Source organism: Jutongia huaianensis (genome assembly GCF_014384985.1).
GTDB lineage: Bacteria > Bacillota > Clostridia > Lachnospirales > Lachnospiraceae > Jutongia > Jutongia huaianensis.
Map to the genome: position 1 here is coordinate 173,015 of NZ_JACRSX010000002.1, position 57,671 is coordinate 230,685.

Annotated in this window: 50 protein-coding genes, 1 other RNA gene, 1 pseudogene, 1 riboswitch and 1 other annotated feature (1 of these 54 cut by a window edge); of the genes and pseudogenes, 43 read left to right on the forward strand and 9 right to left on the reverse strand. The window is 44.7% G+C overall.

Translation table 11 applies throughout. The features are described from left to right. The first annotated feature begins 191 nt into the window (after positions 1-191). The 17 genes from H8704_RS02820 (at position 192) to H8704_RS02900 (ending at position 21,287) form a co-directional block, all read left to right on the forward strand. On the forward strand, positions 192-1,403 hold the full coding sequence (locus H8704_RS02820) for a phosphoglycerate kinase (protein WP_118689263.1): 1,212 nt from the start codon (positions 192-194) through the stop codon (positions 1,401-1,403). A gap of 26 nt (positions 1,404-1,429) precedes the next feature. Further along, positions 1,430-2,176: a triose-phosphate isomerase gene (tpiA, locus tag H8704_RS02825; RefSeq protein ID WP_022305794.1), complete on the forward strand. Its 747-nt coding sequence runs from the start codon at positions 1,430-1,432 to the stop codon at positions 2,174-2,176. A gap of 257 nt (positions 2,177-2,433) precedes the next feature. Further along, the gene (gene gpmI, locus H8704_RS02830) at positions 2,434-3,978 is read left to right on the forward strand and encodes a 2,3-bisphosphoglycerate-independent phosphoglycerate mutase (protein ID WP_118676722.1); all 1,545 of its coding nucleotides are present in this window, start codon (positions 2,434-2,436) and stop codon (positions 3,976-3,978) included. A 157-nt stretch (positions 3,979-4,135) separates the two neighbouring features. Next, positions 4,136-4,384, forward strand: coding sequence for a preprotein translocase subunit SecG (gene secG, locus H8704_RS02835; protein WP_022464570.1), 249 nt, complete (start codon positions 4,136-4,138; stop codon positions 4,382-4,384). Positions 4,385-4,590: 206 nt separating this feature from the next. Further along, positions 4,591-6,945, forward strand: coding sequence for a ribonuclease R (gene rnr, locus H8704_RS02840; protein WP_249297352.1), 2,355 nt, complete (start codon positions 4,591-4,593; stop codon positions 6,943-6,945). Positions 6,946-7,006: 61 nt separating this feature from the next. Continuing rightward, entirely contained in the window at positions 7,007-7,474 is a 468-nt protein-coding gene (gene smpB, locus H8704_RS02845) for an SsrA-binding protein SmpB (protein ID WP_022464568.1), read from the forward strand. A 107-nt stretch (positions 7,475-7,581) separates the two neighbouring features. Beyond that, positions 7,582-7,925: a transfer-messenger RNA gene (gene ssrA / locus H8704_RS02850) on the forward strand. Positions 7,926-8,033: 108 nt separating this feature from the next. Next, complete coding sequence (locus H8704_RS02855) at positions 8,034-8,726, forward strand: alpha/beta hydrolase-fold protein (RefSeq protein ID WP_118676728.1); 693 nt, start codon at positions 8,034-8,036, stop codon at positions 8,724-8,726. A gap of 37 nt (positions 8,727-8,763) precedes the next feature. Next, positions 8,764-10,521, forward strand: a complete 1,758-nt coding sequence (locus tag H8704_RS02860) for a diguanylate cyclase domain-containing protein (RefSeq protein ID WP_249297239.1) — start codon at positions 8,764-8,766, stop codon at positions 10,519-10,521. 184 nt (positions 10,522-10,705) lie between these two features. After that, positions 10,706-11,386, forward strand: a complete 681-nt coding sequence (locus H8704_RS02865; RefSeq protein WP_249297240.1) for a peptidylprolyl isomerase — start codon at positions 10,706-10,708, stop codon at positions 11,384-11,386. 189 nt (positions 11,387-11,575) lie between these two features. Continuing rightward, entirely contained in the window at positions 11,576-13,123 is a 1,548-nt protein-coding gene (locus H8704_RS02870) for a M14 family zinc carboxypeptidase (protein WP_249297242.1), read from the forward strand. Between the two features lie 57 nt (positions 13,124-13,180). Then, positions 13,181-13,849, forward strand: a complete 669-nt coding sequence (locus tag H8704_RS02875) for an FHA domain-containing protein (RefSeq protein WP_022464563.1) — start codon at positions 13,181-13,183, stop codon at positions 13,847-13,849. Between the two features lie 183 nt (positions 13,850-14,032). Further along, a complete protein-coding gene (gene nifJ, locus H8704_RS02880) occupies positions 14,033-17,587 on the forward strand; it encodes a pyruvate:ferredoxin (flavodoxin) oxidoreductase (RefSeq protein WP_249297244.1) in 3,555 nt (1,184 codons plus the stop codon). A 231-nt stretch (positions 17,588-17,818) separates the two neighbouring features. Next, positions 17,819-18,310 (forward strand): HD domain-containing protein, encoded by a 492-nt coding sequence (locus H8704_RS02885; RefSeq protein ID WP_249297246.1) that lies wholly within the window; start codon positions 17,819-17,821, stop codon positions 18,308-18,310. A gap of 210 nt (positions 18,311-18,520) precedes the next feature. Continuing rightward, positions 18,521-19,840 carry an aspartate kinase gene (locus tag H8704_RS02890; RefSeq protein ID WP_249297248.1) on the forward strand — a complete coding sequence of 440 codons (1,320 nt, stop codon included), beginning with the start codon at positions 18,521-18,523 and terminating at the stop codon, positions 19,838-19,840. Positions 19,841-19,875: 35 nt separating this feature from the next. After that, complete coding sequence (trxA, locus tag H8704_RS02895) at positions 19,876-20,187, forward strand: thioredoxin (RefSeq protein ID WP_118676738.1); 312 nt, start codon at positions 19,876-19,878, stop codon at positions 20,185-20,187. Between the two features lie 122 nt (positions 20,188-20,309). After that, positions 20,310-21,287: an NAD(P)/FAD-dependent oxidoreductase gene (locus H8704_RS02900; protein ID WP_249297353.1), complete on the forward strand. Its 978-nt coding sequence runs from the start codon at positions 20,310-20,312 to the stop codon at positions 21,285-21,287. Between the two features lie 71 nt (positions 21,288-21,358). Here the strand turns inward: H8704_RS02900 and H8704_RS02905 are convergent, their stop codons facing one another. Next, the gene (locus H8704_RS02905; protein ID WP_249297250.1) at positions 21,359-22,234 is read right to left on the reverse strand and encodes a helix-turn-helix domain-containing protein; all 876 of its coding nucleotides are present in this window, start codon (positions 22,232-22,234) and stop codon (positions 21,359-21,361) included. A gap of 285 nt (positions 22,235-22,519) precedes the next feature. Here H8704_RS02905 and H8704_RS02910 point away from each other — a divergent pair, with 285 nt between their 5' ends. From H8704_RS02910 to H8704_RS02920, 3 genes are all read left to right on the forward strand, one after another. After that, positions 22,520-23,842, forward strand: a complete 1,323-nt coding sequence (locus tag H8704_RS02910) for a family 43 glycosylhydrolase (RefSeq protein ID WP_118676742.1) — start codon at positions 22,520-22,522, stop codon at positions 23,840-23,842. A 154-nt stretch (positions 23,843-23,996) separates the two neighbouring features. Further along, the gene (locus tag H8704_RS02915; RefSeq protein WP_249297252.1) at positions 23,997-25,523 is read left to right on the forward strand and encodes a glycoside hydrolase family 43 protein; all 1,527 of its coding nucleotides are present in this window, start codon (positions 23,997-23,999) and stop codon (positions 25,521-25,523) included. A gap of 60 nt (positions 25,524-25,583) precedes the next feature. Next, entirely contained in the window at positions 25,584-26,342 is a 759-nt protein-coding gene (locus H8704_RS02920) for a YlmH/Sll1252 family protein (RefSeq protein ID WP_249297254.1), read from the forward strand. Positions 26,343-26,397: 55 nt separating this feature from the next. Here H8704_RS02920 and H8704_RS02925 read toward each other — a convergent pair whose 3' ends face one another. Continuing rightward, positions 26,398-26,781 carry a hypothetical protein gene (locus H8704_RS02925; protein ID WP_249297255.1) on the reverse strand — a complete coding sequence of 128 codons (384 nt, stop codon included), beginning with the start codon at positions 26,779-26,781 and terminating at the stop codon, positions 26,398-26,400. Between the two features lie 100 nt (positions 26,782-26,881). Here H8704_RS02925 and H8704_RS02930 point away from each other — a divergent pair, with 100 nt between their 5' ends. The 7 genes from H8704_RS02930 to ptsP all read left to right on the forward strand — a co-directional run bounded on the left by H8704_RS02930 (position 26,882) and on the right by ptsP (position 35,598). Further along, on the forward strand, positions 26,882-28,327 hold the full coding sequence (locus tag H8704_RS02930) for a hypothetical protein (RefSeq protein WP_249297256.1): 1,446 nt from the start codon (positions 26,882-26,884) through the stop codon (positions 28,325-28,327). Further along, on the forward strand, positions 28,327-29,529 hold the full coding sequence (locus H8704_RS02935; RefSeq protein WP_249297257.1) for a class I SAM-dependent rRNA methyltransferase: 1,203 nt from the start codon (positions 28,327-28,329) through the stop codon (positions 29,527-29,529). The genes H8704_RS02930 and H8704_RS02935 overlap by 1 nt, the downstream gene beginning before the upstream one ends. 30 nt (positions 29,530-29,559) lie before the next feature. Further along, a complete protein-coding gene (locus H8704_RS02940; protein WP_249297259.1) occupies positions 29,560-30,210 on the forward strand; it encodes a TetR/AcrR family transcriptional regulator in 651 nt (216 codons plus the stop codon). 286 nt (positions 30,211-30,496) lie between these two features. Beyond that, positions 30,497-32,665: a PTS transporter subunit IIABC gene (locus H8704_RS02945; protein ID WP_249297261.1), complete on the forward strand. Its 2,169-nt coding sequence runs from the start codon at positions 30,497-30,499 to the stop codon at positions 32,663-32,665. Positions 32,666-32,687: 22 nt separating this feature from the next. Beyond that, positions 32,688-33,533: a PRD domain-containing protein gene (locus tag H8704_RS02950; protein ID WP_249297262.1), complete on the forward strand. Its 846-nt coding sequence runs from the start codon at positions 32,688-32,690 to the stop codon at positions 33,531-33,533. 115 nt (positions 33,534-33,648) lie between these two features. Further along, complete coding sequence (locus tag H8704_RS02955) at positions 33,649-33,906, forward strand: HPr family phosphocarrier protein (protein ID WP_118676756.1); 258 nt, start codon at positions 33,649-33,651, stop codon at positions 33,904-33,906. A gap of 72 nt (positions 33,907-33,978) precedes the next feature. After that, complete coding sequence (gene ptsP, locus H8704_RS02960) at positions 33,979-35,598, forward strand: phosphoenolpyruvate--protein phosphotransferase (RefSeq protein WP_118676758.1); 1,620 nt, start codon at positions 33,979-33,981, stop codon at positions 35,596-35,598. Here ptsP and H8704_RS14505 read toward each other — a convergent pair whose 3' ends face one another. Beyond that, positions 35,599-35,778, reverse strand: a complete 180-nt coding sequence (locus H8704_RS14505; RefSeq protein WP_408611184.1) for a helix-turn-helix domain-containing protein — start codon at positions 35,776-35,778, stop codon at positions 35,599-35,601. 425 nt (positions 35,779-36,203) lie between these two features. On the opposite strand from H8704_RS14505, the gene H8704_RS02965 reads away from it, so the two are divergent. The 3 genes from H8704_RS02965 to H8704_RS02975 all read left to right on the forward strand — a co-directional run bounded on the left by H8704_RS02965 (position 36,204) and on the right by H8704_RS02975 (position 40,143). Then, positions 36,204-37,133: a beta-xylosidase family glycoside hydrolase gene (locus tag H8704_RS02965; RefSeq protein ID WP_408611185.1), complete on the forward strand. Its 930-nt coding sequence runs from the start codon at positions 36,204-36,206 to the stop codon at positions 37,131-37,133. Between the two features lie 260 nt (positions 37,134-37,393). Further along, positions 37,394-38,197 (forward strand): LytTR family DNA-binding domain-containing protein, encoded by an 804-nt coding sequence (locus H8704_RS02970; RefSeq protein ID WP_249297263.1) that lies wholly within the window; start codon positions 37,394-37,396, stop codon positions 38,195-38,197. 191 nt (positions 38,198-38,388) lie between these two features. After that, positions 38,389-40,143 (forward strand): 1-deoxy-D-xylulose-5-phosphate synthase, encoded by a 1,755-nt coding sequence (locus H8704_RS02975; RefSeq protein ID WP_249297264.1) that lies wholly within the window; start codon positions 38,389-38,391, stop codon positions 40,141-40,143. Here H8704_RS02975 and H8704_RS02980 read toward each other — a convergent pair. Next, positions 40,136-40,996, reverse strand: coding sequence for a TrmH family RNA methyltransferase (locus H8704_RS02980; protein ID WP_249297265.1), 861 nt, complete (start codon positions 40,994-40,996; stop codon positions 40,136-40,138). The two genes, H8704_RS02975 and H8704_RS02980, sit on opposite strands and share 8 nt — an antisense overlap. A gap of 155 nt (positions 40,997-41,151) precedes the next feature. Between H8704_RS02980 and H8704_RS02985 the strand changes: the two genes are divergently transcribed. The 6 genes from H8704_RS02985 (at position 41,152) to H8704_RS03010 (ending at position 44,532) form a co-directional block, all read left to right on the forward strand. Further along, positions 41,152-41,778: a GNAT family N-acetyltransferase gene (locus H8704_RS02985; RefSeq protein WP_283241927.1), complete on the forward strand. Its 627-nt coding sequence runs from the start codon at positions 41,152-41,154 to the stop codon at positions 41,776-41,778. Between the two features lie 54 nt (positions 41,779-41,832). Continuing rightward, entirely contained in the window at positions 41,833-42,420 is a 588-nt protein-coding gene (locus tag H8704_RS02990; protein ID WP_249297266.1) for a TetR/AcrR family transcriptional regulator, read from the forward strand. Positions 42,421-42,509: 89 nt separating this feature from the next. Continuing rightward, the gene (locus H8704_RS02995; RefSeq protein WP_249297268.1) at positions 42,510-42,854 is read left to right on the forward strand and encodes a class I SAM-dependent methyltransferase; all 345 of its coding nucleotides are present in this window, start codon (positions 42,510-42,512) and stop codon (positions 42,852-42,854) included. A 449-nt stretch (positions 42,855-43,303) separates the two neighbouring features. Continuing rightward, positions 43,304-43,456 (forward strand): hypothetical protein, encoded by a 153-nt coding sequence (locus tag H8704_RS03000; RefSeq protein WP_249297269.1) that lies wholly within the window; start codon positions 43,304-43,306, stop codon positions 43,454-43,456. 25 nt (positions 43,457-43,481) lie between these two features. Beyond that, complete coding sequence (locus H8704_RS03005; RefSeq protein WP_249297271.1) at positions 43,482-44,003, forward strand: O-acetyl-ADP-ribose deacetylase; 522 nt, start codon at positions 43,482-43,484, stop codon at positions 44,001-44,003. 322 nt (positions 44,004-44,325) lie between these two features. Next, positions 44,326-44,532, forward strand: coding sequence for a hypothetical protein (locus tag H8704_RS03010; RefSeq protein WP_249297273.1), 207 nt, complete (start codon positions 44,326-44,328; stop codon positions 44,530-44,532). An 8-nt stretch (positions 44,533-44,540) separates the two neighbouring features. Here the strand turns inward: H8704_RS03010 and H8704_RS03015 are convergent, their stop codons facing one another. Then, positions 44,541-45,935: an alanine/glycine:cation symporter family protein gene (locus H8704_RS03015; protein WP_249297275.1), complete on the reverse strand. Its 1,395-nt coding sequence runs from the start codon at positions 45,933-45,935 to the stop codon at positions 44,541-44,543. A 200-nt stretch (positions 45,936-46,135) separates the two neighbouring features. Then, a riboswitch (Fluoride riboswitch) is annotated at positions 46,136-46,209 on the forward strand. A gap of 55 nt (positions 46,210-46,264) precedes the next feature. Here H8704_RS03015 and H8704_RS03020 point away from each other — a divergent pair. Both H8704_RS03020 and H8704_RS03025 read left to right on the forward strand, forming a co-directional pair. Next, the gene (locus tag H8704_RS03020; protein ID WP_249297277.1) at positions 46,265-47,473 is read left to right on the forward strand and encodes a chloride channel protein; all 1,209 of its coding nucleotides are present in this window, start codon (positions 46,265-46,267) and stop codon (positions 47,471-47,473) included. A 61-nt stretch (positions 47,474-47,534) separates the two neighbouring features. Next, positions 47,535-48,164 carry a methylated-DNA--[protein]-cysteine S-methyltransferase gene (locus H8704_RS03025; protein ID WP_249297279.1) on the forward strand — a complete coding sequence of 210 codons (630 nt, stop codon included), beginning with the start codon at positions 47,535-47,537 and terminating at the stop codon, positions 48,162-48,164. A 34-nt stretch (positions 48,165-48,198) separates the two neighbouring features. Here the strand turns inward: H8704_RS03025 and H8704_RS03030 are convergent, their stop codons facing one another. Then, positions 48,199-49,101, reverse strand: a complete 903-nt coding sequence (locus H8704_RS03030; RefSeq protein ID WP_249297281.1) for a cation diffusion facilitator family transporter — start codon at positions 49,099-49,101, stop codon at positions 48,199-48,201. Positions 49,102-49,166: 65 nt separating this feature from the next. Next, complete coding sequence (locus tag H8704_RS03035) at positions 49,167-50,045, reverse strand: YitT family protein (protein ID WP_022464534.1); 879 nt, start codon at positions 50,043-50,045, stop codon at positions 49,167-49,169. A 280-nt stretch (positions 50,046-50,325) separates the two neighbouring features. On the opposite strand from H8704_RS03035, the gene H8704_RS03040 reads away from it, so the two are divergent. Both H8704_RS03040 and H8704_RS03045 read left to right on the forward strand, forming a co-directional pair. Next, positions 50,326-51,732 (forward strand): amidophosphoribosyltransferase, encoded by a 1,407-nt coding sequence (locus H8704_RS03040; protein WP_249297282.1) that lies wholly within the window; start codon positions 50,326-50,328, stop codon positions 51,730-51,732. 181 nt (positions 51,733-51,913) lie between these two features. After that, positions 51,914-52,194, forward strand: a binding site (T-box leader). Between the two features lie 125 nt (positions 52,195-52,319). Beyond that, complete coding sequence (locus tag H8704_RS03045; protein WP_249297283.1) at positions 52,320-54,008, forward strand: carbon starvation CstA family protein; 1,689 nt, start codon at positions 52,320-52,322, stop codon at positions 54,006-54,008. Here H8704_RS03045 and H8704_RS03050 read toward each other — a convergent pair. Both H8704_RS03050 and H8704_RS03055 read right to left on the reverse strand, forming a co-directional pair. Continuing rightward, entirely contained in the window at positions 53,971-54,636 is a 666-nt protein-coding gene (locus tag H8704_RS03050; RefSeq protein ID WP_249297284.1) for a Crp/Fnr family transcriptional regulator, read from the reverse strand. The genes H8704_RS03045 and H8704_RS03050 overlap by 38 nt on opposite strands. A gap of 66 nt (positions 54,637-54,702) precedes the next feature. Further along, positions 54,703-55,530 (reverse strand): helix-turn-helix transcriptional regulator, encoded by an 828-nt coding sequence (locus tag H8704_RS03055; RefSeq protein WP_249297285.1) that lies wholly within the window; start codon positions 55,528-55,530, stop codon positions 54,703-54,705. Between the two features lie 305 nt (positions 55,531-55,835). On the opposite strand from H8704_RS03055, the gene trpS reads away from it, so the two are divergent. From trpS to H8704_RS03070, 3 genes and pseudogenes are all read left to right on the forward strand, one after another. Next, positions 55,836-56,897 carry a tryptophan--tRNA ligase gene (trpS, locus tag H8704_RS03060; RefSeq protein ID WP_022464527.1) on the forward strand — a complete coding sequence of 354 codons (1,062 nt, stop codon included), beginning with the start codon at positions 55,836-55,838 and terminating at the stop codon, positions 56,895-56,897. Positions 56,898-56,912: 15 nt separating this feature from the next. Next, positions 56,913-57,098: pseudogene (locus H8704_RS03065) on the forward strand (hypothetical protein); the annotation flags it as partial. A gap of 106 nt (positions 57,099-57,204) precedes the next feature. Next, positions 57,205-57,671 carry the 5' end (the start) of a serine/threonine protein kinase gene (locus H8704_RS03070; protein ID WP_249297287.1) on the forward strand. Its footprint extends 1,066 nt past the window's final position, so only the first 467 of its 1,533 coding nucleotides appear in the window; the start codon lies at positions 57,205-57,207; its stop codon lies off the right edge, out of view.

The window sequence follows — 57,671 nt, forward strand, 5'->3', positions numbered from 1 at the left end:
GACAGGCTGTCGTCGTTGAATGACAGACAACACTCCGGTGCATTGGTTGATCCATGTACGGGTCCGGTCTTTCATTGGACCGGGCTCGTTTTTCTTTTCTTACGGACATCCGGAGGAAAGACTGCTTTAAAAAGAGCAAAACTCTTCTTCTGATATCCGGAAGAGAGATTAATGATTAGGAGGAATGAAACATGTTAAATAAGAAATCTGTTGATGATATCAACGTAAAGGGCAAGAAGGTTCTTGTTCGCTGTGACTTCAATGTACCACTTGATGCAGACTTAAATATTACTGACGAGAATCGTCTCGTAGCTGCTCTGCCTACTATCAAGAAGCTGATCGCTGACGGTGGACAGATCATTCTTTGTTCTCACCTTGGAAAGCCTAAGGGAGAGCCAAAGCCGGAGCTTTCTTTAGCACCTGTTGCAAAGAGACTTGCTGAGCTTCTGGGCCAGGAAGTAAAGTTTGCCGCTGATGCCAATGTTGTAGGCGACAATGCAAAGGCTGCTGTTGCAGCAATGAAGGACGGCGACGTTGTACTTCTTGAGAATACACGTTACAGAGCAGAGGAGACAAAGAACGGAGAGGCTTTCTCTGAGGAGCTTGCATCTCTTGCTGATGTATTTGTAAACGATGCATTCGGTACTGCTCACAGAGCACACTGCTCTAACGTAGGTGTTACAGAGTTCATCCGTAAGAAGGGTGGAGATTGTGCCGTTGGATATCTGATGCAGAAGGAGATCGACTTCCTTGGCAATGCAGTAAACAATCCGGAGCGTCCATTCGTAGCAATTCTTGGTGGTGCTAAGGTATCTTCTAAGATCTCTGTTATCGAGAACCTTCTTGACAAGGTTGACACACTGATCATCGGTGGTGGTATGGCTTATACATTCATGGCTGCTCACGGTGAGGAAGTTGGTAAGTCACTTCTTGAGGAGGATTACAAGGAGTATGCACTGAAGATGGAGAAGAAGGCTGAGGAGAAGGGCGTTAAGCTTCTGATCCCTGTTGATACAACAGTTGCTGATGATTTCTCTAATGATGCAAACTTCAAGGTTGTTGGTCGTGGAGAGATCCCTGCAGATATGGAAGGTCTTGATATCGGACCTAAGACGGCAGAGCTTTTTGCAAATGCAGTAGCCGGTGCTAAGACGGTTGTCTGGAACGGACCGATGGGCTGCTTCGAGATGCCAAACTTTGCAAAGGGTACGATTGCAGTTGCTGAGGCAATGGCTAAGCTTGAGGGTGCAACAACCATCATCGGTGGTGGTGACAGTGCCGCAGCATGTAACCAGCTTGGATTCGGTGACAAGATGACTCATATCTCTACCGGTGGTGGAGCTTCTCTTGAGTTCCTTGAGGGTAAGGATCTTCCTGGTGTAGTTGCAGCAGATGATAAATAATCAGATTCAGATAAGGAGATAGTACAATGGCTAGAAGAAGAATTATTGCCGGCAACTGGAAAATGAACAAGACTCCTAGTGAGGCAGTTGCTTTAGTAAATGAGTTAAAGGATTTAGTAGTAAATGATGATGTGGATGTTGTTTACTGTGTACCTGCAATCGATATTGTTCCTGTCGTAGAGGCAGTAAAAGGCACAAACGTAGCAGTAGGTGCTGAGAATATGTACTTTGAGGAGAGCGGAGCTTACACAGGTGAGATCTCTGCACCAATGCTTGTAGATGCAGGCGTTAAGTATGTAATCCTTGGCCACTCTGAGCGTCGTGATTATTTCAAGGAGGATGATGTCCTTCTGAACAAGAAAGTTAAGAAGGCATTTGAGGCTGGTCTGACACCAATCCTTTGCTGTGGTGAGTCACTGGAGCAGAGAGAGCTGGGTGTAACAATGGACTGGATCCGTCTTCAGATCAAGTCTGACCTTGCAGGCGTTACTGCAGATCAGGTAAAGAGCATGGTAATCGCTTATGAGCCAATCTGGGCAATCGGAACCGGCAAGACTGCTACTTCTGATCAGGCACAGGAGGTATGCAAGGGTATCCGTGACCTCATCGCTGAGATCTATGATACAGATACTGCAGAGGCAGTTCGTATCCAGTATGGTGGATCTATGAATGCCGGAAATGCAGCAGAGCTTCTTGCAAAACCGGACATCGATGGTGGTCTGATCGGTGGAGCTTCCCTGAAGGCTGATTTCGGTAAGGTAGTCAATGCGTAATTGAGAGACATTTCGCCTAAATTGTTATAATACTTTTAAATGCGGTTTGGAAGGTCCTTGACTTTCCGGACCGTATTTTTGTTTTCAGGACAGATGAGAGGCCTTTGCACATTTTCATAGCAGAGACGGGTGTTCTTGTTATTGACGAATGAGAGGGAATCTTGTATACTCAAGAATGGTAGAATAAAAAGACCGTTGCCGGTGCTGTGGCGCGGCGATCAGAGACAGAGACAGCACAGAAAAGAGGAATAGAGATTATGAGTCAGAAACCAGTTGTATTAATGGTATTAGATGGTTATGGATTGAATGATAAGGTTGAGGGAAATGCAATTGCTCAGGCAAAGACACCGGTGATGGACAAGCTGATGGCAGAGTATCCGTTTGTAAAGGGAAACGCCAGTGGTCTTGCAGTTGGTCTTCCGGATGGTCAGATGGGTAACTCTGAGGTTGGTCATATGAATATCGGTGCCGGCCGTGTCATTTATCAGGAGCTGACACGTATTTCCAAGTCTATTGATGATGGCGATTTCTTTGAGAATGAGGAGCTTTTAGCTGCCATTGAGAACGTCAAGAAGAATGGCTCAGATCTTCATTTATATGGTCTGCTTTCCGATGGTGGTGTACACAGTCACAATACACATCTGTACGGACTGCTGGAGATGGCTAAGAGAAATGGTGTAGAGAATGTTTATGTACATTGCTTCCTGGATGGCCGTGATACACCTCCTGCATCCGGTAAGGAGTATGTAGAGCAGCTTCAGGCAAAGATTGACGAGATCGGTGTTGGCCACATTGCCAGCCTGCATGGACGTTACTATGCAATGGATCGTGATACCAACTGGGATCGTGTAGAGAAGGCATATGCTGCTCTGGTATATGGCGAGGGCGAGAAGGCAGAGGATGCTGTTCAGGCAATGGCCGATTCCTATGCCAAGGATGTGACAGATGAGTTCGTAGTACCTACTGTCATTGAGAAGGACGGAAAGCCACTGGCTACCATTAAGGACGGTGATTCCGTAATCTTCTTTAACTTCCGTCCGGACCGTGCGAGAGAGATCACCCGCAGCTTCTGTGATGAGGAGTTTACAGGATTTGAGAGAAAGAAAGGTTTCCTGAAGCTGACATATGTCTGCTTTGTGGATTATGATGATACGATTGGCAACAAGCTGGTTGCATTCAAGAAAGAGTCTGTAGAGAATACATTTGGTGAGTTCCTTGCAGCCAATGGAAAGACACAGCTTCGTCTGGCGGAGACAGAAAAATATGCGCATGTTACCTTCTTCTTTAACGGTGGAGTTGAGGAGCCAAACAAGGGAGAGGAGCGTTCTCTGGTAAAATCACCTTCCGTAGCAACTTACGATCTGCAGCCGGAGATGAGCGCCCCGGAGGTTAGCAGAAGATTGAATGAGGCGATTGGATCAGGCAAGTATGATGTGATCGTGATCAACTTCGCAAATCCGGATATGGTAGGCCATACAGGTGTGATTCCTGCAGCGATCAAGGCAGTCGAGGCAGTGGATGAGTGTGTTGGATCTGCAGTAGAGGCTGTTAAGAAAGCAGATGGCGTTCTGTTTATCTGTGCAGATCACGGAAATGCAGAGAAGATGATCGACTATGAGACCGGTGAGCCGCATACTGCTCATACAACCAACCCGGTTCCATTTATCCTTGTCAACTATGATGAGTCATATACTCTTCGAGAGGGTGGATGTCTTGCAGATATTGCACCGACATTGATTCAGGTAATGGGTATGGAGCAGCCAAAGGAGATGACTGGCCAGTCACTTCTGATCAGAAAATAATTCGGCTATTAAATGAAATGCGGGCAGATTTATAATAAATCTGCCTGTGATAGAAAAAACTTCTTGAAATGATAGGATACTTGTGCTATCATTAAGTAGTTGTTGTGTAACATCACAGCAGATCATTGTTACATTGGATTAAAGTGGAGGTTTTTTGATGATTAACATTATTCATGGTATTTTATTAATTCTTTATATTATTGATTGTATTGCATTGACGGTTGTTGTATTGATGCAGGAGGGAAAGCAGGCTGGTCTGACAGGTGCGATCAGTGGTGCAGCAGAGTCCTACTGGGGCAAGAACAAAGGTCGTTCCATGGAGGGCGGACTTGTACTGGCTACCAGAATTATGGCTGTGCTTTTCGTAGTATTTTCACTGCTTCTGAACCTCAAGATTTTCAGCTAAGATAATGGTTTCTTGCTGATGATCAGTACGATAGAGAAATTATGCCGTCTCATGGGTATCTCCGTGAGGCGGTTTTTTGGAATTAAGAGGGATAAAGCGAACGTGGTTCGCTTTGCGAACAAGGTTCGCTTTGCGAGCGCAGGTCGCTTTGCAGATTTGTGCCTGCGGTCCAAAGTTTGCGGACAGAGAAAGGAAAGAAGACGATGATGGTACAGGAAGAATTTGAAGAAAAAAAGAAAATGATCGATGAATTTGTCAATTCAAAGGGATATCGCAGCATGTCAATAAAGGAGATGGCAATGGTATTGCAGGTGCCGTCCCGTGAAAAAAAGGATTTTCGCGAAGTGCTGGATGCCCTTGCCATGGAGGGTAAGATCAGCATTGACTTGAAGGGAAAGATTAAACCGCTTCCGGCAGATGTGAAAGTGGGCCGTTATATGGCGACCCAGAGAGGCTTTGGGTTTGTGCGCGTTGAAAATGAGGAAGATGATATTTTTATTCCGGGGGTACATACCAAGGGAGCGCTTGACGGGGATACCGTACAGGTGCTGGTCAAAAAGGAAGGCGGAGAGGGCAAACGCCGGGAAGGCCAGGTGTTAAATATTTTGGAGCGCGGCAACAGCATTATCGTAGGAACCTATACACGCAGTAGAAATTTTGGCTTTGTCACACCGGACAATCAGAAATTTACCAAGGATATTTATGTGGCAAAGGCAGAGAGTAAAGGGGCTGTCACCGGTCACAAGGTAGTTGTGGAGATCACGGACTTTGGCGATGAGCAGCGAAAGCCGGAGGGGCGTGTTCTGGAGATTCTGGGACATGTGAATGATCCGGGTGTTGATATTCTCTCTGTGATCAAAGCATATGGTCTGCCGGAGGAGTATCCGGATGAGGTAATGAAGCAGATTGAGGATATCCCGGATGAGGTAGAGGAGAGTCAGAAGGCCGGCAGAGCAGATTTTCGTGATCTGCAGACGGTGACCATTGACGGAGAGGATGCGAAGGATCTGGATGATGCCATTACTCTTTCCAAGGAAGGAAATATGTATCATCTAGGTGTTCATATTGCGGATGTCAGCCAGTATGTGACAGAAGGGTCGCCTTTGGATAAGGAGGCGTTGAAGCGTGGAACCAGTATTTATCTGGTGGACCGCGTGATCCCGATGATTCCCCACAAATTGTCTAACGGAATCTGTTCTCTGAATCAGGGGGTAGATCGTCTGGCATTATCCTGTATGATGGACATCAATGAAAAGGGAGAAATTGTAAAGCATAAGATCTGTGAATCCGTGATCAATGTTACACGGCGTATGTCATATACCAGTGTACACAAGATTGTTGAGGAGAATGACGAGCAGGAGCGGAAAGAATACGAAGAATTAATTCCGATGTTCGAACTGATGTATGAGTTGGCAGAAATCCTGCAGGCAAAGAGGGAGAAGAGAGGTTCTATTGATTTTGACTTCCCGGAGGCAAAGATTATCTTAGATGAAAAGGGAAAGCCGATTGATGTCAAGGAGTATGAGAGAACCCAGGCAAACCGCATTATTGAGGAGTTTATGCTGGCAGCCAACCAGACGGTGGCAGAGGAATATTTCTGGAGCGAGCTTCCGTTTGTATATCGTACCCATGAGACACCGGATATGGAAAAGATCCAGAATCTTGCGTTATTTATTGAGAACTTTGGATATACTTTGAAGATCAAGGAGGATGAGATCCATCCGAAGGAGATTCAGAAGCTGATGCGTGCCATTGCAGGAAAGCCGGAGGAAGGACTGATCGGCAGACTGGCACTTCGTTCTATGAAGCAGGCGCGATATACTACAGACTGCGAGGGACATTTCGGCCTGGCAATGAAGTATTATTGTCATTTTACTTCTCCGATCCGCCGTTATCCAGATCTGCAGATTCACCGGATCATTAAGGAGAATCTTCACGGTGGCATGAAAGAGAAGCGGATCGAGCATTATCAGAAGATCCTGCCGGAGGTGACAGAGCAGACAAGTGCATTGGAGCGTCGTGCAGATGATGCAGAGCGTGAAGTAGAGAAGATGAAGAAAGCTGAGTATATGGAACAGTTTGTCGGAAAGGATTTCGAGGGAACTATTTCCGGTCTGACCACCTGGGGGATGTATGTAGAGCTGCCAAATACCATTGAGGGTATGATCCGTGTGGCAGATATTCCGGGAGACTATTACTATTATGATGAAGATCTGCATCGTATGGTGGGAGAAAATACAGGCAAGGTTTATAAGATGGGAGAGCCGTTGCGCATCATTGTGGCGGGAGTTGATAAGCTGACCAGAACCATTGACTTTGTATTGTATCAGGAGGATGAGGAAGGAAATCCGATCCTGCCGCCAATGGAAAAGAAGTCGCCGAAGGAGAGGATCAGTGCCAAAGAGAAAAAGGCGATGGCAGCCCAAGCCTCCGGAAAAGGACGAGGTGCTTCCAAGGACAAGGATGGAAAGGGTGGCAGAACCCGATCCGACAGAGGAAGCCGCAGAATGAAGGATCGTAAGGCAAAGAAAAAAGCAGCAAAGAGACGCAGCAGAAAATAAAAATTTTATAGCCGGTATATTAGATTCCACAGGAAGATGATATATTGTGCAGGGAGGAATTATGGGAAAGGAAAGTAAAAAGATCATAGCCAACAATAAAAAGGCCTTTTACGATTACTTTATTGAAGATAAATATGAAGCCGGTATTGAGCTGGTAGGAACGGAAGTGAAATCCCTCCGTATGGGCAAGTGCAGCATCAAGGAGGCATTTGTCCGGATCCAGAAGGGCGAAGTTTTTATTTATGGCATGCATATCAGTCCCTATGAAAAGGGAAATATATTTAACAGGGATCCTCTCCGGGCAAGGAAGCTTTTACTGCACCGTTACGAGATCCGAAAGATTGAAGGGCAGATTGCTCAGAAGGGATATACCCTGGTGCCGTTAAATGTTTATCTCAAAGGAAGTCTGATGAAAGTAGAAATAGGACTTGCAAAGGGTAAAAAGCAGTATGACAAGCGTCAGGATATTGCAAAAAAGGATCAGCGCCGGGAGGCAGAAAAGCAGTTTAAGGTGAAAAATTTGTATTAAATGTAATAATCCCGGAGCCGTTGCGGTAGGGTATATTAAAAAGCTGATTTTGTTATTGACAAAATGTTGTAAGGGTGTTATAGTAGTCAGCAAACTTACAACTTTAAGGGGTTGTACAGGTTTCGACGGGCTCGCTGAAGATGGAGAAGCTGTCCGTGGTCGGACACCACGTTAAAAGTTCGAAATTAAAATTAAACGCTGAAGATAATTTAGCACTGGCTGCCTAGTTGCAGCCCATCGGTCCTAGCGTCCCGCCGTTAGGGGTTCCGGTGTCGACCTGCGGGAAACTCTGATGCCTAAGCTTTGCGGTATCAGAAAATTCATGAAGCTACTGAAGACTGCAGCCTGTTAGTGGGCGTCAGCCGGAGGGAATGTAAAAGCACTGACTATGACAGTAGAAGGACATTGGATCCGGGTTCGGACAGGGGTTCGATTCCCCTCAGCTCCACTAGCCTCAAGGCGCGACATACCGTGTTTTGGGGCTTTTGTATTGCACTATATCTGGGGACAAAATTGGGATTAGAATATGGATATAAGAATTTGGAAAGAGTGAAGCCATATGAAGAAGGAATCATTTGTTATCGGGCAGAAACAATGTATCATATACTATGACGATAAGCCGGAATATATCCTGTTACAGCCGGTAAATGATCATGAAATGGAAAAACTCGACCGGCAGATGTCTCTGATAAAGGCAGAGGTTTCAGAGCCGTTTATATTTGTGGCATTTCTCGTGGAGCGGTGGAATCAGGAGTTATCGCCGTGGAACGCGCCGCCGGTCTTTGGGCAGGAGAGCTTTGGAGACGGTGCCGGAGAAACGTTGGGATTTATCAGTGAAAAACTGATTCCTTTGACGACAGAACAATATGCATCCGGGAGTAATTTACCTGTGATCTTGGGCGGATATTCTCTGGCGGGATTATTTGCATTGTGGAGTGCCTGTCAGACAGAGGAGTTTTCTATGGTAGCTGCGGTATCGCCGTCCGTATGGTTTCCGGGGTGGAGTGCTTATGCGCAGGAGCATAAGCTTAAAGCGGAGAGGGTTTATTTAAGTCTTGGCAGAAAAGAAGAAAAAACAAGAAACAAGATCATGGCAACGGTGGGTGATTGTATCCGGGAGCAACACAAAGGACTGATAGAAGATGGTGTTGTGTCTGTTCTGGAATGGAATGAAGGAAATCATTTTCAGAAATCAGATCTTCGGTGTGCTAAGGGATTTGTATGGTGTGTCCGAAATATAGTACACATATAAAATATTAGAAATCAATCATACAATTGGAAGGGTACAAATGAAAGAAAATAAGATAAAATGGATCCTGCCGTTTCTTGTGTTTATAATCGGTATGGGTATATTGGTAGGAACGGTAGATCATCTGAAAGCAAATGCCAAGAAACAGAACAGGGAGATGGCAGGCCTGAATGCGATGACGTATGCAGAGCGTGTTAAGAAAGACATGACGAAAGGAATTGGTGTCACTGATACGTTAAAACAGATTCTGGTCAGTGAACACGGAAAGATCAGTAGATTTTCTCAGGTTGCAGAGAATATGATGACAAATTCCATTCAGAGTATTCAGCTTGCTCCGGAGGGAATCGTAACTGAAATCTATCCGGAAAAGGGAAACGAAGCAGGCAAGATTGACCTGATCCATGACAAAGACCGGGGAGAAGTATCCCGCTATGCAAGAGATAATGGAGTGTTTACGATGCAGGGACCTTTCGAATTAAAACAGGGAGGTCGTGGAATTGCCGTGCGAAATCCGGTATATTTGGAAAATGATGATGGGGAGGAAGTTTTCTGGGGATTTACGATTGTGATCATTCGTGTACCGGATATTTTTGCAGATACCGTGAAAGCACTTTCTGATTTTGGATATGATTACCGGCTTTCCAAAAACGTTTCCCGACGGGAGGAGACCTATGAGGTGATTTCCAGATCCAAAGGAAAGCTGACGGACCCGGTTTCTTATGTTTTTGAGATGGCCGGAGATCGGTGGAAGCTGGAGGTTATGCCACGGCAGGGATGGTTCGGTTCCCGTAGTCTGTACATGGTTTCTTTGGGAGGTCTGCTGATTGTAGTGCTTCTCACAGGTCTTACCGGAGCACTTCTGGTTTTTGATGAGCATCGTCGGAGATTTAAAAGGCTTGCTGTTACCGATGCCCTGACGGGGATTTATAATCGTCATGGATTTGATGAGAAGGTAGAACAATATCTGAAACAGCATCCGGAAAAGCCGTGCGTGGGAGTGCAGTTTGATATAGATGATTTTAAGCTGATCAATGATATGTATGGACATGCTTCCGGGAATAGAGCGTTGCAGATCCTTGCACAGAAGATGCAGCAATATTTTGGAGAAAAAGCGGTGGTGGGACGTAACGGCGGAGATGAATTTTGTATTTTTCTTCCGGATTGCACCTGTGGAAAGGTGAAGCATTGGCTGGAGGAGTTTACGAAAAGCAAGAGAGCATTTTGTTATGACGGGGAAGAAAAGGAGTTTCATATTTCGCTGGGATATGCAGAATATCCATTGCAGGGGGATGACTATGACCACCTGATGCGTTGTGCGGACGCTGCCCTTTATGAGGTGAAGCTGCGTGGAAAAAATGGGTGCATGGTATATCAGAAGGGATTTCATTCAGAGGTCAGAACACGGCTTGGATTTGCCTTGACGGATGTCTCTGAAAATCTTCCGGGAGCATTTATAATCTACCGGGCAGATAAAACGGAGGACGAAATTTTATTTGCAAACCGTGAGATGATCCGTTTGACAGGATGCCAGAGCATGGATGAGCTGCTGGAATATACGCAGAGCAGTTTTCGGAATCTGATCCGGGAGGATGAGCAGGAAACGGTGGAGCATAATATCTGGGAACAGATAGAAAGTGGTCATAGAAATGACTATGTACATTTTCATCTGAAAAAAGAAGACGGAAGTCTTCTGGAGGTGCTTGACCATGGACGGATTGTGGAAAATGGCCGTTACGGTAAGGTGTTTTATGTGTTGATCGTAGATTACATGTCTATGAGAAAGCATTTTAATGTGTGATAAAGAAAGAGGCTGACAGACGTCATAAGCTGGAGTTGGAAGTAGAAAAAATAGAGAAAATCAGGTTTCACAGACCGGATTAGACAGATTGGAAAATTTGTGGTATGATGTTTTCTGGTTTTTGCCAAAATGCGGATACAAGGTTAAAAAACAAAACCATTTTAATGAAGAAAGGTTCGATTTTATGAGAAAAATAAGCGGTATTTTAATGGCAGCACTTCTGGGAGCATTATGCCTGACAGGATGCGGTGGAAATGACAAGACAGCTGATGCAGACAAAAATGTATCTTCTGCAGCGGTTTCTTCTCCGGCAGCAGACGAAAGTACAACGGTAGAACCGGAGCAGACAGATGATACCGATCTGCTTTCCGGAAAGCATCATGTCAAGATCAAAGTAAAGGATTATGGGACGATCTCTGTGGAGCTTGATGCTGATGTGGCACCGATCACGGTGACGAACTTTGTAGATCTTGCAAAGGATGGCTTCTATGATGGTCTGACATTCCATCGTATTATTTCAGGATTTATGATACAGGGAGGTGATCCTCTGGGAAATGGTACCGGTGGTTCTGAGAAGACGATTAAAGGCGAGTTTGCAGAGAATGGTGTAGAGAATAGCATTTCTCATGTTCGTGGTACGATTTCCATGGCAAGATCGCAGGATTATGACAGTGCCAGCTCACAGTTTTTCATTATGCACAAGGATAATCCGGGACTAGATGGCCAGTATGCGGCATTTGGTACCGTAACAAAGGGGATGGAGATTGTGGATAAGATCTGCGAGGATACCCAGGTGGAAGATGAAAATGGCACCGTTGCTGCCGAGAATCAGCCGGTGATTAAGAGCATAAAAGTGATTGACTGATAAGATTTGGCAGTTTATGTGAACTGATCCGGCAGACAATAAAATATTTGCGTATATGATACCGGTTTTTGGGAGTTTTATAGAAAATTCGTAATGCAGACGCTGCATAGAGAAAAGACTTCCGCAGACCGGTATTTTATTGTATAATTATTTCGTTGGTATGAGAATATATTAAAGGAGAGAACGCTTTTGAACAGACGGAAAAGATGGAACTGTTTTGCTTTGGCAGTGATATTGCTGTTACAGACATGCTGTGGTGAATGGATGCCACAGTCAGAAAGGAATATAGCGGCGGAATTTGGAATGAATGTAAAAAGGGCATATGCATCAGATCAGTTACCGACCGATAAAAGCAGAAAAACTGTGAAAGGTATAGAAAATATATCAGAAAATATGGGCAGCACAGTGCTTCCGTCACAGCCGGTTACACCATCTGCAACAGCTGTGGCACAGACAGCGACCCCTCCGGCAGTGGAGTCCCCATCACCGGCACCGTCACAGACGGCAGTCACATCAGAGCCTCAGCCGACAGAGGTTGTGGATCTGCGTCCGGAGGCGGTAAAGAATCTGTATTTTTGCGGCAGAGGGAGACATAAAGTGATGCTTTCGTGGGAGACATCCGGGAAGGCTTCCTATTATCTTGTATACCGCAGAACGGCAGGAACCGGAAAATATACACAGCGTGCCCGTGTACAGACGATAAAATATCTGGATCATTCTTTAAAATATGGGAAAAAGTATCAGTATAAGGTGATCGCTGTGAATGATGTCGATGGGATTCGAAAGTCTCAGGCTGTGACAGGGGTATACAGCAATCAGACGATTGTAAGCACCGGACATCAGAAATACAGCTATAAAGAGATGAAGGGAGATATCCGGAGTCTCCGGAAAAAATATCACGGTATTGTGAAGGCTGATATTATCGGAAAGAGTGAGGATGGCAGAAATATTTATGATGTTGTCATCGGAAATGAAAAGGCTTCCAAAACTCTGCTTGTGGTTGCAAACCTTCATGCGAGAGAATATATGACCTCCCAGCTTTGTATGGATCAGATTGAATATTATCTGGAGAATTACTACAAAAACAGGGATGGAGGTGCTTGGAAAAAGACCTTTGACCGGATAGCCGTTCATTATATCCCAATGGCAAATCCGGATGGAACTACGATTTCCCAATATGGAATTGAGAGTATCCGGAGTGCCTCTCTGCGCAAAAAGCTTTATAAAATGAACCGGGGAGCAAATACAAAAATCTGGAAGTCCAATGCGAGAGGTGTAGATCTGAACCGAAATTATCCGGTACGGTTCCGTCATCAGGGAAAAAGAGGCAACATGGGTTACAGTGGACCAAAAGCCTGCAGCGAGAGTGAGACCCGTGCGATCAAGGGACTCACAGACAGACTGAAATCCCGTCATAATCTGCAGGGGGTAGTCAGTTATCATGCCATGGGTTCTATTATCTTTGGAGGAAGCGGTCTGGGAGGAAAGCTTCAAAAGAATACCGACAGGCTTTATTATCAGACACGCAGACTCACAGGATATGCCAGTGCAGTAAGCTATCATTCCTCCTCAGGAGGAGACGGAAATTATCTGACTTATATTCAAAATATAAAACGTGTACCGGGAATTACACTGGAGATTGGAAGGATAACCTGTCCGGGACCGGCCTGGGAGTATCCTTCTATATGGAAGAGAAACAAATTGGTTGTGATCAATGCAGCAAAGCTGTTTAAATAGAAAGTCTCAAGTATCATTTTAACCGGGAACCAATATACGAAAGCGGAGGAATCAGCGATGGAGAGAAATGGAGAAAATTTAAAGATTGATTTTCACGGAAATAAACTGGAGCTGGCATTGGACGAGATTAAGTACTTTGAGGGAAGAGCCATGCGGATCTTTGTAACGATGATGGATGAACATCAGATCAGCTTTGACGGCAATCTGGATGAACTTTGGGAAATGCTGGATGGCACACATTTTATCCGGTGCCATCCAAACTATCTGGTGTCATGTAAGGCAATCTCGGCAGTTTATCCGGCACATATCCTTCTGGATAACCGTCTGATCGCCATCAGTCCGTATTATCATGAGATGATCTGCAGCAAGGTAGATGAACTCCAGATGTGGCTGCGTCAGAGAAGAGCGAAGGAGGAGTGGGGAATTCTGCAGGGAATTTCCGGTACCTACGAGGGAACTCTGATCCCAATCCGCAGGGATGAGGATGTTGTGATCGGCAGGGATCCGGAGGAAGCCGATGTCATCTTTGAAACACCGGAGATCAGCCGGAAGCATTGTTCCATCAGTTATCTGGGGCCGGAAGAGGGCTTTCTGATCGCAGATTTTTCCACCAACGGTACTTATGTTCTCGGAGGAGACGAGCTTCCGGCGGGACAGCCGGTACAGGTTCCCGTGGGAAGCCGTATCTCTCTTTCAAATGGAAAAGCAGTATTTGTTCTGGTTTGATCCGGCATCTGTGACCGAAGAAACTGTTATTGATAAAAAACAGCATTATCAGTAGGTGAAAAAAGTGTAAATATTTTGTTAAGTTCGCACTTTTCCGACAAAAATGAACCTCCCATTCTTTACATTTGATTTTTTAAGTGATAAAATGTTATCAGAAACTATATTAAGGAGGATTCTATACAAATGGCAAGAGCTAAACAATCTATGGATGGAAATACCGCCGCAGCTCATGTAGCGTATGCCTACACAGAAGTAGCAGGTATCTATCCTATCACACCTTCCAGCCCTATGGCTGATTCCGTTGACCAGTGGTCAGCAGCAGGACAGAAAAATATCTTCGGTAATACCGTAAAGGTTGTAGAGATGGAGTCCGAGGCAGGTGCAGCAGGTACCGTACACGGTTCCCTTGCAGCAGGTGCACTGACTACTACATTTACAGCATCCCAGGGTCTTCTGCTGATGATCCCTAATATGTATAAGATTGCCGGTGAGCAGTTACCATGTGTATTTGATGTATCTGCACGTACAGTATCTACACATGCACTGAATATCTTTGGTGATCACAGTGACGTTTACGCTTGTCGTCAGACCGGTTTTGCTATGCTGGCTGAGACAAACCCACAGGAAGTTATGGATTTAAGCCCGGTTGCACATCTTGCAGCGCTTGAGGGTAAGGTTCCGTTTATTAACTTCTTCGATGGTTTCCGTACTTCCCATGAGATTCAGAAGATCGAGAAGTGGGACTATGAGGATCTGAAGGAAATGTGTCCGATGGACGCTGTTGAGGAGTTCCGTGCACACGCATTGAATCCTGAGCATCCGGCAGCTCGTGGTTCTCATGAGAACGGTGATGTATTCTTCCAGCATCGTGAGGCTTGTAACAAGGCTTATGATGAGCTTCCTGCAGTAGTAGAGAAGTACATGGGCAAGATCAATGAGAAGCTTGGTACAGATTATGGTCTTTTCAATTATTATGGTGCTCCTGATGCAGATCGTGTTATCATCGCAATGGGTTCTATCTGTGATGTTGCAGAGGAGGTAATTGATTATCTTACAAAGGCCGGAGAGAAAGTCGGACTCATTAAGGTTCGCCTGTATCGTCCATGGTCTGCAGAGGCTCTTCTGAAGGTAATTCCTAAGACAGCTAAGAAGATCGCTGTTCTTGATCGTACAAAGGAGCCAGGTTCTCTTGGTGATCCTTTATTCCTTGACGTTGCCGCTACTCTTCGTGAGGCTGGTATGAACGATGTTGTTCTGACTGGTGGTCGTTATGGTCTTGGTTCTAAGGATACTCCTCCTTCATCTGTATTTGCTGTTTACACAGAGCTGAAAAAAGATGCTCCTAAGCCACGTTTCACGATCGGTATCGTGGATGATGTTACAAATCTCAGTCTTCCTGAGGTTAAGCCGGCTCCTATCACTTCTGCACCAGGTACAAAAGAGTGCAAGTTCTGGGGTCTTGGTGGAGATGGTACTGTAGGTGCCAACAAGAACTCTACAAAGATCATCGGTGATCACACAGACAAGTATATTCAGGCATACTTCCAGTATGATTCCAAGAAGACCGGTGGTGTTACTATTTCCCACCTTCGTTTTGGTGACAACCCGATCAAGAGCCCATATTACATCAACCAGGCTGACTTCGTAGCTTGTCATAATCCTGCATATGTAATCCAGGGTATGAAGATGGTTCAGGATGTTAAGCCGGGCGGAGTATTTATGATCAACTGCCAGTGGTCAGATGAAGAGCTTGATAAGCATCTGAACGCTGAGGCAAAGAAATATATCGCTGACAACAACATTCAGCTTTACACCATCAACGCAATCGATAAGGCTATCGAGATCGGTATGGGTAAGCGTACCAACACAATCCTTCAGTCAGCATTCTTCAAACTGGCTGACGTAATGCCTATTGATGATGCGGTTGAGTTTATGAAGCAGGCAGCTAAGAAGTCTTATTCTAAGAAGGGTGATGCTGTCGTAGAGATGAACTACAAGGCAATTGATGCCGGACTTGATGCAGTTCATAAGGTAGAGATTCCGGATTCATGGAAGAATCCTGCACCGGATGCTCCTGCTAAGGATTTAGAGGGACGTCCAGAGGTTGTTAAGCTTGTGAAGAATCTTCTTGAGCCAATCTCTAAGATGGATGGTGACAGCCTCCCTGTATCTGCATTCGTTGAGAATCCGGATGGTCAGTTCGAGACGGGTGCTTCTGCATATGAGAAGCGTGGTACAGCCGTTACTGTTCCTGTATGGGATCCAAACACATGTATCCAGTGTAACAACTGTGCATTTGTATGTTCTCACGCAACAATCCGTCCATTCCTTCTGTCAGAGGATGAGGTTAAGGCTGCTCCGGAGCAGATCAAGCTTTCTGATACAAAGCCAAAGGCTGGCGAGTACAAGTTCGTAATGAGCGTATCTCCACTGGATTGTATGGGATGTGGTGAGTGTATCACTGTATGTCCTAAGGCAGCAGATGGTGCGATCAAGATGGTACCACAGGAGTCTCAGGCAGATCAGCAGCCGGTATTTGATTATCTGGTAGCAAACGTTGGTAAGAAAGACAGCGGATTTGCTGATACTACTCCTAAGGGAAGCCAGTTCAACCAGCCACTCCTTGAGTTCTCAGGAAGTTGTGCAGGTTGTGCAGAGACATCTTATGCACGTCTCGTAACACAGCTGTTTGGTGAGCAGATGTACATCTCCAATGCAACAGGATGTTCTTCTATCTGGGGTAACCCGGCTGCAACTTCACCATATACAGTAAACAAGGACAGCAAGAAGGGACCTGCTTGGTCTAACTCTCTGTTCGAGGATAACGCAGAGCATGGTCTTGGTATGTATGTAGGTCAGAAGTATCTTCGTGATCAGGCAATCGAGACATTGAAGGAAATCGCAGCATCTGATGAGGCATCTGCTGATGTAAAGGCTGCAATCGATAAATACCTTGAGACAAAGGATGATACAAAGGCAAACGTAGAGCCTACAAAGGCACTGATCGCTGAGCTGGAGAAATGCGGATGCGAGAAGTCCAAGGCAGTACTTGCTAAGAAGGATTACCTTTCTAAGAAGTCTGTATGGATCTTCGGTGGTGACGGATGGGCATACGATATCGGATTTGGTGGTCTTGACCACGTACTTGCATCCGGTGAGAATGTCAATGTAATGGTATTCGATACAGAGATGTATTCTAATACAGGTGGACAGGCATCTAAGGCTTCCAACATCGGTGAGGTTTGTCAGTTCGCTGCTGCTGGTAAGGAGATTGGCAAGAAGTCTCTGGCAGAGATCGCTATGAGCTATGGCTATGTATATGTAGCACAGATCGCTCTTGGTGCAAACCCTGCACAGGCTGTTAAGGCAATCGCTGAGGCTGAGGCATACAACGGACCATCCCTGATCATCGGTTATGCTCCATGTGAGCTTCACGGAATCGCTAAGGGTGGTATGAACCACTGCCAGGATGAGATGAAGAAGGCTGTTAAGGCTGGTTACTGGAATCTCTTCTCATTCAACCCTGCTTTGAAGGCAGAGGGCAAGAATCCATTCAGCTTCACATCTGAGAAGGGTGTAAACTTCGATGATTATCAGGCATTCCTGAACAACGAGGCTCGTTACACTCGTCTGATCAAGCCATTCCCAGAGAGAGCTGAGAGACTGTTCAAGGAGTCTGAGGATGCTGCAAAGGCTCGTTATGAGCATCTGCAGAAGCTGGTAGAGCTTTACAAATAAAGTTTTATCGGATCAGGCTTGTCGAATGACAGGATTTTGATGAAATAAGTAACTACGAGGAGGTTGTTGCATTTATGCAGCAGCCTCCTTTTTGGTGTATAGGAAAATGCTCGTAGCGTAGAGGGAAGCCAACGAGAATTGCGAAGCAATTCTTGGAGGGCAAAACGCTGGTTTTGCCCTTTTTTGTACAGACAGAAAATTTTTGGATGATTCAGGAATGGAGAACGTAATATGTGGGAAAATAATATATTAATAACAGAGATGATGAAGTATTATACCGGAGATCCCAAAAGGATTCAGCATTTTATTAAGGTGTATCAGTTTGCAAAGATGATCGGAGAATTGGAAAAGCTGCCGGAGGAGGTGCAGTATATTCTGGAAACGGCTGCGATCGTTCACGATATCGGGATCAAGCCGGCAGAGGAAAAATACGGAAGCTGTGGCGGAAAGCTTCAGGAGCAGGAAGGCCCGGCAGCGGCAGAAGAAATGCTGCAAAGACTTGGCTATCGTCCGGAGGTGATCGACAGAGTATGTTATCTGGTGGGACATCATCATACCTATGATCATATTGACGGCAGCGATTACCGGATTCTCGTGGAGGCCGATTTTCTTGTTAATCTTTATGAGGACGGCGTATCAGAGGAGGCCGTGAAAAACGCATATGACAAAATTTTCCGGACGGAGGCCAGACGTAGAATGTGCCGCCTCATGTTTTTTGTATAAACACTCCGGAGGAGATGATTTTATTAAAAATTGTCTTGTCATATACGCTGAAAATAAACAAAATCATGAAAATGGGTTTTCAAATGTGTGATTTTGTGATAAATTGATTGTCGGAGCATTATCGAAAGATAACAGATAGATTTTGTCAGATATTTAGTTATAAGAAGTCTGGCAGACAGATTACGAGAATGAGAATAAAGGAGTCGAAAAATGATTAAGGTAGTTAAGTTTGGTGGAAGCTCTCTGGCAAGTGCATCACAGTTTTCAAAGGTAGGCAAGATTATTAATGCAGATCCGGAGAGAAAATTTGTTGTTCCAAGTGCACCGGGAAAGCGGAATGACAAGGATACCAAGGTTACGGATATGCTGTATGCCTGTTATGCACTGGCGAAGGAGGAGAAAAGCTTTAGCAGTGCATTAAAGAAGATCAAGGAGCGATATGAGTCTATTATCAATGGTCTGCATATGAAGCTTTCGCTGGATGAGGAGTTTAAGACCATCGAGAAGAATTTTGCGGAAAAGGCCGGAGAGGATTACGCAGCATCCCGTGGAGAGTACCTTAATGGTATTATCATGGCGAATTATCTGGGATATGAATTTGTAGACCCGGCAGATGCGATCCGGTTTGACGAGGATGGCAGCTTTATGCCGGAGGAGACAGATAAGCTGCTCAAGAAACGTCTGAAGGGTGTAGAGAGAGCTGTTGTGCCGGGATTTTACGGAGCAAAGGCAGATGGTACGATCAAGACATTCTCCAGAGGTGGTTCTGATATCACAGGTTCTATCGTATCCAGAGCAGTACATGCCACAAGCTACGAGAACTGGACAGATGTTTCCGGTTTCCTGATCGCAGATCCGCGTATTATCGATAATCCGGAGCCGATCAAGATCATTACTTACCGCGAGCTTCGTGAGCTTTCTTATATGGGTGCAAGCGTACTTCATGAGGATGCCGTTTTCCCTGTTCGTCAGGCGGGTATCCCGATCAATATCAGAAATACAAACGCACCGGAGGATGAGGGAACATGGATCGTAGAGAGCACATGTCATCATTCAGCATATACGATTACCGGTATTGCAGGTAAGAAGGGATTTGTTGCAGTCAACGTCGAGAAGGATATGATGAACTCTGAGGTGGGTTTTGGCCGTAAGGTATTAACTGCTTTTGAGGAGAATGGTATTAACTTTGAGCATATGCCATCCGGTATTGATACAATGACAGTATTTGTCCATGAGCCGGAGTTTGAGCAGAAGGAGCAGAAGGTAATTTCTGCAATTCACCGTCTGGCACATCCGGATACCATTGATCTGGAGGCTGATCTGGCATTGATCGCAGTGGTTGGCCGTGGCATGAAGTCGAACCGTGGTACAGCAGGACGTATTTTCTCTGCACTGGCACATGCCAATATCAATGTGAAGATGATCGATCAGGGTTCTTCCGAGTTAAACATTATCATCGGTGTCAGCAACGAAGACTTTGATGATGCCATCAAGGCAATTTATGATATTTTTGTAACAACACAGCTGTAAACAATAATTGGATCATAAAGGAGAGGAGGATTATTATGGCAGTCGTTCATGTAACAACAGATAATTTTGAACAGGAAGTAATGCAGTCAGAGAAACCGGTACTTATTGATTTCTGGGCAGGATGGTGTGGTCCTTGTATGATGCTTGGTCCGGTGGTTGAGGAACTGGCAGAAGAGGTTACGGATGTAAAGATCTGTAAAGTCAATGTGGATGAGCAGATGGATCTTGCGCAGCAGTTTAAGGTGGTAAGTATTCCGATGCTGATCCTCATCAAGAATGGCCAGGTTGTGGCAAAGGATATCGGAGTGAAAAGCAAAGAAGAGCTTTTGGAGTTTATGCATCAGTAAAATAACAGAATGAGAATACAGAAAGCAGGCAGAATATGCCTGCTTTCTTGCTAACATTCAGGTGCGGAAAAGTAAGAGGATTTCGGGAAAATCCGGATATAGGAGGGCTTATGGCAGATAAAATATATGATGTTGTGATCGTAGGAGCCGGCACAGCGGGGCTGTCCGCAGCTATTTATGCTTTACGGGCAGGAAAGAGCGTGCTGGTCCTGGAGGAAAAAATGTATGGAGGCCAGATTGTGGTCACGCCGGAGATTGAAAATTATCCGGGCATCGCTAAAATATCCGGTTTTGAATTTGCACAGGGTCTGTATCAACAGGCAAAGAATCTGGGAATGGAATATCAGACCGGCAGGGTATTAAAGCTGCGAAAGAAAGAAAACTGTCACAGAGGGGATCTGGAAGCGGCAGAATTCACAGGAGAACATTCCTGCAGACCTCTTTTTCAGGTGAGCGCAGAAAAGGGAGATCAACAGGAAACTTATCAGGCACAGAGTGTAATCCTGGCAACAGGAGCGAAAAACCGTCCTCTGGGACTGGAGGATGAACAGAAGATGGTGGGGCATGGGATATCCTATTGTGCCACATGTGATGGTATGTTTTTCAGGGGAAAGTCTGTGGCTGTGGCAGGAGGCGGCAATACGGCATTGGAGGATGCTTTATTTCTGGCACAATATTGTGAAAAGGTCTATCTGATCCATCGCCGGGAAGAATTCCGGGGAGAACCGGATAAATTAAAAAATCTGGAGCAGAAAGAAAATGTAGAAATTCTTCGTTCCTGTGTGGTGACACATATGGAAAAGGACGAGGACGGCAACCTGAAACAGCTTTATATATGGAATAAACAGCAGGAAAAAGAACAGAAAATATCTGTGGCAGGACTTTTTGTGGCAGTAGGACAGATGCCGGATAATCAGGAATTTGCAGATTTGGCGGCTCTGGACGAAAAGGGGTATATTCATGCCGGAGAGGACTGCAAGACCGGTACAGAAGGTTTGTTTGTAGCCGGAGACTGCCGGACCAAGACAGTACGTCAGTTGACCACTGCTGCAGCAGACGGTGCGGTAGCGGCACTGGCAGCATGTGAATATCTGGGATGATGGAAGTAATTAAAATTTAAGTGATATCGCTTTGCCTTTGTCTTTGGCGTTTTTCACAGGGACAGATCTGCTCAGGCTTCATGGGTATGCTGATTCCGATATTTCAGAGGGGGCATTCCCATCAGCTGTTTAAATTTGCCGGAGAAATAATTGCCGTCCGGATAACCGCTTCGGATGGCAATCTCCGTTACCGGAAGATCAGTGCTGCGAAGAAGCCTGGCGGCAGAACGGATGCGAAGGGTGTGGAGATATTTCAGGGGGCTGGTGCCGTAAATATCGTGGAATACCCGGCGGAAATGACGGGAGGACATACCGGACATGGAGGCAAGATCCTCAATAGAGATATCTTCACGGAAATGGTACTCCATATATGCTGCTGTATTGGCAAGGGACACGGTATTGTCATTTGGTTCCCGGCGGTCATCGCTGGCGATCCGGGCCAGAGAGGTGATCATCTGAAGAAAAAGCCCGCTTGTCATGCTTTGAAAACCGGCTGGGTGAGAAACATATTCATGGTGGATCCGGGTGATCATATGGTCAAATTCCTCAAAGCGTTCCGGAGAGAGATGGAGACGTGACTGGAAACCGTTCTGCTGTGTCAGGGCAGGCTCAATCACGAAGAGGGAGTGGTAACCGGGCAGGGACTTGATATCGCTGAAGTCCCGCAGAAAGTAATCCGGTTGAAACATAATATTGCAGATCCGGAAATGATGAGGATCCTTATAACTGTGAGATGTATTTTCATTGATGACAAATACATCTCCTTTTTTGATGGAGTATTCTTCCTCGTTGACAATGTGGGTGGCGTAACCGCCCAGCACAAAAACAAGCTCCGAGAAATCTGCGTGGGAATGGAGAAACATATTTTCATCATGATGACCGTACTGAATAAAAAAAGGAAAATCCTTCTGTGTAGTAAAATAGTGAAGGTGCATTTCAGAATTCATAATTTGTATTCTCCTGTTCTGACATTTTGTATGATGACATTAATTTAAGGAATTATAATATAAATTTTAGTGATTTTAATATAATCCAGTCATGTCCGAAATGTCAAGATTAGTGTCCGTATTATTCTTGCGGACAGAGGGTTGATTTCGTATGATTATATTACAGCATAAGAAATGTGTGAAAGTGGAAAACCTTGAAAACAATGTGAGACAGGAGTTTTTTCGACATATATGTGAAACGTAAATAATCAAGGTTAAATTATCAAAAGAAAAAGGAGGACAAAAATGGCAAATCCGTATTTACCAAGTTGGGAGTATATCCCGGATGGAGAACCGAGAGTATTTGGGGACAGAATTTATGTATATGGCTCCCACGACAGAGTGGATTCTGATGAATTTTGTGATTATAAACTGAAGGTGTGGTCAGCACCTGTGAATGAACCGGGCAAGTGGGTGTGTCATGGAGACGCATTTCATACAAAGGCCGACAGAGATCACGCTTCGGATATCGACTGGTCCGAGAAATGTCTCTATGCGCCGGATGTAGTTGAAAAGGATGGCAAGTATTATCTTTACGCATACGTTCTGGATTCCAAGGGATGCGTGGCGGTCAGTGATAAACCGGAGGGACCGTTTGAGCTGGTATCCCGTTATGAATATAATATTCCGGATCATTATGATAATGGTACTTTTATTGATCCCGGTGTGCTGGTAGATGATGATGGCAGAGTCTATGTATATTGCGGTTATCTGGGTTCCTATATGTGTGAGATTAACGGAGACAATATGTATCAGGTGATCGACGGAACTTATCAGGAGAATATCATTCCAACAGATGAACCATGGAATTTCTTTGAAGCCTGCTCTCCGAGAAAGGTGGGAGATACCTATTATCTGATCTATTCGCCAAAGAGAGGATGCCAGCTTGCGTATGCCACATCTGATTCTCCGACAGGACCATTTACCTATCGGGGTTATATTGTGGATAACGGCATTGATTTTCCGGGAGGAAATAACCATGGATCGATCTGTAAGATTGGCGATCAGTGGTATATTTTTTATCATCGTATGACTAACGGAACGATCATGTCCCGCAGAGGCTGTGTAGAAAAGATTGAGATTCTGCCGGATGGAACGATTCCGCCGGTAGAGATGACTTCTCTGGGCTTTGAGGATTCCCTGAATCCGTATGAGCTGACACCGGCTGATACAGCATGTGTACTGAAGGGCAGTGAGCAGCTGATGATCACCGAGATGGATGCATTTACCAGAGTGATCACCAATATTACCGAGGGATGCGTGATGGGCTGGAAGTATTTTGATTTTGGCAACGACTTTACTAATGGAACCATGACATTATCCTTAAAGCTGCAGCCGAGGGGATGCAGTGGCAGAATTCACGTATATCTTGATGATCCGGTGGATGGAGAAAAGATCGGAACGATTGAATTCGGCACAGGAGATCATGTGGCAGAAGGTGTGATGCGCATGGTAACAGGCAGACATGCGGTATATTTTGTGGCAGAGGATGCACATAGCGGATGGGCAAAGAACAGTTTTACAGGTAGACAGCTCCTGGATCTGGAAGCATTTGTATTTCGTAAATAGAAAAAAACACAAGAGTCTTGAAAAAAACATTCGCAGAGAGTAAAGTAGTGATAACCATGAAAGGTATTAAAAGGAAAAGAAGTGGTACAGAGAAAGGCAGATAAACTCTCTGAAAAGACCACAGTTCAAGTAAAATAAAGGGAGATTTAAAACTATGAAGATCAGTAATCCGGTACTCCGGGGCTTTTACCCGGATCCAAGTGTATGCAGGGCAAATGACAAGTATTATATGGTATGCAGCTCTTTTGAGTATTTTCCGGGAGTTCCTCTGTTTGAGAGTGAGGATCTGGTGCATTGGACACAGATCGGTCACTGTCTTACCAGAAGCACGCAGGTAGACTTAGAGCGCATCAACAGCTCCGGTGGAGTGTTTGCGCCGACGATCCGTTATCATGAAGGACGTTTTTACATGGTGACCACAAATGATACCTACCACAAAAATTTCTATGTATATACAGATGATATCTATGGGGAGTGGTCTGAGCCTATATTTGTGGATCAGGGAGGAATCGATCCGTCTCTGTTCTTTGAGGATGGCAAGGCATATTTTATGAGTAACGGCAGTGACGAGGATGGCAATGGATGTATTTTCCAGTGCGAGATCAATATTGCAACAGGAGAGCGCCTGACCGAAAGCAAACCGATCTGGAAAGGAAATGGCGGCCGTTATCTGGAATCACCGCATCTGTACCATATTGGGGACTGGTATTATATTACAGCTGCAGAGGGAGGTACAGAATATGGTCATATGATCACCTATGCGAGGGGAAAGAGTCCATATGGACCATTTGAATCATATCCGCTGAATCCGGTTGTGACAAACCGTGATCTTGGCGGTCACCAGAGCCGCATTCAGGGAATTGGTCATGGCGATCTGGTACAGACAGAGGATGGTACGACATTTATCGTATGTCTCGGCTTCCGCCAGGAGGGAATGTGGATGCCGTTCCACCATCTGGGGCGAGAGGTATTTCTGGTACCGGTACAGTGGCAGCAGGACGGATGGTTTACTGCCGGTGTGAACGGTAAGGTGGAGGCTGAGATGGAAATGAATCTCAATGCTTCCGGCGAGGATACCTGCTATGATGTTTCTTTTGAGAAGCTGGGAGCAGACAGTCTCAGATGGTGTCATCTGAGAGCATATGATCAGGCGAATTATCAGTTTACAGAGCAGGGGGCGAAACTTCGGGGCAATCATTTCACGTTGGATGATGTGGATGCGCCAACCTTCCTCGGTGTACGCCAGTCTGAATTTGATACAACATTGGATGTGACGGTAGGAGGAAATTCTCAGGAGGCAGGAGTAACCTTCTATCTGTGTGAGGATCATCATTATGATCTGTATCTGGCACAGGCAGATGGGGTCTGCAGGGCTGAGCTTCGTCTGACCACAGGAGATGCACAGTGTGTAAAGACATCTGTTCCTCTGGAGCAGGGACAGCAGGAGGTCAAGCTTCATGTGGAGTCTGACAGTGAATTTTATACCTTCTTTGCTGAAATTGCCGGGGAGAAAAAAGAGCTTGGAAAGGCAAGAACAAAATACCTGTCTTCCGAGGTGGCAGGTGGCTTTACCGGAACAGTCATGGCAATGTATGCCGTAAATCCGGAGGAGAAGGAAGATGCCTGGGGTGAGTTTACCGGCTTAAAATGGACTATGAAAAAGTGGGTAGATAATGCGTAAGTGAGGAGCTTTGTACCGAAGACATACGATATAAAATAAGATGCAGAGGTGAGGATTTCAATGAACCGTGATGAGGAATTTCTGGCAAAAAGGATTATAGATCTGGCGGATCAGTCATATCGGACCGGATTATATACTTATACCGGTTTTTTGAACCAGCAGGAGCAGGCAGTTTACGATAGTGTACGAAAGGATGCAGCTCCTGTGACAGCCACACTGTTTGGCGGTGTGGAGGGGTGTGAACGGCAGGTCCTCCGTTTTGGAGATGAGGAAAGCCTGGGATATGATGCGGGATTTCCAATCTGCTGCATTGAAATCCGGCCATTGATCGAGAAGTTTTCCGATGCACTGACCCACCGGGATTATCTGGGAGCACTGATGCATCTGGGAATAGACCGCAGCACCCTTGGAGATATTATGATACGGGACAAAACGGCATATCTGTTTTGTCTGGACAAAATGGCATCGTTTATCGTAGATAATCTGGATCAGGTGAAGCATACCCATGTGAAATGCCGTTTACTGGAGGAGATGCCGGAGGCGGTCCGTCCGCAGCTTCAGGCAGTGAAGCTGATCGTTCCGAGTATGCGGCTGGATGTGGTGATCGCAAAGCTATATCATTTGTCGCGGAGTCAAAGCATTGCACTTTTCCGCGAAAAGAAAATCTTTGTAAATGGAAGAGGACAGGAAAATAACAGTGGGATTCTGAAGGAAACAGATGTTGTTTCTGTGCGGGGGCATGGAAAATTTATCTGTGATGGAATTTCAGGAGAAACCAAAAAAGGAAACCTGAATATTCAGGTTTCCAAATATGTTTGACAGATCCTGTTTCCGGGGAGTGGAATAGGCTTCCTGCGGCTGCGGATCTTGTGATTTATGACTCTTTGGGTGGAACTGCAAAATAGCGGTTCCACTTTTTATCATTTTGATATTCTAACATACGGTCATATTGCGCATACATTTTCTGGACTCCGTTTTCCAGCAGATAGTAATGATTAATGTATGGAAACAGCAGGATCAGCAGTGGGATCAGCAAGATTGCCAGCCAGATATTGGAGCTGGAAACAAGACCAATCACAACGGAGGTGGTCATCAGGGCAAACAGCACTGTGACGATCAGATGGATCAGCCGTTCATGCTGAAAAAAACGGATCTGTGTCAGATGGTTTTCGATGGCTTTGGTCCAGTCGGTGTCATCGGGAGGTGCCTGAAGCAATTCATCAATCTGCTGCATATAGGTCAAAATGCGTCGTTTCATAAAATCAGTCCTTTCGTAAATCTTTTGGTAGAATTATATCACGAATTCGTGTATATTTATAGGTGATGGAAAAATAACAATGAAGAAATGAGGAAAAAAGATGGATAAAATTAAAAAAGTTAAATTGACTCCGGCGGCCTGTGGTCTGGATCTGGGAGATGGAAGTGAGAGAGCAGAGTATGTAAATCAGGATTATATTTTAAATACTCTGGGAAGACCTCACAGAAATATTGGTATCATGTATACTTATTATCCAAAGGACAAGGAATGGCCGGAGCGGATCAGTGTGGCATGTAAAGATATGGAGATTCATTTTCAGTGGGATTATCCGTATGATGATTATTTTCCATATCGTGGAGGTCTCGATGGGGACACGAAGGGAGAGCCGTTCCAGCAGATGAGGGATATCCGCCGCCATGGACAGGATGTTGCTCTGACGTTGACCATTGACTGTTCTCTGGAGGATGAATATCTCCGTCAGATCGCAAAGGAGCTGAAGCCCTTTGGCAGAATGCGTCTGCGTATCAACCATGAGTGTGCCGGTGACTGGTTTACCCACAATCAGCGTTTTTCCTACAAGGAGATCGGAGAGTTTTTTGTACGCTTTGCAAAGATCGTGAAGGAAGAGGCACCGCAGATCTCGCTGGTATTTTGTGGTGGAGCTGTAGGAGATCTGGAGGCTGAGGATGCGCCGGTACAGTATGAGGAGGAGTTTAAGGAAGCCTTTGATATTGCAGATATCTGGTCCAATGACTGTTATCTGGCTCTTCATTACGGATGGCCTTTTGATGTATGCGAAAAAGGCGGGGACAGCTATGCAATGACACCGGTAGATCTGTTCTTTGAGCGTCTGGATAAAACTTCTAAGAGAATGACAAAGGTAAATCATGGGGAGTGCAAGCCATTTGTGATCTCTGAGTTTAATACAGACGGTGATGTGACCGGACCGATGCATCAGGGAGATTCCATTAAGCGTTTTGTAGAGAAATTAAAGTCCGAAAATGCGGACTGGTTCGATGGATTTTCTATGTACCAATTCAGGGACAGAGGACGTCTTGGACTGGAGATTGAGGATCCGAATAATTCTGCAGTGGGTATTCCGCAGCCAATCCTCAAGGATTACAAGGATATTCTGAAGGATCCGTTCTTCCTGCCGGGACTGGAGGAGACAGAAGATACAGCATTGCCGGTAACACTTCGCTGGGGAGGTGCAGAGGATGCGGAGGGAATTGCAATTCCGATCACCTTTGAGAAGACACCGGAGTTTTGCGAGATTACCTTTGAGGAAGATCTGAACCTTATGATGGAATTAAATGGACGCTGGTTCTATAAAGCACCGGGCACGAAGACAGTTGATATGATGTCTGCATTTTTTGAAACACCGGTTGAGCCGGGTACGGAGATGACTCTGAAAATTTTTGCACCTCCGGCGACAGGAGAGAACGATCCGTCTCAGGGAGAGGATTGGGCAGTAAATTATTATACGACTATGACAAAAATGCCACAGCTTCGTATCCGTTATGAGGAGATTCAGGAGGTACTGTAATGGAACACGCAATCGTAACTCTCAAAAAGGGAGAAGGACGTACGATCAAGGCGGGAGGAGCCTGGATCTATGACAATGAGATTGCCAGTGTCGTGGGAAGCTTTGCCGACGGAGATGTAGTTCTGATCCATGATTTTGACGGATATCCTATGGGAAAGGGCTATATCAACCGTCACTCCAAGATACGGGTTCGGATGCTCACGCGTCATCAGGAGCAGGAGATCGATGATGATTTCTGGAGAATGCGCCTGCAGGCGGCATGGGATTACCGGAAGGCTACGGTAGATACTTCAAGCTGCCGGCTCGTCTTTGGTGAGGCGGATTTTCTGCCGGGACTGGTGATTGACAAATTCAGTGATGTTCTGGTAGTAGAATCCCTGGCTTTGGGAATTGACCGTTACAAGGAGCATCTCGTAGAGATTTTGAAGGAAATTCTTGCAGCTGACGGTGTCACGATCCGTGGTGTTTACGAACGCAGCGATGCCAGAGAACGGCTGAAGGAAGGGATGGAGCGTGTCAAAGGTTTTCTGGGACAGGAGTTTGATACCAATGTGGAGATCGTAGAAAACGGTGTCCACTATATGGTGGATGTAAAAGAAGGACAAAAAACAGGTTTTTTTCTGGACCAGAAATATAACCGTCAGTCGATCCGTTCCATCTGTAAGGGAGCAAAGGTGCTGGACTGCTTTACCCATACCGGCTCTTTTGCTTTGAATGCCGGACAGGCGGGGGCTGCCAGTGTATTAGGACTGGATGCTTCGGAGCCTGGCGTAGAGCAGGCAAAAAAGAATGCAGCATTAAATGGTCTGTCCCATATTGTGGACTTTGAATGTGCAGATGTTTTTGAAAAGCTTCCGAAAATGGAGGCGGCAGGAGAAAAGTTTGATGTGATCATACTGGATCCGCCGGCGTTCACGAAGTCACGTAATTCTGTAAAAAACGCCGTAAAGGGATACCGGGAGATCAACCTTCGTGCTATGAAGCTCATTAAGGATGGTGGTTATCTTGCCACATGCTCCTGTTCTCATTTTATGACATATGAGCTTTTTACAAAAACGATTGGACAGGCGGCAGCAAATGTACACAAGAGACTGCGTCAGGTATCCTTCGCAACACAGGCACCGGATCATCCAATCCTGTGGGCTGCCGATACATCATATTATCTGAAGTTTTATATCTTCCAGGTATGTGATGAAAAATAAAATCATAAAATGTAAGGAATTAGAATTATTATGAGAGATCCTGAAAAGGTAAAAAAAGAAATGGAAGAAAAAGACCGGAAAATCCTGGAGACAGCTTTCCGTATCTTTGTAGAAAAAAAGATTGAACCTGTCAGTATGGGGGAAATCGCAAAAGAAGCTGGAGTAGGCCGGGCAACGGTATTTCGTCATTATCAGAATAAGCTGGAGCTGGTGATCGCAGTCTGTACGGCACAGTGGCAGGCATATTTTGACAAACTGGATGAGGAAAGACCGCTTTCATCCATCGCTGATGTTCCTGCGATTGAACGATTTATCTTTACGCTGGACAGTTATATTGACATGTATCAGAATCATAAAGATCTTTTGCAGTATAATGACAATTTTAATCACTATGTGACCCATGAGGGAACGGGCAGTGAGCAGTTAAGGGCGTTTCATGCTTCTCTGCATTCAGCCAATACGAGATTTCATCTGATGTATGAAAAGGCGAAGGAGGACAAGACATTCCGGACAGATATTCCGGAAGAAGAGTTTTTTCGTGTGACTCTTCATTCCATGATGGCAACATGTGCTCATTATGCAGGGGGATTTATCTGGGGGGCGGAGGACAATAAGGACTATACGCCGGAGCTTTTGCTTCAGAAGGAAATGATATTGAATTATGTGACAACATCAAAATGATCAAAAATGATCTGAAAATTTTTCTTGACAAAATATCATCAAAATGATATAAATAATTTAGATAGTATGTTACTTGATTCGAAACGAACCCAAGGCATTAACTAGACATAAATTTTATAGGATATTTATGTGAGTTAGTGCCTTTTTTTGTTTCCATTTTTATCCCCGTTCCTGCGTAGATTCCGGAAAACGGTGGTATAGAATTTCAGAAAAAGTGGAAAATAAAAAGGATATGCGAAAGAGCAGACGTTCCGCATAAATATCACCAAGAAAGGAAGGATGAATTATGAAAGACAAAATTTTTGAAGTCTTACAGAGAATCGGAAGAAGCTTTATGCTTCCTATCGCAATCCTGCCTGTTGCCGGATTGCTTCTGGGACTTGGTAGTTCGTTTACCAATGAAACTACCATTGCAACGTATCATTTAGGAAAAATTCTTGGAGACGGAACAATTCTCCATGCACTTCTGGTCATTATGAACAAAGTGGGAAGTGCCGTATTTGATAACCTGCCGTTACTTTTTGCAGTAGGTGTTGCGATTGGAATGGCAAAGAAGGAAAAGGAGGTTGCTGCTCTTTCTGCCGTGATCGCTTATTTTGTAATGAACATTTCCATCAGCGGTATGCTGGAGATCAATGGAAAGATTCTGGAGGATGGAAGCATTGCGAAGGATGTGCTCAGTGGAACCATCGCTTCGGTCTGCGGTATCAATACCCTTCAGATGGGTGTGTTTGGTGGTATTATCGTAGGTCTTGGTGTAGCGGCACTTCATAACCGGTTCCATAAGATCCAGTTGCCAAATGCGTTGTCATTCTTTGCAGGATCTCGGTTTGTACCGATTATTTCCACGATTGTATATATGTTTGTGGGGATTCTGCTTTACTTTGTATGGCCGGTGGTCCAGAATGGAATTTATGCCTTGGGTGGTCTGGTGACCGGCAGCGGTTATCTGGGAACCCTGATCTTTGGTATTGTGAAGAGAGCATTGATCCCATTTGGTCTTCATCACGTATTTTATATGCCGTTCTGGCAGACAGCAGTGGGTGGTACTATGGAAGTGGCAGGACAGACGATCCAGGGCGGTCAGAATATCTTTTTTGCCCAGCTTGCGGATGCGTCCCATGTAGCACATTTCAGTGCAGATGCTACCAGATATTTCTCCGGTGAGTTTATCTTTATGATTTTTGGTCTCCCCGGTGCAGCGTTGGCGATGTATCGTACTGCCAAGCCGGAAAAGAAAAAACAGGCAGGAGGACTTCTTTTCTCTGCAGCATTAACTTCTATGCTGACAGGTATTACAGAACCGATCGAGTTTTCGTTCCTGTTTGTGGCACCGATCCTGTTTGTGGTACAGGTAATCCTGGCAGGTGCGGCCTATATGATCGCCCATATTTTAAACATCGCGGTAGGTCTTACCTTCTCCGGCGGTTTTCTGGATCTGTTCCTGTTTGGTATTCTTCAGGGCAATGACAAGACAAGCTGGCTGCGTATTATACCGGTTGGTATTATCTATTTCCTCCTGTATTACTTTATCTTCTACTTCCTGATCAAAAAGCTTGATCTGAAAACACCGGGAAGAGAGGATGATGACCAGCAGGTGAAGCTTTATACAAAGGCAGATGTTAATGCAAGAAAGTCTCAAAAAGGGGACAGTGAAAATGTGGCAGATGATCCTCTCAGTGCAGATATTACAAGAGGCCTTGGAGGAAAGAAAAATATTGATGGTGTAGACTGTTGTGCCACAAGACTCCGCTGTACCGTTTATAATGCGGATCTCGTAGACGATGCTCTGTTGAAATCAACCGGAGCCAGTGGTGTGATCCACAAGGGAAATGGTGTACAGGTGGTATATGGTCCGAACGTCACCGTGATCAAGTCAAATTTGGAAGATTATCTTGAAACTGCACCGGATATCGAATATACTAAAGATAGTATTGGTTCTGTGGAGGAGACGGAAGCACCACAGGAGGAGAAGACGGAACAGAAGGTTACAAAGACAATTGTGATATCAAGCCCGATTACCGGTGTGGCAGCAGATCTGTCAACGGCGCCGGATGAGGCATTTGCCGGAAGAATGATGGGAGACGGAGCGGTTGTGACACCGACGGATGCCATCGTGAAGGCACCGGAGGATGGAGAAGTTGTATTTGTATTTGATACAAAGCACGCCATTGGGTTTATGACAGATTCCGGGCTCAGCATGCTGCTGCATATCGGTATTGATACCGTACAGTTAAATGGAAAAGGTTTTGAAGTATTTGTGGAAAACGGACAGAAGGTGAAAAAGGGAGATCCGATGATGAAGCTGGATCTGGAGTATCTGAAAGAGCATGCGCCATCTGTCACTTCACCGGTATTATGTACGGAGTTAGAGGATAACCAGAAGGTCCGACTTTTAAAGGACGGAGAGATCAAAGCAGGAGAAGAGCTGTTTGCTGTTGATTTCTACGAATAAGCAGAAAATGTGAGGATCGGACATGTACAGAATTGGTAAGGTATTAAATCATAATGCAGTGCTCGCGGTAAATGGAGAGGATGGAAAACAGTATCTTCTGATGGGAAAGGGAATCGGTTTTGGCAAAAAGGTCAGTGAAAGGGTAGAGCCCGGAGAGGACAGCCGGATCTATACACTGCAGTCATGTGAGGAGCGTGGCAGCGCGGATGAGATTGTAAAGACGATAGATCCGGAGTTCCTGGAAATTTCTAATCTGGTGTTAGATGAAGCAGAAAAGGTATTTGGGCATATTGACCGCAATATCCTGTTTCCTTTGGCAGACCATCTCTATTATGCGGTGGAGCGGATCAAAAAGCATGAGCAGATCAGCAATCCGCTGACCGAGGATATCCGTATTCTTTTCCATATGGAGTATAAGGCTGCAAGCTGTGTGGTGCCGGTCCTGGAACAAAAATTTGGAATTACCATCGGAGATGATGAGGTAGGATATATTGCACTTCACGTACATTCTGCTATCGATGATGATAAGGTATCTGATGCCATGAAAACGGCCCGTGCTGTGCGGGAATGCATAGAGATCGTAGAAAATGCCATGGGGAAACGGATTGATGTAATGACATTATCCTATAACCGGCTGATGAATCATGTGCGCTATATGATCGTGCGGGCGTTAAGTGGCGAGAAGTTGAAAATGAGTTTAAATGATTATATGAGTGTCAAATACCCGGAAGAGTTTGCCATGGCAGAAAAGATCTGTGAGCAGATCGGAAAGACCATTGGCTGTACCATGAAGGATGCGGAAACCGGGTATCTGGCAATGCATATCTGTCGTGTGACAAGCGGTGAGCTGGATAGCGACGAGGAATAAGCAATCGGGATTACAAAAATATAAAAGTATCAAATATGAAATAAAAAATGTAAAATTAAATCACTTTAGAAATAAAGTGGATCAATAAAATAAAAAAGAAATGGAGGAATTCATTATGAAATCATTCAATTATGTTATTACGGACGAGGTAGGTATTCACGCAAGACCGGCAGGACTGCTGGTAAAGGAAGCAAAAAAATATGAGTCAACCGTTACGATCGTAAAAGGAGACCGCAAGGCAGACGCAAGAAAGCTGATGATGCTTATGTCTCTCGGTGTAAAGTGCGGTGAGGAGATCACTGTAGAGGCAGAGGGTCCGGATGAGGATGCTGCTGCGGCAGGAATGGAGAAGTTTTTTGAGGAGACACTGTAATTCGATTGCATATCCGGTCACAGGACAAAATGATAGAAAGCATGATGATCTCATGCGGAAATGGAGGCTGTGGTGGAAATATACGAGGGAAAGCCGATCTTTAAAGGGATCGCAATAGGAAAAATCTTTTATTATCAAAAGGGAAAGCAGCAGGTCAAAAGAGAAAAAATTCAGGACGTGGCTGCAGAGATCGCAAGATACGAGGCTGCCAATGAGAAGGCGTCAGAGCAGCTTCAGGCACTGTACGAAAAAGCGGTCAAAGAGGTTGGAGAAGCCAATGCGGCTGTCTTCGAGGTACACATGATGATGCTGGAGGATGACGATTATGTTTCCTCCATTACCAATATGATCGAGACACAGAATGTCAATGCAGAGTTTGCCGTGGCAACAACAGGAGATAATTTTGCAGAGATGTTCTCACAGATGGATGATGAATACTTTAAGGCAAGAGCAGCAGATGTCAAGGATATCACGGAGCGTCTGATCTCTGTTTTAAGCGAACAGGAATCTGCCGGAGAGATCGGAGCAGAGCCGGTGATCGTTGTGGCAGATGATCTGGCACCAAGCGAGACGGTTCAGATGGACAAGGACAAACTGTTAGCATTTATAACCCGCTATGGTTCTGCTAATTCCCATACAGCAATTCTGGCGAGGACCATGAATATACCGGCACTCATCGGAGTGGACATTAAGGAAGAATGGAATGGCCACATGGCGATCGTGGATGGACGTGAGGGAAAACTGTACATCGATCCGGAGGAAGAGGTTCTGACAAAGCTTCAGGAGGCACAGAAGAAGGAGCAGGAGGCAAGAGAACTTCTGTCCATGCTCAAGGGGAAGGAGGATGTCACAGCAGACGGAAAGCATATTAAGCTGTATGCCAATATTGCCGGTGTAGGTGATGTTGCAAATGTGCTTGCCAATGATGCGGCCGGAATCGGTCTGTTCCGCAGTGAGTTCCTTTATCTGGAGGCAGAGGATTATCCGGATGAGGAGACGCAGTTTCTGGCATACAAGCGTGTCGCAGAAAATATGGCAGGCAAAAAGGTTGTGGTGCGTACTCTGGATATTGGAGCAGATAAGCAGGTGGATTATTTTAATCTGGATAAAGAGGAAAATCCGGCTATGGGATACCGTGCGATCCGTATCTGTCTTGACCGCCCGGAGATCTTTCGTACCCAGCTTCGTGCATTGATCCGGGCCAGTGCCTATGGCGAGATTGCCATTATGTATCCGATGATCATTTCTGTAGAGGAAGTGTTGAAGATCAAGGCGATTGTGGAGGAGGTCAAGAAAGAGCTTGACGAGCAGGGTATCCGTTATGGCAATTTTGAACAGGGAATTATGATCGAGACACCGGCGGCTGTGATGATGAGTGAAGAGCTGGCAAAGGAAGTAGACTTTTTCAGCATCGGTACTAATGATCTGACGCAGTATACCCTGGCGATGGATCGTCAGAATATGAAGTTAGACACAATGTATGATCCGCATCATCCGGCGATCCTGCGGATGATCCGGATGACTATTGAAAATGGTCATAAGGGCGGCTGCTGGGTCGGCATCTGCGGCGAGCTTGGAGCAGATACCACATTAACGGAAACTTTCCTGAAAATGGGAATTGACGAGCTTTCGGTATCGCCATCCTTTGTACTTCCGGTACGAAAGATCATACGGGAAACGAAAGTGAAATGATCATTCCCTTCGTCCGTAGATTTCCCGGTATTGCCGCAGAGTGTATCCGGTGTGTTTTTTAAAATGGGTTCCTAAATGGCTTTGCGATGAAAATCCCAGATAGGTGGCGATTTCAATATAGGAATAATCGGAATAATTGGGAGAGGTAGTTGGGATTACAGTCTGCTTCGGCAGCCAGATCTTTCAGAGTGATCCGGTCATGTAAATGAGAAAAGATAAAATCCTTGCATTTATTAATGCGGGGATTTTTCTGTTTTTTGGAAACGCATTTCTGCTGCTCTTTGATATCATGAACCATTTCTGCATATTGAAACTCTGCTTTGTGGGCAAGAGGGGGGATCAGGGCAATGTCTCTGCACTCATAAATGGCATTTTGATCCGGAACGACGCAGTAAATGTCTTTTTGGTGGATAGATTTCAGACACGGAAAAAACGCAACGGAATATGTTAAATCAAAGAACGGGACCATGGAGTGAACCGGTATATCTGCATTCTTCGGATTTTGATGCTTCGATTCTTATGACGACGATGGACGTGAATACATTGTATCTCTGGACTGGGAGACAAGGGAGGGCGATGAGAAGCCAATCGTTACTTCTAATCCGATAGAGTCCAACGAAAGACATGATCCGGATCATTTAAAGCCGAAGTATTTTAACCCGGATATGGTACTGCAAAAGGCCGGCCATGGAAGTTATGTGGAGACACAGCTTGGAGAGGTTTATCTGGTACATCTTTGTTCCCGGCCGTTCCGCCCGGAGCTTCGCTGCACGCTGGGAAGAGAGACTGCCATCCAGAAAATGAAATGGACGGAAGACGGATGGCTTCGCATGGCAGATGGAAGCAATATTGCCAAGGAATACTGTGAGGAAAGTGCATTGCCGGAATACAAGGTGTCCCAAATACCGGACTTTGATGATTTTGATGGAGAGGAGCTGGGGAACTTTTATTATGCGCCCCGCATTATGCCGCAAAGCTTTGCGGATATTCACGCCAGAAAGGGATATGTCCGATTAAGGGGACAGGAGTCAAGAACCTCTCTGAATAAGGTGAGTATTCTGGCAAGAAAGCTTACAAGTGTTTATGCAACGATAACAACGAAGATGGAATTTGTGCCGGAGGTACATCAGCATTCGGCAGGACTCATCATTTATTATGACAATATGAATTATATTAATCTGCGGAAATATTACAGTGAAACTCTGGGACAGAGTGCGATATCCATTATCGCTCTGGAAAATGGTGTAAAAACGGAGTTTGTCAATACGAGACAGGCAGTGGATAATGTGCCGATCTATTTCCGGCTGGAGATCAGAGGGAAGCATTCACAGTTTTACTGGGGGTATGACGGGGAGCATTATGAAAAGATCGGTATCCCGTTTGATACTACAAAGTTTTCCGATGAGTATTGTAAATACGGAGAATTTACGGGAACCATGGTGGGTATTACCTGTGCGGATCGTGTAAAGCATAAGCATTATGCCGACTTTGATTTCTTTGAATATGTGGCAAAGGAAGACTATCCGGTGGAGTAGAAAAGGATGAACGGATCAGAAAATTCAATATATAAAAACAAAGCAGAATAAAAGTATTTCCCTTTATGAAATTTGGTGGAAAAGCCGGATTTCATAAGGGGATTTTTATTTACTCAAACTTTTTGAACTACTTACTAAAAAAACAAAATATTATAAGTTAGTTATTGCGTTTTTTTTTTAGATAATAGATAATATTAGTATGATTGGAAGATTTAAATTATTACAAAAGGGGAAAATATAAAAAAGGGGAAGAAACCATTATGAACACATCAGAAATTGTCGCCAAAAGCGTAAGCATATTGAGAAGCTATTATCAAAATGATATTCAGCCATTTATTGATGCCATGCATCCGGACATTTACTGGTATGGTCCATGTGAGGGACAGATCATTCATACAAAAGAAGCATTGGAAAAGGCTTTTATGCAGGAACAAAACGGTCTGACTTTTGAGCTTTATGATCTGAAATCGGAGCTTTTGTGGAAGGACAAGGATAGCTGCGAGGTGGTGCTGACATTTTTGGTGGATACCTATTATCCGGATCAGAAGGTCATACGCTGTGATCAGAGAGTGCTTCTTAGCTGGAGGCAGGTTTGGCGGAAGGATGCAGAGGGCAGAAGGTATCAGGTGCCGATGGTCCGGACTTGCTTTATTGCTAACGCCATCCCAATGGATCTGCGAGATACTATTTATCCGGTTCATTTTACGGAGACACCTCTGGCAGAGAAATTTTCTGTAAATCCATCCATAAAGCATGTGACATTCAAGGGAAAGGACAGCAGTCTGCTTTACCTGGCGGAGAATGAAATTGTTTTTGTCAGGAGTATTGGTCATTATACACAGATTCATTGTATTCATGATAATTTTGAAAGTTCGGAGGGCATTACTGCTATTCATAATAAATATCCTGAGTTGTTTGTGCGTGTGCATAAAAGCTATCTGTTGAATCCGTGGTTGGTGAAATCTATGAAACGGTTTGAGGCAGTAATGGTAGATGGAAGCAGAGTACCGATCTCCACCAGAAAATATATTGAGATCAAAAAGAGTATTTCAGACGAAGTATAATTAACTTAATTTGAGCAATTAACTTTAGAAACAATTTATAAATATTGTCAGAAGAGGTCCTTGACTTAAAGCCAGCTTTAAGTGTTATAATTGCGTTGATGTAGTGGTCAATGCAATTTTTGTGTTTTGAGAGTAGAAGTGGGGATGTCTGCTTTACTTTTCAAAAATATAGATATATCAGGAGGTAAAATATGTATTTAGAGCAGATCAATGGACCAGAAGACGTAAAGAAATTATCAGGAGAACAGCTGACAAAGCTGGCTGCAGAGATGAGACAGGTTTTGTTAAAGAGGGCAAGTATTCATGGCGGTCATTTCGGACCAAACTTTGGTATGGTGGAGGTGACGATTGCGCTCCATTATGTATTTGAATCCCCTAAGGATAAGATCGTGTATGATGTATCCCATCAGACATATCCACATAAGATGCTTACAGGCAGAAAGGATGCTTACCTGTATGAGGAGCATTATGATGATGTGACCGGATACAGTAGTCCGCAGGAGAGTGAGCATGATCATTTTACGGTAGGACATACTTCTACCTCGGTCAGTCTGGCATGCGGTTTGGCAAAAGGACGCGACCTTAACGGTGGCGGGGGAAATGTGATCGCTGTGATCGGTGATGGTTCCCTCAGTGGCGGAGAAGCTTTGGAGGGACTTGATTTTGCTGCAGAGCTGGAAAGCAATCTGATCATTGTAGTAAATGACAATGATATGTCCATTGCAGAAAACCACGGTGGTCTGTACAGCAATTTAAAACTGCTTCGCGAGACAAAGGGAGAGGCAGAGTGCAATTTGTTCCGTGCGATGGGACTGGATTATGTTTATGTGGATGAAGGAAACAATATTGACGTTCTGATCAAGGCGTTCCAGAGTGTCAAGGACAGTACAAAGCCGGTGGTTGTTCATATTAAAACCCAGAAGGGGAAGGGCTATGCTCCGGCAGAGAAGGACAAAGAAAGCTGGCATTATAATGCCCCGTTTAATATTGAGACAGGGGAACCCTTAGGAGTGCCTCAGGGAGAGGATTATTCTGATATTACGGCAAAGTTTCTGTTGGAAAAGATGAAAAAGGATCCTTCTGTGGTAGCAATCACTTCTGCAACACCGACGGTACTTGGATTTACGAAGGACAAGAGAGAGGAAGCCGGAAAGCAGTTTGTTGATGTGGGAATTGCAGAGGAGACAGCCGTAGCACTGGCATCCGGTATTGCGGCGAATGGTGGAAAGCCGGTATGGGGCGTATACAGCACCTTTGTACAGAGAACCTACGATCAGATCGCACAGGATCTTTGTATTAACAATAACGCAGCAACCATCGTTACCTTCTGTGGCACGGTTTATGGTATGAATGATGTGACACATCTGGGCTTATATGATATTCCGATGATGGCAAATATTCCGAACCTCGTTTATCTGGCACCGGCTACAAAGGAAGAATATCTTGCAATGCTCGACTGGAGTCTGGAGCAGACAGACCATCCGGTAGCAATTCGTCTGCCGGGTGGTCCGGTGATCTCGGATGGCCGGAAGGTGACAAAGGATTTTTCTGATCTGAATCAATATGAGATCACACAGAAGGGAAGCAGGGTTGCCGTAGTTGGTCTTGGTACATTTTATTCTCTGGGGCAGAGTGTTGCGAAGGAGCTGGAGGAAAAGACCGGTACAAAAGCAACGGTGATCAATCCGTATTATATTACCGGAATCGATCAGGAAATGCTGGAGGATCTGAAAAAGGATCACGATATTGTGATCACGCTGGAGGATGGTATCCTGGACGGCGGCTTTGGCGAGAAGATTACCCGTTTCTATGGAGACAGTGAGATGAAGGTATTGAATTACGGTCTGAAGAAGGAATTTTTGGACCGCTATGATGCAGCAGAGGTTTTGAAGGATAACCGTCTGACCAAAGAGCAGATTACAGAGGATGTTATGAAGCTTATGTAATATCCTTAGTGATCTCAAAGAAAGCAACGGCACTGGCAGCTGCTACATTAAGAGAATCAACGCCATGGGACATTGGGATCATAACTGTGTGGTCGCAGGTATCAATGGTTTTCTGTGCCAGTCCCTCTCCTTCGGTGCCTAAGATGATCGCTAGCTTCTCGGCGTTTGCCAGCGCAGGGTCCGTAATAGACAGGGATTGATCACGGAGAGCCATGGCAACGGTAAGAAATCCAAGCTTTTTCAGTTGTTCAATATAGGATTCTGGATGAGGATCGTCTTTTCCGGAGGGGACACCAGAAACCGGACCGGAGGTCAGATAAGTCCATGGAATTTGAAATACCGTTCCCATACTGACACGGGCGGCACGGCGGTAAAAGGGATCGCTGCAGGCCGGGGTCAGTAAAATGGCATCCATGTGGAGTGCTGCTGCAGACCGGATGATCGCACCGACGTTGGTGGGATTCACTACATTCTCCAAAACGGCGATCCGTCTGGCATTCCGGCAAAGCTCCCTGACAGATTTCAGGGCAGGACGATGCATAGCACAAAGCGCCCCTCTGGTCAGGGCAAAGCCCGTAAGCTGTGTCAGCACCTCATAGGGTGCAGTATAGACCGGAAGCTCTGGAAAGCGGGAGAGAATCCCGGACAATTGTGTATCGATATGCTTTGTTTCTGTAAGGATGGAAATGGGCTCGCAGCCCATATTTAGAGCCCGCTCGATCACCTTGGGACTTTCTGCGATAAAAATACCGCCCTTTGGTTCATAGTAATGTAAGAGCTGCGTTTCAGAGCATCGGGCATAAATATCAAACTCCGGTGCCTGAAAATCGGTGATAGTGATAATCTCTGCCATGGAAGCCTCCTGTAAAACAAATGTATAGTTACAATGATAATACAATGGCAGATAAAAGTCTATTTGTGTTTATCTTAAAAAAGGCCTGACAAATAAACGAGCGTTTACTAGAATGAAAATGTAAACGCTCGTTTATTTTTTGAGGAGGGGATATTATGAAAGATAATATTGTGATTCGATCAGAAGAAAAAGGGGAGTATCGCAAAGTAGAAAATATGGTAAGAGAAAGCTTCTGGAATGTATATCGTCCGGGATGTATGGAGCATTATGTACTGCACCAGCTCCGAAAGGATGCTGCGTTTGTGCCGGAGCTTGATCTTGTGATGGAGCAGAACGGAGAACTCATCGGACAGAATATGTTTATGAGAGCATGGATCGCAGCCGATGATGGAAGAGAGATCCCCATCATGACAATGGGACCCATCTGTATTGCACCGCAATGGAAAAGGAAAGGATATGGAAAGATTTTGTTGGATTATTCTCTGGAAAAAGCGAAGGAGCTTGGATGCGGAGCCTTGTGCTTTGAAGGGAACATAGACTTTTACGGGAAAAGCGGATTTCGGGAGGCAAGTGAATTCGGGATCCGTTATCACAGCCTTCCGGAGGGGGAGGATGCGTCATTTTTTTTGTGTAAAGAGCTGATACCGGGATACCTGGATGGAATTACCGGAGAATATACCACACCGGAGGGATATTTTGTCGATGAAAAGGAGGCAGAAGAATTTGACAGACAATTTCCGAGGAAGGAAAAGAAAAAGCTTCCGGGGCAGATTTTGGGGTAAATAAAGCAGAGATTGTTGGAAGACAGGAAAGTGAATCATAATGGGAGGTGTGTTATGGGAAATACAAAGGAAGAAATCTTAACTGTGGCACTTCATTTGTTTGCGAGGGATGGATATGAAGCAGTATCGGTCAGCCGGATCGCCGGAGAATTGGGCATGACAAAGGGTGCTTTGTATCGTCATTATCAAAATAAGCGGGATATCTTTGAACATATTGTAAAACGTATGGAACAAGGAGATAGTGAACAGGCAGAAAAAAACAATGTACCGGAAGAAGAAATGGAAAAGAATCCGGAAAAATATCAGGAAACAACCCTGAAAGATTTTTTGGAATATAGTAAGTCTATGTTCACATATTGGACAGAGGATGATTTTGCCTCTTCATTTCGTAAAATGCTTACCTTAGAGCAGTTTCGAAACGAGGAAATGCAGGGATTGTATCAACAGTATCTTGCATCCGGACCGGTGGAATATGTGAAAGATTTATTTCGAAATATGGACATTGTGGATGCTGATTATAAAGCCGTTCGATTCTATGCAATCATGTATCTGTATTACAGTATTTATGATGGGGCGCAGGACAAGGAAAAAGTAATCAGGCAATTGGAAACGGCATTAAATGAAATGATCAAAGAATTTTAACAGAATGAGGGAGGACAACAGTGTGATCGGGCGGTATGCTCCATTTGACGGGATGATTGATCATCGGATAAAAGAGGAGGAAATATAAAATGAAAGCCATGGAAAAAGACTGGTATAAAAAAATATGGACGCTTGATATCCAAAATATGTCCTGGGTGGAGGATACAAAACATCAGGTGGATTTTTTGATCGATAAGCTGGAATTAAAAGGGAATGAAAGAATTCTTGATCTTGCATGTGGATTTGGTCGGCATTCTCTGGAGTTTGCAAGACGTGGTTACGAGGTGACCGGTGTGGATATTATACCGGCATATATCAGGTATGCAGCCAAGCAGGCAGGAAAAGAGAAGTTAAACGCAGCATTTATATGCAGAGATATCCGTGATTCAAGCCGGAAATGCATGAGGGAAATACGATCCGGTTATATACCTTAAACGAAATAACGGAAATATTTTCCGGATTAGGATTATGTGTTGAAGACAGTTTTGCTGATTTCAGCGGAAGCACCTCCTCGGAAAATGAGATTCAGTTAATGGTATGTTCGGTGAAAAAGTGGTATTGAGTAGAATAATTGAAATAGTAAATGAGTCAGACGCCAAGACGCAGAGCTGATCCGGAAGAGAAAATGGATTGGTTCTGCTTTTCTCTTTTTTGGAGAAATATAGTATAAAATGTTATTGACTTTGCATAATTGACGTTATATAATTCGCATCACATAAAAATATGATTGTGGATTAACCATGCAGGTGATCCATATATCAGGTCGCAACTATGGATACCATAGCAAAAGCGAATGCCTTGCAGAAAATAATGGGACAAGATGGATATGTTAAGGGCGAAGGTCCATTAAAACACTAATGCGTAAATTGAAAGGAGACTAGCTATGGAAAATCAAACAAAAACAAAACTTACATTAAATCCGGAAGAAGAGAAACAGTCAAATATCTTACTAGAGGGCGTTCCTGTGAGGCAGACAGTTCAACCTATTGTACAGACACAGACTGAATATAATGCAGAAAATGTATGGAATAGTTGATGAGATAGAGAAGGAATATTAAAAAATGTATTTGATTAAGACGATAAAAGGTGACATAACAAAAGTAACAGATGTGCAGGCAATCGTAAATGCGGCTAACAATTCACTTCTTGGTGGAGGTGGTGTAGATGGTGCAATTCATAGAGCAGCAGGACCGGAGCTTCTGGCGGAGTGCAGGACACTTCACGGATGTGAGACTGGAGAAGCAAAGATAACAAAAGGCTATAGTCTGCCATGTGATTATGTGATACATACTGTAGGACCGATATGGAATGGTGGAAGGAATAGAGAAGAGGAACTTCTTGCTAACTGCTATTTTAATTCCATGAAGCTGGCAATGGATAATGGAATCAGGTCTATTGCATTTCCTTCTATATCAACGGGAGTATATAGTTTTCCGGTTGAGTTAGCAGCAAAGATTGCAGTACATACAGTAAATAGGTTCTTGCAGGATAATCCGGATTGTTTTGATCTGGTGGAGTGGGTGCTATTTGATACTCATACTGAATCAGTGTATGAAGCTGAGGTTGATAAATTATACGATTAATAAAACGACAAAAGGGAGCTTTTATGTACGCTGAAAAAACAGATTATGATGATATTGAAATGTCGAGCAGGTTACGGAATATTCTCAGAAGAAATGGATTTGAGTCATTGGAAGGATTGAGAGAATATCCAAAGGAGCATTTTATAAAATTTCGTAATATGTATAATGGCTCAGTTGTCAAGACAAAAATTTAATATTTTTATAATGAACTGATATGTTGACGGGTTACATGAGAGAATGCAATGTAGCGTCTCCCGGACTTTGAGACCGTTTCAATTATATTGGCTCCTTTTCTGCGGCTCCAAGTCTTGACACCTCTTTGTTGAAGCTGACAAAGCATAGTAGAAAGCCGAAACTTATATTGCTATGTAGTGGTACCAGTGATTCTACCGTGGGAGATATTCCGGAGGGCTATCATAATATATTAACGGAGAACCGGGAGGATCATATTTGGTATCTGTATACGGATGGTAGTCACAGCTATGAGGTATGGCTCAGTGGTCTGATAAACCTTTTACTGAGGATGTAACATCTATCTCATCGATTTTCTTCTATCTCAGGCTGGAAATTACGGATATCCTGTGCAATCTCGCCACTTAACAGAAGCATACAGATGAGGTTTGGAATTGCCATAAGTGCATTGGCAATATCCGAGAAATTCCAGACAAGGCTCAGTGTCTGTGTACAGCCAAGATATGCAACCAGGGAAAAGATCACTCTGTATACCATGTTGTATCGATGTGTGCCAAGAAGGTATTCAAATGCTTTCTCTCCGTGATATTCCCAGCCGAGAATCGTGGAAAACGCAAACAGGGTAATCCCGATTGTTACGAGCCAGCCGCCGCCGGAACCAAGCACTGTCTGGAAAGCTGCGATCGTAACATCAGAGCCGGTCAGAAGCTCGCCGTTTGCGTCTGTCATACCAAGCACACCGGAAGAAGCGATTGCCAGTCCGGTGATGGTGCAGACGACGATGGTATCCCAGAAGGTTCCTGTCATGTTGATATATCCCTGACGTACCGGATTGTCGGTCGTGGCAGCCGCAGCGGTAATGGCAGCAGAACCCATACCTGCTTCGTTGGAAAATACACCGCGGGCAACACCGTATCTCATGGCATTCATCATAGAGGCGACGATCGTTCCACAAAGTCCGCCACCTGCTGCCTTCACAGAAAATGCCATTTTAAAGATCATGGAAATACCAGCCGGAAGGTTCGAAATATTACCTAAGATCACAATCATTCCACAGATTACATAGAAAATTGCCATGACCGGAACAACAACAGACGATACTTTTGAGATTGATTTGATTCCCCCCACAATGATCAGAAGGGAGAGAATTGTGATGACAATTCCTGTAATCCCGACCGGCACATGAAATGTGGTCTTTAATGCTCCGGAAATGGAATTTCCCTGTGTCATATTTCCGATACCAAAGGATGCGATCACGGCAAATAAAGCAAAAAGCCATGCAAGAACAGCTCCGAGTGTTTTGTTTTTCAGACCCTTTTTCATGGTATACATTGGGCCGCCGCTCATTTCGCCCTTTTCGTTTACTTCACGGTATTTGATGGCAAGCATACATTCGCTGAACTTGGAGGTCAGTCCGAATGCAGCGGAGATCCACATCCATACGAGGGCTCCGGGACCGCCGGAAACCATGGCGGTCGCAACACCGACAATATTTCCGGTACCGATCGTTGCCGCCAATGCGGTTGTCAGTGCAGAGAACGGGGAAACATCTCCTTCTCCACGGTTTTTTGTACGTGCCTCCTTGCTCAGGGTGCTCTTTAAGGCGTATCCTAAGTTTCTCCATGTTAAAAAACGTGTCCGGAAGGTCAGGAAAATTCCTGTTCCCACAAGGAGAACCAGCATCACCGGTCCCCAGACAAAATCATCCACCTTTGAAATAATCTCTGCAAATCTTTCCATACATCTGCCCTCGCCTTTCTTAAATATGTAGTAGATCCGAAATACAAAAAGAGCGACGTTTGAACCACATCGCTCTTAAATATTATGAAACATTTATTAAATTATGCATATAGTAAACTGTTTTGCGGAAAATGTCAAGTCCCCTTGTAACCTGATTTTTCATTTTCTTGACACACCATTCAATCTATGGTAGTCTTTGATGCAGAAAAGGGAATGAAGTTCTCCCCCGATTTGATTCGAAACCGCTTTATAAGCTGATGACTTCTGTGCTTCACAGGGGTTACCAGCTTTTTTTGTATGAAAAATCACATGGAAACAGGAGGAATTATATGTTGTTACGGGCATATCAAACAGGGAAAAATATCATACGTTCCATAGCAGCATCACTTTTGATCGGAGTGATCGTTGGGGCGATTGATGCCGTATTTGGAAGAGGACTTTTGGCAATCTCGGATTTCCGGACGGAACATTTTACATACCTGATCCCGTTTTTACCGATAGCGGGACTTCTGATCGTATGGATGTATCATCATTTCAGTGAGATAAGCACAAAGGGAATGACACTTGTCCTTGAAATGGGACAGGGAAAGCGAAAGGAAATTCCGATGTTGTTAGCACCTCTTGTGCTGGTTGGAACATGGATCACTCATCTGTTTGGGGGGAGTGCCGGCAGAGAGGGAGTAGCCGTTCAAATTGGAGCCGTTGTTTCCAGTCAGATCGAGCAGCGGTTTCATCTGTGCGGTGATAAAAAGAAAATGCTGATCACCGGTATGGCAGCAGGCTTTGGCGGTTTGTTTCAGACGCCTCTGGCAGCAGCCTTTTTTGCAATAGAAGTGATCACGGCAGGCAAAATGGAATATGGAGCACTCTTGAATTCAATGGTGGCAGCCTATACCGCTTCTTATACTTCGCATTTTCTGGGACTTGCGAAGTTTGCCGTGCCGATTCAATCCGCCTTAAATATGTCGCAGCCCTGTGTGCTTGGTCCGGTAATTATTTTCGGTGTGATCTTTGGATTGACAGGACGATTTTTTGCCGTATTATTAAAGTATGCCAAAGAGAAAATGAGTCGTTTTTTTCGAAATCCATATGTGCGGATCGGACTGGTGTCAATTCCTCTGGCGATTATTTTAACCCTTCTTTATCAGGGGAGATACAGTGGTCTTGGCACTAATCTGATCGCAGCCGCATTTGAAGGGCAGACAATCTTTGCATATGACTGTCTGCTTAAAATATTATTGACAATTTTGACACTTTCCATTGGATTTCAGGGAGGCGAGGTGACCCCGCTTTTTTCCATTGGAGCTTCGCTTGGCGTAATTGTTGGGAAAGTTTTTGGGCTGCCGCCGGAGGTATGTGCTGCATTGGGATATGCGGCCGTTTTTGGCAGTGCAACCAATACGCTGATAGCACCGGTGCTGATCGGTCTGGAGGTGTTTGGAACGGACAATGCAGTGGTGCTTGTGCTGGTGTGCACCGTGGCCTATCTTGTGAATGGAAACCGGTCTATTTATACGGCACAGCAGCTGGAATGGTGAACAGATCAATAAAAAAATGCTATATTTGTAAAGCTATAAATATTGAAATGAGGTTCGTGTGATGAAAACAAGAGAAGAAGCATTGAAATATGGATTATCCCTGCCGGATACTTATCAGAATGCACCTTTTCATGATGATAACTGGCAGCTTGTCCGGGTAAAGGAAAGCAAAAAAGTTTTTTTGTGGACGTATGAGAGGGAAGGATATATTAACCTGAATGTAAAGACAGATCCGGAATGGAGAGATTTCTGGAGAAGTGCTTATGATGCTGTGATTCCGGGCTGGCATCAGAACAAGGAGCATTGGAATACGATCATACTGGATGGGAGCATTCCGGATCAGGACGTCAAACGGATGATCCGGGAAAGCTATGATCTGGTGTCAGACAGTCCTTCCAAACGGATCTATGAGGCGGTAAAACGGATACCAAGGGGAAAGGTAGCAACATACAGTCAGGTGGCAGCCATGGCGGGCAATCCGAGAATGTGTCGTGCCGTGGGAAATGCGCTGCATCACAATCCCGATCCGGCAGGAATTCCATGCTACCGGGTAGTCAATGCCAAGGGAGAATTATCGGGGGCTTTCGCATTTGGCGGGGCAAATGAACAGGAGAAACGTCTGGAAGCAGACGGTATCCGGGTGGTAAATGGAAAAGTCGATCTGAAAGAATATGGCTATCAGGAAAAGTAAACCGGAATATAACACAATAGCAGATTATATTCCATCAATCCGGCAGACTTGGGATCAGCTCTACATAGACCTGATCAAAGGACTTCCTTAACTCCTCCCGGATTTCATTGCGAAGCTGCAGCAGGATCTTTGTATTGATCAGATTGTTGTGGCTTGTCATATAGATTTCCACCCAGGTTTTGCGGCCGGTCTGGATCACATCAAGAAATTCGATGTCATAATGAACTTTATCCATATGATGCTCTGCCACATGGCGGATCGTGTCCATAATTTCCTCCTCCGGTGCAAATAACACCAGACTTTTGAGATTGGAGATGATCATTTTGACCGGTTCCACCAGAAGAAGACAGGCCATAATAATGGCAACCACCGGATCAATATATGCGGCGAGCCGGGCATAGTCTGTGCGGTGAAGGATCATCTGTACAAAAAAGGCGATAGAAACACCGAGACTGGAGATCACATCCAGCTTCCAGATATATATTTCCGCCTTGATGGTCAGGGAAGCATAACGCCGGCTGAAATAGTGAAGCAGCAGATAAATGATCAGACACCCCAGACAGACAGCAAGCTCAAAGAAAGCGATCCGGCCGCCATCGACCTGACGGCCGCCGTGCATCATGACAAGAATATTATCCCAGATCAGACGGACAGTGATTGCCAGCAGGACACAGTATTTAATTACTACAAAAAGAGATTCCACCTGGGAAAATCCATAAGGTCTTTTTTCGGTGACGGGTTTGTAGAGAAGAGGAACCAGCAGCAGAAAGGGACCGATCATGATCAGATCCGTTACATCAAAGATGCAGTCCATCAACAGGGAATGGGATTTCGTCAGATATGCCATGATTCCCTCGGACAGCATAAAAAGGATACTGCCGATCAGGGAAATATTCATAATCCTTTTTTCGTTTTTCATTTTACTCTCGTTTTTCACTTTTTTACCAGCCTCTCGCATGTTTTATTTTATTCTGATTTGCGTTTTATTTTTATGTTTTTCTTTTACAGATGTTTTTCATATTTACCGCCGATACCAATGCCGTCCTTTTCTACGATAAATGCGTGTTCGTCAATCTGGCGAAGTTCCCGGCGCAGATGGGCACATTCATATTTGGACAGGATTGCCATCACCATGAAGGTTTTGCCCTCAGTATAACCGCCCCTTGCTTCCCACCAGGTCGCATCCCGGTTAAAAGCATTTACAATATAGTCCATAATCTTTATCGGATTGTTTTTGGTAAAGATCAGAACTTCGGTATTAATATTCTGGGTGTGTGCTTTGTCGGTCATAAGCGTGCTGACTGCCGAGTAAATAATACAGTAAATGGCGGTCTGTACACCAAACAGGACAGCACAGATTGCATAAATGACAGCATTGACACAAAGAGAAATACGTCCTACACTGAAATTTTTAAAATGTTTCGTAAAGTACATTCCGATAATATCAAGACCACCGCTGGAGCCGCCTGCCCGCAGAGCAATACCGATACCGGAGCCGGCGATGATGCCGCCGATCATACTGGCTGTCAGGGTGTCTCCAACTAATGGAGTAGAGGGAATCGGCAGAAAGCTCAGGAAGATCGTCTGGCTGATGACACAGATCAGGGTACGGGCAAAAAAGGACTTGCTCACATAATACCAGGCAATAAAGCAGAGCGGGATATTGAGCAGCATATTGATGATGCCGGCAATATCGGTGGTGCCGGAAAATACATGAAGATATTTTACAAGAAGAGTACGGATCAGCTGGCTGATGCCGAGCATTCCGCCGTTGTACAGGTCTGCCGGAACGATAAAGAAATTAATGCCGGCGGAAAAGATCAGCATTCCGGTAACTGCCATTGCTAATTTACCCAAAAAATCTTTTTGCTTCTGTTTCATAGATATCTCCTCCTTGTTCGGGGACTATCCTGTTGATAAGGGATTCGTTCCTGCGTTATGGGTTTATTATAACCGATATAGTTCCTGTTGAAAACCTTTCTTTGTTTTGGTAAAATATTAAACAGACTTGCAAGAAACTGGAAAACGTGAAAATGTCTGCATTCCGGTGCACCGAATGTGGACAGGATAATGAGATGGAAACGGCACGTTTTATGTGTAAAATCATACGTAAATATCTTATAAAATATTATACAAATGAGTGCACGGAAAGAGGAGAGACATGGGCGGATTTTTTGGAGTAGCGTCAAAGCAGGACTGCGTATTTGATCTTTTTTTTGGAATTGACTATCATTCCCATCTGGGAACAAGACGAGGAGGAATGGCGGTATATAAGGATGGTACCTTTAATCGTTCAATCCACAATATTGAGAATGCACCATTCCGGACAAAGTTTGACAAAGATGTACAGGAAATGAAGGGAGAGATGGGTATTGGCTGCATTTCGGATTTTGAGCCACAGCCGTTGATCATTCGTTCCCATCATGGTACTTATGCAATTACCACAGTCAGCAAGATCAATAATCAGAATGAACTGACACAGAACCTGTTTGAGCAGGGACAGGCTCATTTCCTGGAGATGAGTGGTGGAGATATCAATGCGACAGAGCTTGTGGCGGCACTGATCAACCAAAAGGAGAATCTGATCGAGGGAATCCGGTATGCGCTGGAGCAGGTAGATGGTTCCCTGTCTCTTTTGCTGATGACACCGGCAGGCATTTATGCAGCCAGAGATAAGTACGGCAGAACACCGATCATTATTGGAAAGAATGAGCAGGGCTTCTGCGCGACATTTGAGAGCTTCGCATACAAAAATCTCGGATATGAGGATTATAAGGAGCTGGGACCGGGAGAGATTGATGTTATAACATCGGAGCAGTGTCTGACACTGGTACATCCCGGCAAGGAGATGAAAATCTGTACCTTCCTCTGGGTATATTACGGCTATCCGGCAAGCTCCTATGAGGGAATCAGTGTTGAGCGGATGCGTTACAACTGTGGAGCCAAAATGGCAGCCAGAGATAATGTAAAGCCGGATATTGTTGCGGGTGTTCCGGACTCCGGTGTAGCGCATGCCATCGGTTATGCCAATGCCTCCGGGATTCCGTTTTCCAGACCGTTTATTAAATATACACCGACCTGGCCACGTTCCTTTATGCCAACGATCCAGAGCCGTCGTAATCTGATCGCCAAGATGAAGCTGTTAGCAGTACAGGATCTGATCAAGGACAAAAGTCTGCTGCTGATTGATGATTCCATTGTCCGTGGCACACAGCTTCGTGAGACAACAGAGTTTCTGTATCAGAGTGGAGCAAAAGAGGTACATATCCGTCCGGCATGTCCGCCACTGGTATATGGATGTAAATATCTGAATTTCTCCCGTTCCTCCTCTGAGATGGACCTCATCACCAGACGCATGATCGAGAGACTGGAGGGCACTGAGGTGACAGACGAGATCCTGCAGGAATATACCGATCCGGAGTCTCCAAAGTATGAGCAGATGGTTGAGGAGATCCGCAAAGAACTTAACTTTACATCACTTCGTTTTAATCGTCTGGACGATATGCTGGATGCAGTGGAAATTGACCGCTGCAAGCTTTGTACTTACTGCTGGGACGGCAAGGAATAAGATACAAAGCAGTTTAACCACAAATGTGCCCATGAAATTATAGATAAAAGAATGCAATAAAATAAACAGGATGACAAAAAGTTTCATTAGCATAAATGAAACGTGAATAAATTTCATCTTTAGAATTAAAAAAACTCTTGACAACAAAAAAACAAAGTGGTATCTTTTTTCTCGAACAAAAACAAATTCGATGAACAGAACAGGGTTTTCTTGATCGGAACGCATTGCAGAGAGCTGTCGGCAGGTGTGAGACAGTATGCAGATAAGAGAGCTATCCTCTGTGAGAAGTGCACTGAAATGGCAGAGCGATTTGCGACGGTAGGTGTCACCGGGATTCTCCCGTTATAGAGAAGCTTATTGAGGGGCTATCATTGACTGATACGCTGGGAGATAAGGCAGAGAGGTCGCGTGAAGCGGCAAATAAAGTGGTACCGCGGAAGAATATCAGCTTTCGTCTTTAAATAAAATGTTAGAAGCATTTTGTTTGGGACGGAAGCTTTTTTAATTTTGAGAAAACGGAATATTAACTCTAAATTAAAATATTTCGTGGCCAGACAGCACAGGAACACATCAAAGGAGGAATTCAAATGAATGGATTAGTAATCGTATTGATCAGTATTGTTGCTCTTGGTGCGGGTTATCTTTTCTATGGAAGATGGCTTGCCAGAAAATGGGGGCTGGACGAGAAGGCAAAGACGCCGGCTTATCAGTTTGAGGATGGAGAGGATTATGTACCATCTTCTAAATTTACCGTATTTTCCCATCAGTTTTCATCCATCGCCGGAGCTGGCCCTGTCACGGGACCGATTCTTGCATCTGTATTTGGATGGGTGCCGGTTTTGTTATGGCTGATCATCGGTGGACTTTTCTTCGGAGCTGTTCAGGATTTCGGTTCCCTGTATGCTTCCGTTAAGAACGAAGGAAAGTCTATGGGCATGATCATTGAGAAATATATTGGTAAGGCAGGAAGAAAGCTGTTTATGCTGTTCTGCTGGTTATTCACTCTGCTGGTAATCGCAGCATTTACCGATATGGTTGCAGGTACCTTCGTTGGTAAGGGACTGGAGGACAGCTCCGTTGCTTATGCAAACTCTGCAGCCGCTTCTATTTCTATGCTGTTTATTCTGGTGGCAGTCGTATTTGGACTGATCCAGAAAAAGGTTGGAAAGATGAACGAGATTGTGAAAGCAATCGTAGCGATCGCCCTTCTGGTTGTTATGTTTGCAATTGGTATGCACCTTCCAATCTATCAGACAAAGTCAGCATGGATCTATATCATCATGATTTATCTGTTCTTAGCATCCGTTATGCCAATGTGGCTTCTGATGCAGCCTAGAGATTATATGACAACCTTTATGCTGTTAGGTATGATCATCGGTGCAGTTGTTGGTGTTCTTTTTGCACATCCAACCATGAAGCTGAATGCATACAATGGATTTAATGTTGGCGGGAGCAGTCTTTTCCCAACACTGTTTGTAACTATCGCCTGTGGTGCAGTATCCGGTTTCCACAGCCTTGTTTCTTCCGGTACATCATCAAAGACAGTCAGCAATGAAAAGGATATGCCAATGATCGGTTATGGTGCTATGATCGTGGAATCTCTTCTGGGTGTTGTAGCCCTGGTTGTTGTAGGTGCCGTTGCTGTCAATGGTACAAAGCCGGATGGTACACCATTTGCAATTTTCTCAGCCGGTGTTGCAGGCTTCCTTGAGAAAATGGGAGTACCGGTACAGCTTGCAACTGTATTTATGACAATGTGTGTCTCTGCTCTGGCACTGACTTCTCTGGACTCTGTTGCCCGTATCGGTAGAATGTCCTTCCAGGAGCTGTTCCTTGGAGATACTACAGATACCGCAAAGATGACTCCGGCACAGAAGGTTTTGACCAATAAATATTTTGCAACAGTTGTAACATTATTCTTTGGTTATCTGCTGACACTGGGTGGTTACAACAACGTATGGCCGCTGTTTGGTTCTGCAAACCAGCTTCTTGCCGCACTGGTACTGATCGCGCTTTCCGTATTCTTAAAGACGACAGGAAGAACAGGCTGGACACTTTATGTTCCAATGTTTGTAATGCTTGCCGTTACCTTTACCGCACTGGTTCAGAAGACCATTGCTCTGGTAGCCAATATCTCTGCCGGTCAGGCAACCTTCCTGGTAGATGGTCTTCAGCTTATCGTAGCAATCCTGTTAATGGTACTTGGTGTCCTTGTGGCATTCAGCTGTTTTAGAAAGCTTAGTGAGATTCATTCAAAGCAGGATGCAGCAGAGTAAACTGATTTTTGTGAAATATAATGAGTCCTTCATCCCGCATTTTTCCAAGCTCTTTGGAGAGGGCACTTCGGTCCAGATTCAGATAATCGGCCATCTGCTGGCGGTTAAACGGAATCTGGAAACTGGAGCTGCCGGTCTTTCCGGCCTGGGAGGAAAGGTAAGTCAGTAGCCGCTCCCGTATGGTTTTCGGACTGGTACAAAAAATGCGGTGGGAGAGGGTAAGATTTTTTCGTATCGAAATGCTGAGCATATTGCTCAGCATTTTTTGATGCCAGGAATATCCGGACAGAGTGGGATCATGGAGAAACTCCATATCCATAAAAAGAATACGACAGTCGCTGGCAGCTGCCACATCCACCATCATAGGCTCATGACAGAGGGAATAGGTTTCGGCAAAAACTCCGCCGGCCTCCACATTACTCAAAAGACTGGTATTTCCCCAGAAATCCGTGGTTTCAATGTGAACACTGCCGGAAAGGACGATACCTGTCTCGGTGACAAGATCTCCGAAATGAAAAATTATGGTATTTTTTTTGATATTTTTTTCGTGGATCCGTGTATGCATTTTTAAAGCTTCCAGTTCTTCTTCGGAAAGACTGCCAAAGATAGGATGTATCATATTTTTCATAAGGTTATTTCCTTTCTGGATCTGAAATGATCCGGTATGGCATATGCCGGAGGATGATATTGTTCATTAGGATTCTCTGGTGGTGTTGCGGTAACTGGTGGGTGTGGAACCTGTGTATCGTTTAAATTCTTTACAGAAATAGTTCAGATTATGAAATCCCACATGCTCGCAGATCTCAGATACAGTCAGGGAAGAATGAGCCAGAAGTTCGCAGGCGTGGCGGAGGCGTACCTGGGTTATAAATGCCATAGGACGGGTGTTTAAGCATTCCCGGAACATACGGCACAGATGCTGCGGCGAGACGTGAAGCTGCTCGCAGAGCATAGACTGTGTGATCTCTGAGGCAAAATGATGTTCAATATATTCAATCAGTGGTGTCAGTCTGCGGCGGTATTGTGCCGATTTCGGTGAGGAATGTTTCTTATATTGGCGGTAAAATTCAAATATAAATTCATAGGTATAGGAAGCAGAGAAAAAGATGCTCTCTTTCGTATTGATCTGGAATGCCATATGGATCTTGTTGTGTATCTCATCAAGGGCTCCCAGATTAGTGATAGGAAAAATCCGGCATCGGTCAAAGCCAAACTCTTTTAAAAGTGCAAGTGTACCGTCTCCGAAGGGGACAAACCAGCGGACATCCCAGATATCTTTTGTGACAGCCTCGTAATAATGAGGCACATTTGCCGGAAGAAAAACAATGGAGTGTTCCGGAATGCTCCAGGTTTTTCCCTCTGTAATAAGTTTTCCTTTTCCTTTATTACTGTATAAAAACTGGGGGTAGGGATATCCATTTTCCCGGGGCGTAGGATATTGCCAGAGATGCATTCCCACGCTGATCGTATAAAAAGGTAAGTGCTCTACCGGTGTGATATCAGGATAGCAGATAAACCACATAATTGTTTCCTCCTAAAAGAATGTTCATTTTGTTCAATTTTGATAATATCATTAATTGTACTGAATATCAAATGTATGTAAGATTGATATATATCGAAGGAAAAAATTGTGAAATGTTGAATGGTAACCGGATATCAGAAGAAAACCATGAAGCTGAAGTTTTAGGAGATTTTTGACACATCCTTCATTTCCATATATAATGGAGAGAAAGCACATTTCAGATGGAGAAAGATGAAAAGGGATGAACGGCAGCCGAAGGTATTTGGATGACCGTAGGTGCTTTGGAATGGAGGAGACAAGACAATATGAAACAGGTTATTTTGACCGGAGACCGTCCGACGGGGCGTCTTCATGTAGGACATTATGTAGGTTCCCTGAAGGAGCGTGTAAGATTACAGAATTCAGGAGACTTTGATGAGATTTATATCATGATCGCAGACGCACAGGCACTTACCGACAATGCAGAGCATCCGGAAAAGGTGCGGAGCAATATTATGCAGGTTGCGCTGGACTATCTGGCATGTGGACTGGATCCGGAGAAGTCAACGATCTTTATTCAGTCGATGGTACCGGAACTGACCGAGCTGACCTTTTATTATATGAATCTGGTAACAGTGGCGAGAGTACAGAGAAATCCAACGGTAAAGGCGGAGATTAAATTCAGAAATTTTGAGGCAAGTATTCCGGTAGGATTTTTCTGTTATCCGATCAGCCAGGCTGCAGATATTACAGCATTCCGTGCAACGGTTGTTCCGGCAGGAGAGGATCAGATGCCGATGATTGAGCAGTGTAAGGAGATCGTGCACAAGTTTAATTCTGTGTATGGCGAAACGCTTACCGATCCGAAGATTGTTCTTCCGGACAATTCCGCATGCCTGCGTCTGCCGGGTATTGATGGCAAGGCAAAGATGAGCAAATCTCTCGGCAACTGTATTTATCTGTCGGAGGAGCCGGAGGACATCAAGAAAAAGGTAATGTCCATGTATACCGATCCAAATCATATCCGTGTGGAGGATCCGGGTCAGATTGAAGGCAATACAGTATTTACTTATCTGGATGCATTTTGCAAGCCGGAGTATTTTGAGGAATTCCTTCCGGATTATAAGAGCCTTGATGAGTTGAAGGAACACTACAGCCGTGGTGGTCTGGGAGATGTTAAGGTCAAGAAATTCTTGAATAATGTGATGCAGACAGAGCTGGCACCAATCCGTGAACGCCGCCAGATGTGGGAGAAACGTCTGCCGGATGTTTATGATATCCTCAAAGAGGGAAGTAAAAAGGCAGAGGCGGTTGCAGCACAGACGCTTGCAGATGTACGTCATGCAATGCGGATTGACTATTTTGTAGATGATAATTTATTGAAATAAAAACACGAACTCCTGTTGGTAAAAATCAAACTATTATCAATAGGAGTTTTTTTATTACAATTCAGAGGAAATCCTACGGTAGAGGTGTATCTGGTGGACGGTACCGTAGCAAGGGGAACAGCCCAAAGTGGTGCATCAACAGGAGAATTTGAGGCACTGGAGCTTCGGGATGGTGATGCGTCACGTTATCTGGGAAAGGGTTCATCACAGGAAAAAGTGAAAAAAACGGAAAGATTTTATAACCTTGCTTGTATTATAATAATAAATGTCAAAAAATGACAAGAGATAAAACTGAAGTTGGTGGATTATGAAAGTAAATGGGAGAGAACGCTGTATAGGCTGTATGAAGCTGCTGGATGCAGATGGAAAATGTCCACATTGTGGATTTTTACAGGCTGGTTATGAGCCGATCCCGCGCTGTCTGCGGCCGGGTACATATCTGAAGGATCGATATATGCTTGGACGTGTACTGGGAGAGGGGAGCTTTGGTATCAGCTATATTGCATGGGATTGTCTGCTGGATACTGTAGTGGCGATCAAAGAATATTTTCCGGCCAGTCTCGTCAGCAGACATGTCAGTGAAGACGGAGATCGCAATGTATACATCTACGAGAAGGCAGAAAAGCAGAAATATCAGGAAAGTCTGGAAAAATATCTTGGAGAGGCCAAGAGTTTGTCTGCATTTTATGATCTGGATGGTATTGTATCCGTAAGGGATTTTTTTTATGAGAATAATACGGCGTATATCATTATGGGGTATGTGGATGGCGTCAG

Excerpts from the sequence above, each read along its gene's own strand:
- H8704_RS02820 (WP_118689263.1), top strand. The coding sequence starts at position 192 with ATGTTAAATAAGAAATCTGTTGATGATATCAACGTAAAGGGCAAGAAG.
- tpiA (WP_022305794.1), top strand. The coding sequence starts at position 1,430 with ATGGCTAGAAGAAGAATTATTGCCGGCAACTGGAAAATGAACAAGACT.
- gpmI (WP_118676722.1), top strand. The coding sequence starts at position 2,434 with ATGAGTCAGAAACCAGTTGTATTAATGGTATTAGATGGTTATGGATTG.
- secG (WP_022464570.1), top strand. The coding sequence starts at position 4,136 with ATGATTAACATTATTCATGGTATTTTATTAATTCTTTATATTATTGAT.
- rnr (WP_249297352.1), top strand. The coding sequence starts at position 4,591 with ATGGTACAGGAAGAATTTGAAGAAAAAAAGAAAATGATCGATGAATTT.
- smpB (WP_022464568.1), top strand. The coding sequence starts at position 7,007 with ATGGGAAAGGAAAGTAAAAAGATCATAGCCAACAATAAAAAGGCCTTT.
- H8704_RS02855 (WP_118676728.1), top strand. The coding sequence starts at position 8,034 with ATGAAGAAGGAATCATTTGTTATCGGGCAGAAACAATGTATCATATAC.
- H8704_RS02860 (WP_249297239.1), top strand. The coding sequence starts at position 8,764 with ATGAAAGAAAATAAGATAAAATGGATCCTGCCGTTTCTTGTGTTTATA.
- H8704_RS02865 (WP_249297240.1), top strand. The coding sequence starts at position 10,706 with ATGAGAAAAATAAGCGGTATTTTAATGGCAGCACTTCTGGGAGCATTA.
- H8704_RS02875 (WP_022464563.1), top strand. The coding sequence starts at position 13,181 with ATGGAGAGAAATGGAGAAAATTTAAAGATTGATTTTCACGGAAATAAA.
- nifJ (WP_249297244.1), top strand. The coding sequence starts at position 14,033 with ATGGCAAGAGCTAAACAATCTATGGATGGAAATACCGCCGCAGCTCAT.
- H8704_RS02885 (WP_249297246.1), top strand. The coding sequence starts at position 17,819 with ATGTGGGAAAATAATATATTAATAACAGAGATGATGAAGTATTATACC.
- H8704_RS02890 (WP_249297248.1), top strand. The coding sequence starts at position 18,521 with ATGATTAAGGTAGTTAAGTTTGGTGGAAGCTCTCTGGCAAGTGCATCA.
- trxA (WP_118676738.1), top strand. The coding sequence starts at position 19,876 with ATGGCAGTCGTTCATGTAACAACAGATAATTTTGAACAGGAAGTAATG.
- H8704_RS02905 (WP_249297250.1), bottom strand. The coding sequence starts at position 22,234 with ATGAATTCTGAAATGCACCTTCACTATTTTACTACACAGAAGGATTTT.
- H8704_RS02910 (WP_118676742.1), top strand. The coding sequence starts at position 22,520 with ATGGCAAATCCGTATTTACCAAGTTGGGAGTATATCCCGGATGGAGAA.
- H8704_RS02915 (WP_249297252.1), top strand. The coding sequence starts at position 23,997 with ATGAAGATCAGTAATCCGGTACTCCGGGGCTTTTACCCGGATCCAAGT.
- H8704_RS02920 (WP_249297254.1), top strand. The coding sequence starts at position 25,584 with ATGAACCGTGATGAGGAATTTCTGGCAAAAAGGATTATAGATCTGGCG.
- H8704_RS02925 (WP_249297255.1), bottom strand. The coding sequence starts at position 26,781 with ATGAAACGACGCATTTTGACCTATATGCAGCAGATTGATGAATTGCTT.
- H8704_RS02930 (WP_249297256.1), top strand. The coding sequence starts at position 26,882 with ATGGATAAAATTAAAAAAGTTAAATTGACTCCGGCGGCCTGTGGTCTG.
- H8704_RS02935 (WP_249297257.1), top strand. The coding sequence starts at position 28,327 with ATGGAACACGCAATCGTAACTCTCAAAAAGGGAGAAGGACGTACGATC.
- H8704_RS02940 (WP_249297259.1), top strand. The coding sequence starts at position 29,560 with ATGAGAGATCCTGAAAAGGTAAAAAAAGAAATGGAAGAAAAAGACCGG.
- H8704_RS02945 (WP_249297261.1), top strand. The coding sequence starts at position 30,497 with ATGAAAGACAAAATTTTTGAAGTCTTACAGAGAATCGGAAGAAGCTTT.
- H8704_RS02950 (WP_249297262.1), top strand. The coding sequence starts at position 32,688 with ATGTACAGAATTGGTAAGGTATTAAATCATAATGCAGTGCTCGCGGTA.
- H8704_RS02955 (WP_118676756.1), top strand. The coding sequence starts at position 33,649 with ATGAAATCATTCAATTATGTTATTACGGACGAGGTAGGTATTCACGCA.
- H8704_RS02970 (WP_249297263.1), top strand. The coding sequence starts at position 37,394 with ATGAACACATCAGAAATTGTCGCCAAAAGCGTAAGCATATTGAGAAGC.
- H8704_RS02975 (WP_249297264.1), top strand. The coding sequence starts at position 38,389 with ATGTATTTAGAGCAGATCAATGGACCAGAAGACGTAAAGAAATTATCA.
- H8704_RS02980 (WP_249297265.1), bottom strand. The coding sequence starts at position 40,996 with ATGGCAGAGATTATCACTATCACCGATTTTCAGGCACCGGAGTTTGAT.
- H8704_RS02985 (WP_283241927.1), top strand. The coding sequence starts at position 41,152 with ATGAAAGATAATATTGTGATTCGATCAGAAGAAAAAGGGGAGTATCGC.
- H8704_RS02990 (WP_249297266.1), top strand. The coding sequence starts at position 41,833 with ATGGGAAATACAAAGGAAGAAATCTTAACTGTGGCACTTCATTTGTTT.
- H8704_RS02995 (WP_249297268.1), top strand. The coding sequence starts at position 42,510 with ATGAAAGCCATGGAAAAAGACTGGTATAAAAAAATATGGACGCTTGAT.
- H8704_RS03000 (WP_249297269.1), top strand. The coding sequence starts at position 43,304 with ATGGAAAATCAAACAAAAACAAAACTTACATTAAATCCGGAAGAAGAG.
- H8704_RS03005 (WP_249297271.1), top strand. The coding sequence starts at position 43,482 with ATGTATTTGATTAAGACGATAAAAGGTGACATAACAAAAGTAACAGAT.
- H8704_RS03015 (WP_249297275.1), bottom strand. The coding sequence starts at position 45,935 with ATGGAAAGATTTGCAGAGATTATTTCAAAGGTGGATGATTTTGTCTGG.
- H8704_RS03020 (WP_249297277.1), top strand. The coding sequence starts at position 46,265 with ATGTTGTTACGGGCATATCAAACAGGGAAAAATATCATACGTTCCATA.
- H8704_RS03025 (WP_249297279.1), top strand. The coding sequence starts at position 47,535 with ATGAAAACAAGAGAAGAAGCATTGAAATATGGATTATCCCTGCCGGAT.
- H8704_RS03035 (WP_022464534.1), bottom strand. The coding sequence starts at position 50,045 with ATGAAACAGAAGCAAAAAGATTTTTTGGGTAAATTAGCAATGGCAGTT.
- H8704_RS03040 (WP_249297282.1), top strand. The coding sequence starts at position 50,326 with ATGGGCGGATTTTTTGGAGTAGCGTCAAAGCAGGACTGCGTATTTGAT.
- H8704_RS03045 (WP_249297283.1), top strand. The coding sequence starts at position 52,320 with ATGAATGGATTAGTAATCGTATTGATCAGTATTGTTGCTCTTGGTGCG.
- H8704_RS03050 (WP_249297284.1), bottom strand. The coding sequence starts at position 54,636 with ATGAAAAATATGATACATCCTATCTTTGGCAGTCTTTCCGAAGAAGAA.
- H8704_RS03055 (WP_249297285.1), bottom strand. The coding sequence starts at position 55,530 with ATGTGGTTTATCTGCTATCCTGATATCACACCGGTAGAGCACTTACCT.
- trpS (WP_022464527.1), top strand. The coding sequence starts at position 55,836 with ATGAAACAGGTTATTTTGACCGGAGACCGTCCGACGGGGCGTCTTCAT.